The 54941-nt window shown below is 65.5% G+C and carries 58 protein-coding genes and 5 pseudogenes (2 of these 63 running past the window's edge); 24 read left to right on the top strand and 39 right to left on the bottom strand.

Features of this window, described 5'->3' with window-relative positions:
• From MKK51_RS17875 to MKK51_RS17860, 4 genes are all read left to right on the top strand, one after another.
• Positions 1–774, top strand: the 3' portion of a protein-coding gene (locus tag MKK51_RS17875; RefSeq protein WP_409565712.1) for a multidrug effflux MFS transporter. The gene continues 393 nt to the left of window position 1, outside the view; only the last 774 of its 1167 coding nucleotides appear in the window; its start codon lies beyond the left edge, outside the window; it ends in the stop codon at positions 772–774.
• Between the two features lie 108 nt (positions 775–882).
• Positions 883–1146, top strand: coding sequence for a type II toxin-antitoxin system ParD family antitoxin (locus MKK51_RS17870; RefSeq protein WP_243979163.1), 264 nt, complete (start codon positions 883–885; stop codon positions 1144–1146).
• Complete coding sequence (locus MKK51_RS17865) at positions 1143–1442, top strand: type II toxin-antitoxin system RelE/ParE family toxin (protein ID WP_243979161.1); 300 nt, start codon at positions 1143–1145, stop codon at positions 1440–1442. The genes MKK51_RS17870 and MKK51_RS17865 overlap by 4 nt, the downstream gene beginning before the upstream one ends.
• Before the next feature lie 120 nt (positions 1443–1562).
• On the top strand, positions 1563–2084 hold the full coding sequence (locus MKK51_RS17860) for a DoxX family protein (protein ID WP_243979159.1): 522 nt from the start codon (positions 1563–1565) through the stop codon (positions 2082–2084).
• Between the two features lie 10 nt (positions 2085–2094).
• Here the strand turns inward: MKK51_RS17860 and MKK51_RS17855 are convergent, their stop codons facing one another.
• A complete protein-coding gene (locus tag MKK51_RS17855) occupies positions 2095–3495 on the bottom strand; it encodes an MFS transporter (protein ID WP_243979158.1) in 1401 nt (466 codons plus the stop codon).
• A gap of 300 nt (positions 3496–3795) precedes the next feature.
• On the opposite strand from MKK51_RS17855, the gene MKK51_RS17850 reads away from it, so the two are divergent.
• The 5 genes from MKK51_RS17850 to panE all read left to right on the top strand — a co-directional run bounded on the left by MKK51_RS17850 (position 3796) and on the right by panE (position 8199).
• The gene (locus MKK51_RS17850; protein WP_243979156.1) at positions 3796–4680 is read left to right on the top strand and encodes a DUF3313 domain-containing protein; all 885 of its coding nucleotides are present in this window, start codon (positions 3796–3798) and stop codon (positions 4678–4680) included.
• Between the two features lie 130 nt (positions 4681–4810).
• The gene (gene guaB, locus MKK51_RS17845) at positions 4811–6304 is read left to right on the top strand and encodes an IMP dehydrogenase (RefSeq protein ID WP_243979154.1); all 1494 of its coding nucleotides are present in this window, start codon (positions 4811–4813) and stop codon (positions 6302–6304) included.
• A gap of 10 nt (positions 6305–6314) precedes the next feature.
• Positions 6315–6737 (top strand): MAPEG family protein, encoded by a 423-nt coding sequence (locus MKK51_RS17840; RefSeq protein ID WP_243979152.1) that lies wholly within the window; start codon positions 6315–6317, stop codon positions 6735–6737.
• A gap of 22 nt (positions 6738–6759) precedes the next feature.
• Positions 6760–7191: an MAPEG family protein gene (locus MKK51_RS17835; RefSeq protein WP_243979150.1), complete on the top strand. Its 432-nt coding sequence runs from the start codon at positions 6760–6762 to the stop codon at positions 7189–7191.
• A 69-nt stretch (positions 7192–7260) separates the two neighbouring features.
• Positions 7261–8199 (top strand): 2-dehydropantoate 2-reductase, encoded by a 939-nt coding sequence (gene panE / locus MKK51_RS17830; RefSeq protein ID WP_243979149.1) that lies wholly within the window; start codon positions 7261–7263, stop codon positions 8197–8199.
• A 22-nt stretch (positions 8200–8221) separates the two neighbouring features.
• On the opposite strand, the gene MKK51_RS17825 is transcribed toward panE, so the two are convergent.
• The gene (locus MKK51_RS17825; protein WP_227438153.1) at positions 8222–8392 is read right to left on the bottom strand and encodes a hypothetical protein; all 171 of its coding nucleotides are present in this window, start codon (positions 8390–8392) and stop codon (positions 8222–8224) included.
• Positions 8393–8590: 198 nt separating this feature from the next.
• Here MKK51_RS17825 and MKK51_RS17820 point away from each other — a divergent pair, with 198 nt between their 5' ends.
• From MKK51_RS17820 to MKK51_RS17805, 4 genes are all read left to right on the top strand, one after another.
• Positions 8591–9892, top strand: a complete 1302-nt coding sequence (locus MKK51_RS17820; protein WP_243979183.1) for an RsmB/NOP family class I SAM-dependent RNA methyltransferase — start codon at positions 8591–8593, stop codon at positions 9890–9892.
• Positions 9892–10851, top strand: coding sequence for an alpha/beta hydrolase (locus MKK51_RS17815; RefSeq protein WP_243979147.1), 960 nt, complete (start codon positions 9892–9894; stop codon positions 10849–10851). Before MKK51_RS17820 ends, MKK51_RS17815 begins: the two co-directional genes overlap by 1 nt.
• A 107-nt stretch (positions 10852–10958) precedes the next feature.
• Positions 10959–12515: a glutamine-hydrolyzing GMP synthase gene (gene guaA, locus MKK51_RS17810; protein ID WP_243979146.1), complete on the top strand. Its 1557-nt coding sequence runs from the start codon at positions 10959–10961 to the stop codon at positions 12513–12515.
• 294 nt (positions 12516–12809) lie between these two features.
• On the top strand, positions 12810–14066 hold the full coding sequence (locus tag MKK51_RS17805; RefSeq protein ID WP_243979145.1) for a tyrosine-type recombinase/integrase: 1257 nt from the start codon (positions 12810–12812) through the stop codon (positions 14064–14066).
• Here MKK51_RS17805 and MKK51_RS17800 read toward each other — a convergent pair.
• Both MKK51_RS17800 and MKK51_RS17795 read right to left on the bottom strand, forming a co-directional pair.
• A complete protein-coding gene (locus MKK51_RS17800) occupies positions 14032–14316 on the bottom strand; it encodes an AlpA family transcriptional regulator (protein WP_151689128.1) in 285 nt (94 codons plus the stop codon). The two genes, MKK51_RS17805 and MKK51_RS17800, sit on opposite strands and share 35 nt — an antisense overlap.
• Before the next feature lie 533 nt (positions 14317–14849).
• On the bottom strand, positions 14850–15710 hold the full coding sequence (locus MKK51_RS17795; RefSeq protein WP_243979144.1) for a GNAT family N-acetyltransferase: 861 nt from the start codon (positions 15708–15710) through the stop codon (positions 14850–14852).
• A 130-nt stretch (positions 15711–15840) separates the two neighbouring features.
• Here MKK51_RS17795 and MKK51_RS17790 point away from each other — a divergent pair.
• A pseudogene (locus MKK51_RS17790) lies at positions 15841–16101 on the top strand (transposase); the annotation flags it as partial.
• A gap of 16 nt (positions 16102–16117) precedes the next feature.
• Here the strand turns inward: MKK51_RS17790 and MKK51_RS17785 are convergent.
• Positions 16118–17140, bottom strand: a complete 1023-nt coding sequence (locus tag MKK51_RS17785) for a zinc-dependent alcohol dehydrogenase family protein (protein WP_243979143.1) — start codon at positions 17138–17140, stop codon at positions 16118–16120.
• A gap of 119 nt (positions 17141–17259) precedes the next feature.
• Between MKK51_RS17785 and MKK51_RS17780 the strand changes: the two genes are divergently transcribed.
• On the top strand, positions 17260–18156 hold the full coding sequence (locus tag MKK51_RS17780) for a LysR family transcriptional regulator (RefSeq protein ID WP_243979142.1): 897 nt from the start codon (positions 17260–17262) through the stop codon (positions 18154–18156).
• Positions 18157–18294: 138 nt separating this feature from the next.
• On the opposite strand, the gene MKK51_RS17775 is transcribed toward MKK51_RS17780, so the two are convergent.
• Together MKK51_RS17775 and MKK51_RS17770 are read right to left on the bottom strand one after the other, a co-directional pair.
• On the bottom strand, positions 18295–18768 hold the full coding sequence (locus MKK51_RS17775) for an AtaL-like protein (RefSeq protein WP_243979141.1): 474 nt from the start codon (positions 18766–18768) through the stop codon (positions 18295–18297).
• Between the two features lie 39 nt (positions 18769–18807).
• Positions 18808–19671 carry an SDR family oxidoreductase gene (locus MKK51_RS17770; protein WP_243979140.1) on the bottom strand — a complete coding sequence of 288 codons (864 nt, stop codon included), beginning with the start codon at positions 19669–19671 and terminating at the stop codon, positions 18808–18810.
• 107 nt (positions 19672–19778) lie between these two features.
• Between MKK51_RS17770 and MKK51_RS17765 the strand changes: the two genes are divergently transcribed.
• Positions 19779–20669, top strand: coding sequence for a LysR family transcriptional regulator (locus MKK51_RS17765; protein WP_243979139.1), 891 nt, complete (start codon positions 19779–19781; stop codon positions 20667–20669).
• Between the two features lie 117 nt (positions 20670–20786).
• On the opposite strand, the pseudogene MKK51_RS27595 reads toward MKK51_RS17765, so the two are convergent.
• The 3 genes and pseudogenes from MKK51_RS27595 to MKK51_RS17755 form a co-directional block, all read right to left on the bottom strand.
• Positions 20787–21311 (bottom strand): annotated as a pseudogene (locus MKK51_RS27595) (glutathione S-transferase family protein); the annotation flags it as partial.
• Positions 21308–22225, bottom strand: a complete 918-nt coding sequence (locus MKK51_RS17760; RefSeq protein ID WP_243979138.1) for an alpha/beta hydrolase — start codon at positions 22223–22225, stop codon at positions 21308–21310. The pseudogene MKK51_RS27595 and the gene MKK51_RS17760, both read right to left, overlap by 4 nt.
• A gap of 84 nt (positions 22226–22309) precedes the next feature.
• Positions 22310–22966, bottom strand: a complete 657-nt coding sequence (locus MKK51_RS17755; protein WP_243979137.1) for an NAD(P)-dependent oxidoreductase — start codon at positions 22964–22966, stop codon at positions 22310–22312.
• Positions 22967–23523: 557 nt separating this feature from the next.
• Between MKK51_RS17755 and MKK51_RS17750 the strand changes: the two genes are divergently transcribed.
• A complete protein-coding gene (locus MKK51_RS17750; protein WP_243979136.1) occupies positions 23524–23988 on the top strand; it encodes a DUF1348 family protein in 465 nt (154 codons plus the stop codon).
• Positions 23985–24575: a TetR/AcrR family transcriptional regulator gene (locus MKK51_RS17745; RefSeq protein WP_279601203.1), complete on the top strand. Its 591-nt coding sequence runs from the start codon at positions 23985–23987 to the stop codon at positions 24573–24575. Before MKK51_RS17750 ends, MKK51_RS17745 begins: the two co-directional genes overlap by 4 nt.
• Positions 24576–25201: 626 nt before the next feature.
• On the opposite strand, the gene MKK51_RS17740 is transcribed toward MKK51_RS17745, so the two are convergent.
• The 4 genes from MKK51_RS17740 to MKK51_RS17725 form a co-directional block, all read right to left on the bottom strand.
• Positions 25202–26236: an Atu2307/SP_0267 family LLM class monooxygenase gene (locus tag MKK51_RS17740; protein WP_243979134.1), complete on the bottom strand. Its 1035-nt coding sequence runs from the start codon at positions 26234–26236 to the stop codon at positions 25202–25204.
• A 25-nt stretch (positions 26237–26261) separates the two neighbouring features.
• On the bottom strand, positions 26262–27002 hold the full coding sequence (locus MKK51_RS17735; protein WP_243979133.1) for an SDR family oxidoreductase: 741 nt from the start codon (positions 27000–27002) through the stop codon (positions 26262–26264).
• A gap of 65 nt (positions 27003–27067) precedes the next feature.
• A complete protein-coding gene (locus tag MKK51_RS17730; RefSeq protein ID WP_243979132.1) occupies positions 27068–27940 on the bottom strand; it encodes a nuclear transport factor 2 family protein in 873 nt (290 codons plus the stop codon).
• 88 nt (positions 27941–28028) lie between these two features.
• A complete protein-coding gene (locus tag MKK51_RS17725) occupies positions 28029–29048 on the bottom strand; it encodes an NADP-dependent oxidoreductase (protein ID WP_243979131.1) in 1020 nt (339 codons plus the stop codon).
• Between the two features lie 107 nt (positions 29049–29155).
• Between MKK51_RS17725 and MKK51_RS17720 the strand changes: the two genes are divergently transcribed.
• The 5 genes from MKK51_RS17720 to MKK51_RS17700 all read left to right on the top strand — a co-directional run bounded on the left by MKK51_RS17720 (position 29156) and on the right by MKK51_RS17700 (position 33443).
• A complete protein-coding gene (locus MKK51_RS17720) occupies positions 29156–29770 on the top strand; it encodes a TetR/AcrR family transcriptional regulator (RefSeq protein ID WP_243979130.1) in 615 nt (204 codons plus the stop codon).
• A 137-nt stretch (positions 29771–29907) separates the two neighbouring features.
• Positions 29908–30669, top strand: a complete 762-nt coding sequence (locus MKK51_RS17715) for an SDR family NAD(P)-dependent oxidoreductase (protein WP_243979129.1) — start codon at positions 29908–29910, stop codon at positions 30667–30669.
• A 12-nt stretch (positions 30670–30681) separates the two neighbouring features.
• On the top strand, positions 30682–31584 hold the full coding sequence (locus tag MKK51_RS17710) for a DMT family transporter (protein ID WP_243979128.1): 903 nt from the start codon (positions 30682–30684) through the stop codon (positions 31582–31584).
• Between the two features lie 45 nt (positions 31585–31629).
• The gene (locus tag MKK51_RS17705; protein ID WP_243979127.1) at positions 31630–32529 is read left to right on the top strand and encodes an alpha/beta fold hydrolase; all 900 of its coding nucleotides are present in this window, start codon (positions 31630–31632) and stop codon (positions 32527–32529) included.
• A gap of 8 nt (positions 32530–32537) precedes the next feature.
• The gene (locus tag MKK51_RS17700) at positions 32538–33443 is read left to right on the top strand and encodes a LysR family transcriptional regulator (protein ID WP_243979126.1); all 906 of its coding nucleotides are present in this window, start codon (positions 32538–32540) and stop codon (positions 33441–33443) included.
• 16 nt (positions 33444–33459) lie between these two features.
• Here the strand turns inward: MKK51_RS17700 and MKK51_RS17695 are convergent.
• A pseudogene (locus tag MKK51_RS17695) lies at positions 33460–33662 on the bottom strand (IS5/IS1182 family transposase); the annotation flags it as partial.
• Positions 33663–34014: 352 nt separating this feature from the next.
• Positions 34015–35241 carry an MFS transporter gene (locus MKK51_RS17690; protein ID WP_243979125.1) on the bottom strand — a complete coding sequence of 409 codons (1227 nt, stop codon included), beginning with the start codon at positions 35239–35241 and terminating at the stop codon, positions 34015–34017.
• A gap of 148 nt (positions 35242–35389) precedes the next feature.
• Here MKK51_RS17690 and MKK51_RS17685 point away from each other — a divergent pair, with 148 nt between their 5' ends.
• Positions 35390–36343 (top strand): LysR family transcriptional regulator, encoded by a 954-nt coding sequence (locus tag MKK51_RS17685; protein ID WP_243979124.1) that lies wholly within the window; start codon positions 35390–35392, stop codon positions 36341–36343.
• 117 nt (positions 36344–36460) lie between these two features.
• Here the strand turns inward: MKK51_RS17685 and MKK51_RS27230 are convergent.
• The 23 genes and pseudogenes from MKK51_RS27230 to MKK51_RS17570 all read right to left on the bottom strand — a co-directional run.
• Positions 36461–36598 (bottom strand): annotated as a pseudogene (locus MKK51_RS27230) (DUF3363 domain-containing protein); the annotation flags it as partial.
• Between the two features lie 85 nt (positions 36599–36683).
• Positions 36684–37035: pseudogene (locus MKK51_RS17675) on the bottom strand (transposase); the annotation flags it as partial.
• A 102-nt stretch (positions 37036–37137) separates the two neighbouring features.
• Positions 37138–37374, bottom strand: a complete 237-nt coding sequence (locus MKK51_RS17670) for a DUF2274 domain-containing protein (RefSeq protein WP_243979123.1) — start codon at positions 37372–37374, stop codon at positions 37138–37140.
• Between the two features lie 2 nt (positions 37375–37376).
• A complete protein-coding gene (locus tag MKK51_RS17665; RefSeq protein ID WP_243979122.1) occupies positions 37377–38594 on the bottom strand; it encodes a TrbI/VirB10 family protein in 1218 nt (405 codons plus the stop codon).
• On the bottom strand, positions 38591–39640 hold the full coding sequence (gene trbG / locus MKK51_RS17660) for a P-type conjugative transfer protein TrbG (RefSeq protein ID WP_409565710.1): 1050 nt from the start codon (positions 39638–39640) through the stop codon (positions 38591–38593). Before trbG ends, MKK51_RS17665 begins: the two co-directional genes overlap by 4 nt.
• Positions 39637–40320: a conjugal transfer protein TrbF gene (trbF, locus tag MKK51_RS17655; protein WP_243979121.1), complete on the bottom strand. Its 684-nt coding sequence runs from the start codon at positions 40318–40320 to the stop codon at positions 39637–39639. Before trbF ends, trbG begins: the two co-directional genes overlap by 4 nt.
• Positions 40320–41684: a P-type conjugative transfer protein TrbL gene (gene trbL / locus MKK51_RS17650; protein ID WP_243979120.1), complete on the bottom strand. Its 1365-nt coding sequence runs from the start codon at positions 41682–41684 to the stop codon at positions 40320–40322. Before trbL ends, trbF begins: the two co-directional genes overlap by 1 nt.
• A 4-nt stretch (positions 41685–41688) precedes the next feature.
• A complete protein-coding gene (trbK-alt, locus tag MKK51_RS17645) occupies positions 41689–42078 on the bottom strand; it encodes a putative entry exclusion protein TrbK-alt (RefSeq protein WP_243979119.1) in 390 nt (129 codons plus the stop codon).
• Between the two features lie 10 nt (positions 42079–42088).
• Positions 42089–42859: a P-type conjugative transfer protein TrbJ gene (trbJ, locus tag MKK51_RS17640; RefSeq protein ID WP_243979118.1), complete on the bottom strand. Its 771-nt coding sequence runs from the start codon at positions 42857–42859 to the stop codon at positions 42089–42091.
• The gene (trbE, locus tag MKK51_RS17635; RefSeq protein WP_243979117.1) at positions 42856–45312 is read right to left on the bottom strand and encodes a conjugal transfer protein TrbE; all 2457 of its coding nucleotides are present in this window, start codon (positions 45310–45312) and stop codon (positions 42856–42858) included. Before trbE ends, trbJ begins: the two co-directional genes overlap by 4 nt.
• A 12-nt stretch (positions 45313–45324) precedes the next feature.
• Positions 45325–45606: a VirB3 family type IV secretion system protein gene (locus MKK51_RS17630; RefSeq protein ID WP_243979116.1), complete on the bottom strand. Its 282-nt coding sequence runs from the start codon at positions 45604–45606 to the stop codon at positions 45325–45327.
• Positions 45606–45938: a TrbC/VirB2 family protein gene (locus tag MKK51_RS17625; RefSeq protein ID WP_243979115.1), complete on the bottom strand. Its 333-nt coding sequence runs from the start codon at positions 45936–45938 to the stop codon at positions 45606–45608. The genes MKK51_RS17630 and MKK51_RS17625 overlap by 1 nt, the downstream gene beginning before the upstream one ends.
• Entirely contained in the window at positions 45935–46918 is a 984-nt protein-coding gene (trbB, locus tag MKK51_RS17620; protein ID WP_243979114.1) for a P-type conjugative transfer ATPase TrbB, read from the bottom strand. The genes MKK51_RS17625 and trbB overlap by 4 nt, the downstream gene beginning before the upstream one ends.
• Positions 46919–47087: 169 nt before the next feature.
• Positions 47088–47519 (bottom strand): hypothetical protein, encoded by a 432-nt coding sequence (locus tag MKK51_RS17615; RefSeq protein WP_044418698.1) that lies wholly within the window; start codon positions 47517–47519, stop codon positions 47088–47090.
• Positions 47520–47528: 9 nt separating this feature from the next.
• Positions 47529–49514 (bottom strand): conjugal transfer protein TraG, encoded by a 1986-nt coding sequence (locus MKK51_RS17610; protein ID WP_243979113.1) that lies wholly within the window; start codon positions 49512–49514, stop codon positions 47529–47531.
• Between the two features lie 25 nt (positions 49515–49539).
• Positions 49540–51279, bottom strand: a complete 1740-nt coding sequence (locus MKK51_RS17605; protein WP_243979112.1) for a relaxase/mobilization nuclease domain-containing protein — start codon at positions 51277–51279, stop codon at positions 49540–49542.
• A 244-nt stretch (positions 51280–51523) separates the two neighbouring features.
• Complete coding sequence (locus MKK51_RS17600; protein ID WP_243979111.1) at positions 51524–52285, bottom strand: lytic transglycosylase domain-containing protein; 762 nt, start codon at positions 52283–52285, stop codon at positions 51524–51526.
• A gap of 3 nt (positions 52286–52288) precedes the next feature.
• Entirely contained in the window at positions 52289–52636 is a 348-nt protein-coding gene (locus MKK51_RS17595) for a DUF736 domain-containing protein (RefSeq protein WP_044418110.1), read from the bottom strand.
• Positions 52637–52682: 46 nt separating this feature from the next.
• A complete protein-coding gene (locus MKK51_RS17590; RefSeq protein ID WP_243979110.1) occupies positions 52683–53228 on the bottom strand; it encodes a S26 family signal peptidase in 546 nt (181 codons plus the stop codon).
• Positions 53225–53746, bottom strand: coding sequence for a DUF2840 domain-containing protein (locus MKK51_RS17585; RefSeq protein ID WP_243979109.1), 522 nt, complete (start codon positions 53744–53746; stop codon positions 53225–53227). Before MKK51_RS17585 ends, MKK51_RS17590 begins: the two co-directional genes overlap by 4 nt.
• Positions 53743–53994 (bottom strand): hypothetical protein, encoded by a 252-nt coding sequence (locus MKK51_RS17580; protein WP_243979108.1) that lies wholly within the window; start codon positions 53992–53994, stop codon positions 53743–53745. The genes MKK51_RS17585 and MKK51_RS17580 overlap by 4 nt, the downstream gene beginning before the upstream one ends.
• Positions 53991–54629, bottom strand: a complete 639-nt coding sequence (parA, locus tag MKK51_RS17575) for a ParA family partition ATPase (RefSeq protein ID WP_243979107.1) — start codon at positions 54627–54629, stop codon at positions 53991–53993. The genes MKK51_RS17580 and parA overlap by 4 nt, the downstream gene beginning before the upstream one ends.
• Before the next feature lie 208 nt (positions 54630–54837).
• On the bottom strand, positions 54838–54941 hold the 3' end of the coding sequence (locus MKK51_RS17570; RefSeq protein ID WP_243979106.1) for a replication initiator protein A. The gene runs 784 nt beyond the window's last position; the window shows 104 of its 888 coding nt (coding positions 785–888); its start codon lies off the right edge, out of view; it ends in the stop codon at positions 54838–54840.

Here is a 54941-nt window from a genome sequence, read left to right as displayed (position 1 = left end):
GTCGCGCCCGCCATCGGCGGGGCGATGCTGCTGCTCGGCTCCTGGCACTACGTCTTTGTCTCGATGCTGGCCCTGGCCGGCATCCTCACCCTCTGGTTCTCCTGGCGCATGCCGGAGACGCTGCACCCGGAAGTCCGCCGCCCGCTGTCGCTACGGTCGATCGCCCAGGCGGTCTCCCTGACCTTCCGCACCCGCGTGGCGGTCGGATACGCCACCGCCCTCGGGCTGCTGACCGGCTGCATCATGGGCTATGTCGGCTCGGCGCAGCAGCTCTTCGATACCGGGCTCTACCGGCTCGGCGCCCTGTTCCCCCTCGCCTTCGCCCTGGTGGCCGGTGCCATGGGAGCGGCCACTCTCGTCAACGCCCGCCTGGTGCGGCGCCTCGGGATGCGCCCCCTCTCGCATGTGGGCCTGACCCTGTTCGTGGCGGTGGCGCTGGCCCAGGTGGGAATCGGCCTCGCCTATGCCGGGCATCCGCCCCTGTGGCTGTTCCTGACGGTGCTGGCCGGCAACCAGTTCATGATCAGCTTCGCCATGCCGAACTTCAACGCGCTGGCCCTGCAACCCCTCGGCGAGATCGCCGGCACGGCCTCGTCCTTCCTCGGATTCTACACCACGATCCTCGGCGCCGTCTGCGGCTTTGTCATCGGCCACGCCTTCGACGGCACGGTGCTGCCCCTAGGCCTCGGCTATGCCGGCCTCGGCGGATCGGCCCTCCTCGTCGTCGCCTGGACCGAGCGCGGGCGATTGTTCCGGGGCGGGGTGTCGGGGTGAGCGGCGCGTCTGCAAAATGTCCTTCGCCGGACACGGGACAACTGATATTGTTGATCGGGCGATGACCGGTCGTAGATCATGATCTCTGGTAGACAGGGAGCGGCGGCGATGCCGATAAGTGCCGATCTTGGCCCAAAGATCGAGAGCTACGTTTCAACACTCGTGGAGAACGGGCGCTTTCCCTCTCGTAGCGACGTGTTGCGTGAGGGCGTGCGCCTCGTGGAAGAGCGAGAGAACCGACTGTCGGCGCTCGACGCCGCCATCGAGCGCGGACTTGCCGATGCTGATGAAGGCCGGCTTAGCCCGGCAAGCGAAGTCGCCGCGCGTCTGGCAACACGGTACGGCAACCGGTCGACCGTCACCGAGGCATGATCGTCGTCTTCGCGGACTCCGCCGAAGCGGACCTCGAACGGATCGGCGACTACATTTCCAGTGACAACCCCGCTCGCGCCGCCACGTTCGTCCAGGACTTGATCGCCTGTTGTGAACGTCTGGCCGATGCGCCTCTTGGGTTCCCCCTCGTCCGCCGATACGAGCGCAGGGGGATCCGGGTCCGGACGTACGGAAACTACCTGATCTTCTATCGCGTCGGCCCCGCGACGATCGACGTCGTCCATATCCTGCATGGTGCCCAGGATTATGGGCCGATCGTGTTCTCCTCCCCATAGGCATGTCCGCCTCGCCCGTCGCTCCCCAGGTGAATGAGCGCCGGCTCCGCCCCTTAACGCCGTCTTCAGCCGGTCTCGCGCAGTGTCCCGATCTCGATGGGTCAGAGACGGAGTTCGCGCGTGTTCGGTCGGAGCCAGGACGGAATCCTCCTCGCGTCGCGCCTGTTGCTGGCGGCGGCGCTGCTGCCCACGGGCATCGCGCGCGCGCTCAACGTCTCGGGCTTCGCCCTCGCCCTGGCCGGGGCCGGGATGCCCTCTCCCAATGCCGTCGCCACGGCGGCCGTGGTGGTTCAGGTCTTCGGTCCGCTGGCGCTGATCCTCGGTGTCCTGCCCCGCATCACCGGCTTTGCCCTGGCGGGGTTCGCGATGGCGATGGCGGTGCTGCTGCATGGGTTCTGGGCCTATTCCGGCGGGGCGGGCATGACCGAGCGCACCCTGTTCCTGGCCGATCTCGGCCTCGCCGGCGGGTTTCTCATCTATGCCCTGACAGGCCCCGGTGCCTGGAGCTGGCAGGGCTGGCGCCAGTCCACCCACGAGGCGCCCGCGCGCGCTCCCGCCCGGCCGCAATCGGCCAACGCCAATGCGAAATCGGCGAAGGGGCCGAAGCGCAGCCCCGCGCGTCCGTCGAGCCGCGCGGCGTGAGGCCTGCCGCCTAGACGCCCTTGGACGCGAGGCGCTGACCCGACACCTCCGCGCCCGCATCCGGCTTCAGCCGCAGGAAGGCGAAGAGGGAGGCGAACGAGATCAGCGCGACGGTGAGGAAGGCGGGCCAGAAATCGCCGGCCTCGATTGCCGTGCGGCCATGCTGCGCGGCGGCGGTCTCGAGGGCCAGGGCTCCGATGGAGACGCCGAGGCTGAGGGACAATTGCTGGGCGACGCTCGCCAGACTCGTCGCCGAACTCATCTCGCGCGCATCGAGATCGGCATAGGCGATGGCGTTGACGCAGGTGAATTGCAGCGAGCGGACGCAGCCGCCGACCAGCAGGATGCCGACGATGAGCCAATGCGGCGTCTGCGCCGTGAACACGCCGTTCACCGCGAGGAAGCCCGAGGCCACGACGGCGTTGAACAGCATCACCCGCCGGAACCCGTAGGCGCGCAGGATGCGCGGGCCGATGATCTTGATGAGGAGGGCGCCCGCCGCCGCGGCGAAGGTGAGCAGTCCCGATTGCAGGGGATCGAGGCCGAAGCCGATCTGCAGCATCATCGGGAGCAGGAACGGGATCGCCCCGGTGCCGATGCGGAACAGGCTGCCGCCGGTCACCGCCGCGCGGAAGGTCGGGTATCTCAAGAGGTCGAGGCGGATCACCGGATGCGGCACCCGGCGCGAATGCGCGAGGTACAGCGCGAGCAGGATCGCGCCGCCGCCGAGGCATCCCCAGGAGACATAGTCCGGCAGGAGATGGCGCCCCAGGGAGGCGAGGCCGAGCATCAGGGTGGCGAGGCCGGCCCCCGAGAGCACGAACCCGGTCATGTCGAGGGGCGGCCGGGACGCCTCGCGGATGTTCTCGAAATAGATCGTCGAGAGGGCGATCCCGGCGAGGCCGATCGGGATGTTGATGAAGAAGATCCAGCGCCAGTCGAGATAGGTCGTGATCAACCCGCCGAGGGGCGGCCCCATGATCGGTCCGATCAGGGCCGGAATCGTCAGGTAGGCGAGGGCGCTCACGAGTTCGCTCTTCGGCACCGCCCGTAGGATGACGAGGCGTCCCACCGGCACCATCATCGCCCCGCCCATGCCCTGGAACGCGCGCGCGGCAACGAAGGCGCTGAGCGAATCGGAGGCGGCGCAGGCCAGAGACCCCGCCATGAACACCACGAGGGCGGCACGGAAGATCGTGCGCGCGCCGTAACGGTCCGCCATCCAGCCGCTGATCGGGATGAAGATCGCGAGGCTGACGAGATAGGAGGTCAGCGCCAGTTTCAGGGCGATCGGATCCCTGCCGAGGCTTCGGGCGATGGCCGGCAGGGCCGTGGCGATCACCGTGGAATCCGTGTTCTCCATGAACAGGGCGGTGGCGACGACGAGGGGGACGATCTGTGATGGGCGCATGGGGATCGCGTAAGTAGCGCGGCCGAAGCCGCCCGGTTCCGTCACGGGCGCGAACGGCGCGTCGGCTCACTCCTGAAGGAAAGACCCGCAAAAACGATGGCGTCTGTGGATTACGCGTGCGGTCTCGCACGTGGGCGACGACCGTGACCCGCGAGCCACAGGCGCGGGCTACGGGTTCTCTGCGCGGCGGCGCCGGCTTCCGGGGGCGCCGATACCGCCTTAAGCTCAGCAACAATTCGGCTGTCTCGCATCACACTGGCTGAGCGAGCCGCCGCCGCCATTTTGCGTGAAAGTTATTGAATGCCCTCGCGGTCCGAAACCTATCGACGCTCGCCCCTCATCGGTGGGGCTCTGGGCCTGCTCCTCATGATTGCCGGTTGCGGCACCGTCATCCTCAACGAGACCGGGTCGCTCACCCGCTACGACCGCCTCAACGGGAGCACCGAAGTGGCGACCGGGGCGAAGCTCTACGCGGAGCCGCAGACCCTCGCGGCGACGCGGACGGTCCGCATCATTCCGGCAGCGTTTCCGGAATCGATCTCCGGCCCGGGCCTCACCAGCGTCGAGCGCCGGCTGATCGCCAACGCGGCCGACCGCGCGCTCTGCTACGAGTTGTCGCTGCGCTACGACGTGGTCTCCACGAAGAAGGCCGACCTCACGATCCGGTCCGCCGTCACCCGCGTCGAACTTACCAACGTCCCGGCGGCCGGCGCGACGATCGCCACCTCGGCGGGAATCACCGTCGCGTCCCAGCTCGGCATCGGCTTCGCCACCGCCGTCGGCCGTGTGCCGATCCCGCGCATCCCGATCGGCCTCGGCAGCATCACCATTGAGGCGGAGGCCCTCGATAGCCGTCACCAGCAGCGGGCGGCGATGATCTGGGGCGGCGGCGCCAACGCCTTCACCAACCAGGCCCGCTTCTCGGCGGCCGGAGACGCCTACGATCTCGCGGGCGAGTTCGGCCAGGATTTCGGCACGTTGCTCGTCACCGGGCGCGACCCGTTCAAGGAGCCGGTGGCGATTCCGAGCTGGGACCGCATTCGCATCACGACCCTCGGCGAGGCTCCCCTCGACCCGGATTGCGAGCAGTTCGGCCGGGCGCCGGGCATCGACGGAATGGTGGGCGATTACATCGGCCTGCCCCCGGAATGGACGGACAAGGGCCCCCGCGACCGGATCAATTGAGTTTTCCCGTTGCGATGCCGCGATCCTGCCTTTGCGCAGGGTCCGGCCCCATGATACTGCGCCGTGCCAACGCATTCGGCGTCGACGGCTGTTCCAGCCCGGCGCCTCTCACCGTTTCGGGAGTTGGCACATGGCTCGTATCACCGCGGATTCCATCATCGAGGGCCTGACCTTCGACGACGTGCTTCTCCGCCCCGCCGCATCCTCGGTGATGCCCACGGAGGTCAGCGTCGCGTCGAGACTGACCCGAACGATTCACCTCAACATGCCGATCCTGGCCTCGGCCATGGACACCGTCACCGAGGCGCCGATGGCCATCGCCATGGCCCAGAACGGCGGCATGGGCGTCATCCACCGCAATCTCGAGCCCCACGAGCAGGCCGAGCAGGTCCGCCTCGTCAAGAAATACGAGTCGGGCATGGTGCTCAACCCGATCACCATCCACCCCGACGAGACGCTCGCCGACGCCTTCGCGCTGATGAAGCAGAACCGCATCTCGGGCATTCCCGTGGTGGAGCGGGGCCCCAACGGCTCGCGCGGCAAGCTCGTCGGCATCCTCACCAATCGCGACGTGCGCTTCGCCACCAACCCCTCAGAGACCGTCGCCGAGCTGATGACCCGCGACCGGCTCATCACCGTGCGCGAGGGCGTGAACCAGGAGGAGGCCAAGCGCCTGCTCCACCAGTTCCGCATCGAGAAGCTCCTCGTGGTCGACGACCATTACCGCTGCATCGGCCTGATCACGGTCAAGGACATCGAGAAGCAGGTGGCCTATCCCGGCGCCGTGAAGGACGAGCAGGGCCGCCTGCGGGTCGCCGCCGCCACCACCACGGGGGATAGCGGGTTCGAGCGGGCCGAGCGCCTCATCGATGCCGGCTGCGACGTGATCGTGGTCGACACCGCCCACGGCCACTCCATCAAGGTGCTGGATGCCGTGCGCCGGGTGAAGCAGCTCTCCAACGCCGTTCAGGTGGTGGCCGGCAACGTCGCCACCCGCGACGGGGCCCAGGCTCTGATCGATGCCGGCGCGGACGCGATCAAGGTCGGCATCGGACCCGGCTCGATCTGCACCACCCGTATCGTGGCCGGCGTCGGCGTCCCCCAGCTCACCGCCCTGATGGAAGCGGTGGAGGCCGCCGACCGGGCCGACGTGCCGGTCATCGCCGATGGCGGCATCAAGTTCTCGGGCGATCTCGCCAAGGCCATCGCGGCCGGGGCCTCCGTGGCGATGCTGGGCTCGCTGCTGGCGGGAACCGACGAGGCGCCGGGGGAGGTGTTCCTGCACCAGGGCCGCTCCTACAAGAGCTACCGGGGCATGGGCTCCGTGGGCGCCATGGCGCGGGGCTCGGCCGACCGCTACTTCCAGGCCGAGGTCAGCGACACCCACAAGCTCGTGCCCGAGGGAATCGAGGGACAGGTGCCCTACAAGGGGCCGGTGGCGGCGGTGCTGCACCAGCTCGCCGGCGGCCTGCGTGCGGCCATGGGCTATGTCGGCGCGCCCACCATCCCCGAATTCCAGGACAAGGCGCAGTTCGTCCGCATCACCAATGCCGGCCTGCGCGAGAGCCACGTCCACGACGTGACCATCACCCGCGAGAGCCCGAACTACCCCAGCCGCGCCTGAGCCCGACCCGATGTCCGATCCGCGCCACCTCGTGCTCTGGCCCGTCCTGGCGCAGATCGGGCTCACCTTCGGCCTCTATGTCTGGCTTTCCGCGGCGCGCCTCCTGGCGGTGCGTCGCGGCGAAGTGGAGTTCGGCTGTTTCGAGTTCGGTCGCGACGAGCCGCCGGCGATCGCCCGCATCACCCGAAATCTGTCCAACCAGTTCGAACTTCCCGTCATCGTCTTCGCCTGCGTCGCCCTGCTCGTGGCCCTCGACAGGGTGACCTGGGTCGATATTGGGGCCGCCTGGCTCTTCCTTGCCGGCCGGGTGATCCATACCGCCGTCCAGACGCTCACCGACGACGTGCCCCTCAGGGGCAGGGTCTTCGTCATCAACTTCCTCGGCTGTGCGATCCTCGTCGCGCATCTCGGCCTCGTCGCCCTCGGGCGGTGACGCCGCCGCATCGGACTTCCCCATGACCGTCCAGGCCATCCTCGCCCCCGTCTTCGCGCAGGTGCTGCTGATCTTCGTGCTGATGGTCTGGATGGGACGGGTGCGTTTCGCCGAGATCAAGGCGGGTTCGGTGGCCGCCGGCGACGTCTCCCTGGGCGAGCGCAACTGGCCGCCCCGCGCGCAGCGATCGGCCAATGCGTTCTCGAACCAGTTCGAGTTGCCGATGCTGTTCTTCGCCCTGGTACCGCTGGCGCTCTATACCAAGAAGGCCGATCTGCTCTTCGTCGTCCTCGCCTGGCTCTTCGTGACGTCGCGCGCCGTCCATGCGGGCGTCTACGTCACGTCGAACCACGTCCCCTCCCGCTTCCGCGCCTACGCCCTCGGGGCGCTAGTCCTGCTGGCGATGTGGATCGTGTTCGCGGTGCGCATCTTTCTCGCTCCCATCGGACTCTGAATACCGGCCTGGAAAACCGCCTCCCTCGTCCGATAAAGAGGGAGGCTCATCGAGAGTGAGGATCGTTCCATGCGCGTGCTCGTCGTCGGCGCCGGTGCCACCGGTGGATATTTCGGGGCGCGTCTCGCGGAGGCCGGTCGGGACGTCACCTTCCTCGTGCGCCCGGCGCGGGCGGAGAAGCTCGCCGCCTCGGGGTTGCGCGTGACGAGTCCGGCCGGCGACATCCATATCGCGGACCCCGCGACCGTCACCGCCTCCGATCTCGCGGCCGGAAAGAGCGGCGCCTTCGATCTCGTTCTCCTCAGCTGCAAAGCCTACGACCTCGACGCCGCCATCGCCGACGTTGCCCCGGCCGTGGGCCCCGCGACGCTGGTGCTGCCCGTACTCAACGGCCTGCGCCATCTCGACGCCCTCGACGCCGCCTTCGGGCCGGAGCGGGTCCTCGGCGGCTCCTGCGCCATCGCGGCGACGGTGGGGGCGGACGGCGAGATCCGCATGATGAGCCCCTTGCACACGCTCACCTACGGCGAGCGGGCAGGGGGGCGCTCGGAGCGTGTGGAGCGGATCGAGGCGCTGATGCAGGGCGTGGCGTTCCAGGCGCGCCTCAGCCAGGCGATGGTGCTGGAGATGTGGGAGAAGTGGTCGTTCCTGGCCACCCTCGCGGGGGCGACCTGCCTGATGCGCGCCACCATCGGCGATATCGTCGCCGCACCGGGCGGCCTCGCCTTCATCGAAGCGCTGATGGAGGAGTGCCGCCGGATCGCGGAGGATGCCGGCTACGCGCCGCGGGAGAAGGTGATGCAGAACACGCGCACGAGCCTCACCGCGGAAGGCTCGGCCTTCACCGCCTCGATGCTGCGCGACATCGAGAACAAGGCGCGGATCGAGGCGGATCACATCGTCGGCGATCTCATCGCCCGCAGCCGCGACGGGGCACACCCGATGCTCGACCGGGTCTACACCCATCTCAAGGCCTACGAGAACCGCCGCGCCCGCGAGGCCGCCTGAGCGGCCCCGGACAGGCGGGTGCTCAGTAGCGCGGAGCCGGGGGCGGGGGCGGCGGGTTGCCGTATTCGAGCTGCGTCTTGGCATCGTAGGGGCGCTGGGGCGGCGGCGTCAGGTCGACGGCGGGCGCGGTGGAGCAGGCGGCGACGCTGAGCAGGACGAGGCCCGCGAGAGTGAGATGAACGATGGGGGACATGACGATTGCGAGGCTCCGGACGTTGACGCAGCGGGCTCGGGCGCAGCAAGGGCACGAGACACGTCTGGCGCCCTGCCTGTCTGACGGCCGATCGCGCCGGAAGCTCGGCTGTAATGTGTCGGACCCCGGCTCAAAGCGTGACCGTATCGCGGCGACGGCTATGACCGGTCATGCTTCCCTAACCCTGAGGATTTCGTCCTGACCCCTCCCGCTCGTCTCTCCGCCGCCATCGAAGTGCTCGCCGACATCGCCGGCCGGCGCCGTCCGGCCGCGGATGCCCTCAAGGATTGGGGCCTCGCCCACCGCTTCGCCGGGTCCGGCGACCGCGCCGCCATCGCGAGCCTCGTCTACGACGCCCTGCGCCGGCGCGCCTCTTCCGCCTGGGTGATGGGGGACGAGACCCCGCGCGCCATCCTGATCGGCATGCTGCGGCTGCAGCACGGCCTCGCGGCGCCCACCATCGCCGAGCTGTTCTCCGGCGAGCGTTTCGCGCCCGATCCCCTGACCGATGCCGAGCGCACGGCCATCGTGGAGGGCTCGCTCGCCGAGGCCCCGGCCCATGTGGCCGGCGACGTGCCGGACTGGATCCTGCCTTCGCTCGGCCACCTGTTCGGCGATGCCCTCCTGGAGGAGCTGCGCGCGCTCGCCCGCCGCGCCCCCCTCGACATCCGCATCAACACCCTGAAGCGCGACCGCGAGACCGCCCTGGCCGGGCTCGCGCATCTGGCGGCCCAGCCGACGCCCCATGCGCCGAACGGCCTGCGCATTCCCCTCGGCGAGGACGGGCGCGGCCCCGCCCTGCACGTGGAACCTGAATTCCTCGACGGCTGGTACGAGATCCAGGACGAGGGCTCCCAGATCGCCGGCGCCCTGAGCGGCGCGCGCGCGGGCGAGACCGTGGTCGATCTCTGCGCCGGGGGCGGCGGCAAGACCCTCGCCCTCGCGGCGATGATGCGGAACGAGGGTCGGCTCATCGCCACCGACGACGATCCGCGCCGGCTCGCGCCGATCCACGACCGGCTGCGGCGTTCCGGTGCCGAGGCCGAGATCCGCACCCCGCGCGGCGGACGGGCGCGGGCCGATGTCCTCGGCGACCTCGACGGCACCGTGGACCGGGTATTGGTCGATGCTCCCTGTACCGGCTCGGGGACCTGGCGGCGCAATCCGGACGCGAAGTGGCGCTTGCGCCCGGGTTCCCTCAGTGCCCGCGTCACGGACCAGGCCGAGGTGCTCGACCGGGCCGCACGCCTGGTTCGGCCGGGAGGGCGGATCACGTACATCACCTGCTCCCTGCTGCGGGAGGAGAACGACGCCGCCATCGACGGCATCCTCGCGCGGGCGAATGGCGGGCTGACGGTTCTGCCGGCGGAGAGGGTCGTCGCCGACCATGCGCCGGGCCTCGGCGAAGTGGTGCGGTTCACTGGGCACGGCCTCCAGATGAGCCCGGCGCTCACGGGGACGGACGGGTTCTACGTTGCCAACCTGGAACGACGCGGCTGATGCGCCTCGACCGCCGGACATTGGTCGCCGCAGCCGCGGCGATGCTGTCCGGCGGTGCGCAGGCCCGTGCCGAGACGGTTCCGGCCCCGGGCACGAACCTCGACGTGATCGACCTGTGGCCCGGCCTGCCCCCCGGCGGCGGCGGTCCCATCGCGGCGGACGGGCGTTTCGACGAGAGCCGCGACGGGGTGATCAGCAACGTCGCCCGGCCCTGCCTCCTCGTCATGCGCGCCGCCAAGCCCAACGGGGCGGCCCTCGTCGTCGCGGCCGGCGGCGGCTATCGCCGCATCGACATCGGCAACGAGGGCATCCCGGTGGCGCAGTGGCTCGCCGGCGTGGGCATCACCGCCTTCGTGCTGATCTACCGCCTGCCCGGCGAGGGCTGGGTCGCGGGCGCCGACGCGCCGCTCCAGGACGTGCAGCGGGCGCTCCGCCTCGTGCGGGCGGGCGCCGTGGGCTACGGCGTCGATCCCGAGCGGGTCGGCGTGCTCGGCTTCTCCGCCGGCGGCCACCTGATGGGGGAGGCGGCCGTGCGGGCTGCGGCGGAGACCTATACGCCGCTCGATGCGAGCGATGCCCTCTCGGCACGGCCCGAGCTCGCCGGCCTGATCTATCCGGTCATCACCCTGCGGCCGCCCTTCGACCGCACCTCGACGCGGCGCATCCTCGCGGGCGACCCGCCCGACCCGGTCAAGGCGGCGGATTACTCGGTGGATACGCATGTGCGCGAGAAGGCGCCGCCGACCTTCCTCGCCCAGGCCGCCGACGACCCCATCGCCGTGGTGGACAACAGCCTGCTGATGTATTCCGCCCTGCGCGGCGCCCTGGTGCCCACCGAATTGCACCTGTTCGAGCGTGGCGGCCATGGTTTCGGCCTCGGCGTGCCGGGCTCCCCGGCGGCGGCGTGGTCCGGGCTGTTCCTGACCTGGATGCGGCGGCGCGGCTTCCTCCGCGCGTGAGCCCGTCGCCTCCCATGGGCGATGGGCGCGCCCGATGCATGTGGGCGGTGCGCGTCCTGCGGAACCTGCGCGTTGCACGGCGGCGGGGGCTCGTCTAACTCCGATCCATGAATACCGACCACGACAAGATCCTCATCGTCGATTTCGGCTCCCAGGTGACCCAGCTCATCGCGCGGCGGGTGCGCGAGGAGGGGGTCTATTGCGAGATCGTCCCCTTCACCAAGGCGGCGGAGGCTTTCGCCGAGTCGAAGCCCAAGGGCGTGATCCTGTCCGGCGGCCCCGAATCGGTGACGAGCGACGCCTCGCCCCGCACGCCCCAGGTGGTGTTCGATTCCGGCGTGCCGGTCTTCGGCATCTGCTACGGCCAGCAGACCATGGCGGCCCAGCTCGGCGGCGAGGTCGAGGGCGGGCACCATGCCGAGTTCGGCCGCGCCGAGATCGAGATCATTTCGGACTGTCCCCTGTTCAAGGGCGTCTGGCATGTGGGCGAGCATTATCCGGTCTGGATGAGTCACGGCGACCGGGTGACCAAACTCCCCGACGGTTTCACCACCGTCGCCCTGTCGAAGAACGCGCCCTTCGCGGCGGTGGCCGACGAGTCGCGCAAATATTACGCGGTCCAGTTCCATCCGGAGGTGGCGCATACCCCGCACGGCGCCCTGCTGATCCGCAACTTCGTGCGCGACATCGCCGGATGTACCGGCGACTGGACCATGGGCGCCTATCGCGAGGAGGCCATCGCCAAGATCCGCGCGCAGGTGGGCAAGGAGCGGGTGATCTGCGGCCTGTCGGGCGGCGTCGATTCCTCGGTGGCGGCGGTGCTGATCCACGAGGCCATCGGCGACCAGCTCACCTGCGTCTTCGTCGATCACGGCCTGCTGCGCATGGGCGAGGCCGAGGAGGTCGTGCGGCTGTTCCGCGACCATTACAACATCCCGCTCGTGCACGTTCAGGCCCAGGAGCTGTTTCTCGGGCAGCTGGAGGGCGTCAGCGACCCGGAGATCAAGCGCAAGACCATCGGCCGCCTGTTCATCGACGTGTTCGACGAGGAGGCCAAGAAGATCGGCGGCGCGGCCTTCCTCGCCCAGGGCACCCTCTACCCCGACGTGATCGAGAGCGTGTCCTTCACCGGCGGCCCCTCGGTGACGATCAAGAGCCACCACAATGTCGGCGGCCTGCCCGAGCGCATGAACATGCAGCTCGTGGAGCCCTTACGCGAATTGTTCAAGGACGAGGTCCGGGTGCTCGGCAAGGAGCTCGGCCTGCCGGACGCCTTCGTCGGCCGCCATCCCTTCCCCGGCCCCGGCCTCGCCATCCGCTGCCCCGGCACCATCACCGCCGAGAAGCTGGACGCATTGCGCAAGGCCGATGCGATCTATCTCGACGAGATCCGCAAGGCTGGTCTCTACGACACGATCTGGCAGGCCTTCGCGGTGATCCTGCCGGTGAAGACGGTCGGCGTGATGGGCGACGGCCGCACCTACGACCATGTCTGCGCGCTGCGCGCCGTGACCTCGGTCGATGGGATGACGGCGGATTTCTACCCCTTCGACATGGCCTTTCTCGGCCGCGTCGCCACCCGCATCATCAATGAGGTGAAGGGCATCAACCGGGTGACCTACGACATCACCTCGAAGCCGCCCGGCACGATCGAGTGGGAATGATTCAGGCCCATCCGAACGCCGCCGATTTTACGCTGCGATACGACTTAACACACTGGAAATTAAAATAAATCCATCCTTTGCCTATTGATATCTATCGGTGGGCATAGATAGCGTTCGGCGGCCTCTCTGACGGGCCTCGCCCCCATTGATCAACCGGAAAAACGAAAGTACCGTCAGGTCAAATCAGGCCAATGACGGTACTTTTTTCGAAATAACGCACTGATATAAAAGCACTTTCGACGCCATCGGCCTGCAAAAACCGCGTGACGGTACTTTTCCGCGAGGAAGCCCGAAATGTTGACCGATGCAGCACTCAAGTCTTTGAAACCAAAAGCCAAAATGTACAAGGTTTCCGATCATGACGGCATGTATGTGCGCGTCGCGCCGTCGGGCGCCATCTCATTCAGGCTCGACTATCGGCTGAACGGCAGGCGGGAGACCGTCTATCTCGGCAGATATGCCCGTGACGGAATATCGCTCGCCAAGGCTCGCGAGCTATGCATCGACGCGCGGCGCGCAATCACCGATGGGCGGTCACCCGCCATCGAGAAGCAGCGCGAGAAGCGCCGGATCAAGGAAGCAAAGAGTTTTGGCCAGTTCGGCGAGAAGTGGCTGACCAACGCGACCATGGCCGACAGCACACGCGCGATGCGTCGCTCCATCTTCGAACGCGAACTCATGCCCGTCTGGCGAAATCGTCTCCTGACGGAGATCACACCGGATGATCTACGCACTCACTGCGGCAAGATCGTCGAACGGGGTGCGCCTGCAACTGCTATCCATGTGCGGGATATCCTGAAGCAGATCTACGGCTTTGCCATTCTGCACGGCGAGAAGGTCGCCAATCCGGCTGATGACGTCGGTCCAGCCTCGATCGCTACCTTTACGCCGAAGGACCGCGCGCTTTCGCCGGCAGAGATCCGCATCATGTTCAAGCAGCTCGAGCATGTTGCGACGTTGCCAACGATCCGCCTCGGTATGAAGCTCTACCTGCTCACCATGGTCCGGAAGAGCGAGTTGCAGGATGCAGTTTGGGACGAGATCGATTTCGACAACGCCGTCTGGACCATCCCGAAGGAGCGCATGAAGCGATCGAAACCGCACAACGTCTACCTGTGCCGACAGACGTTAGACATCATGATCGCGCTTAAGACTTGCTCCGGCAACTCCCGATATCTTTTGCCGTCCCGGTACGACGCGGATGCGCCAATGTCTCGCGCGACCTTCAATCGGATCACCTACGCTGTCGTCGAGCGAGCCAAGAAGGAGGGGCTGCCGTTGGAGCCATTCACGGTCCATGATCTGCGGCGTACGGGCTCGACGCTACTTAATGAGCTGGGCTTTAACAGCGACTGGATCGAGAAGTGCCTGGCGCACGAGGACGGGCGTTCGTCGCGCGGCGTCTATAACAAGGCCGAGTATGAGGCGCAGCGTCGGCATATGATGCAGCAGTGGGCGGATACCGTTGACGCCTGGATCGACGGCCGGAAGTATGCCCCCACGCTTTTGCCGCAAGCTATGCCCTTGATGGAGCTTGATCCCGCCCTTTGACGGGGCGGGTTTTACGCTTGGTGACATCGGGGTGTTGGGCGCGCCGGATCGGCGCAGCCCGCCGGGCCATCAGCCAAGCCTCGACCTCGGCCAGGTCCCAGACGATACAACGTGGCGAGAGCGCAAACCGGCGGGGAAACTCGCCACGCTGCTCCATTTCATAAATAGTGCTGTCAGCCATCGGCACCATCTCGCGCAGCTGCTGCCGCCGGATTGTTCTCCGAATTTGTGTGGTTTCGATCTTTGCCATGCTCAATCTCCTGCGTTGTTAGGGCGATTGAGAATGATAGATGCTGATACTGGAAGCCCCTTCGAAACGCCGTGCGGTGTTTTCGGGCTATAGCGTACACATGGGCGGGTTCTTCCTGACTGCTAGGTGCAGCACAGGGGCGAACAGGCGCTATTGGACAAGCTCGAAACGCGAGGGGCCCGCTACGAGGGGACGCATTCAGTAGACGCGACTCCCTTCAAAAAGTGGTTTGTCTAACAAGCGACCGGTTATCGCGACAAGCCGTTTCTCTAAATAACTCAGGTCCTTAAGGTGCTCGCAAAGTAGTGATTGCCAACCGCTGAATTTGGCTAGGTGCAGAATAGGTGCGCCGTCAACGAGTAGGCGCGGCGGGATTGAGCGCTGCACAGGGAAGCCACGTTGAGCCCGCTCCGACGTCGTGCTCGTATCGGTAATCTTGGGTGGAAAACGGAACGGCAGATATCGGGCGAAGGGTGGCGAAGCTGCCGCTCCCGCAAAGGATGGTGTTTTGGGAACGGTATGATGGCGGCCAGTTAGCTCTCTCGTTTGAGGTTGGGGCGGACATAGAGCCGTTCGAATCCGGCCCGCGACATGTTCCGGAACGATGGAAACTCCGCTTCTTGTCCTTCGCCAGGCTGTCCTGTTTCGCTGGATTCCACGCGAGCACCCATTTCGGTAGCGGCCGCAATCCGACGGTGGAGAAGGCTGCGTTGTACGCCTTGGCTGCGAAAGGCTGGGAGTGTGCCGGCGATGCCAAGCCAAGCGGCATCGTCACGAACGTACATGGTGCCGCCGCCAGCAACGGCTCCGTCTACGATTGCGAGGAAGCAATGCCACGACGGCCGGTCAACGAGTGCGGCGAACCAGGCGGCACACGGGGCCGGCAGACCAAAACCTCCGGCCACCGCGCTGCCGAACGAAGCGGCCGATGCGGCATCCACCCGTGCGATCTCGATCGTTCCACGCAGGGGTTCGGATGCTCCATCCGTTCTGGCGAACTTGGCCCAGCCGGTTCCCGTCGCGGTCAACGACACTTGGGCAATGAAGGCTTGCACCACGTCAGCCGTCACGAAGGGCGCGACCTGCAAAGCCCAGCCGGTAGCGTTCGAATCCAGCCAAGCCACCGCCTCGTCCAGATCGTCGCGCGACAGCTCGCCTTCAATCCCGACTGCCATGGCACGGTTCAGCTCGGTAATGGGGATAGCCCGACAACCCAACAGCCCCATACCCGCTACCATTGTGCTGGCCAAACCGAGACTCTCTCGTACATGATCGGGTGCCGCAGCGAATAGGTCGAGCCAAGCATCGCGCTCGATCAGTTCTGCACTACGTTCGATTGCTCCCATTTCACCATGATTGGCGCCTGTGACCAGCGCGACGTGTTGGTTCTGCATCTGATCTCCAAGTGCGAATTGCATTCCTGTCTCTCTTTGTAAGGCGCCCGGCAGATTGCAGAATAACGTCAGAATCTCAGTACGCTCGTCGATGCGGTGGATCGAGCGTTATACAAGCTGATCGATCTGCCTTCCCGCCGATCGCGGCTATGACGCCGACTGGTTCAGGGACGCTCTGGAGGAGAAAGGGATCAAGCCCTGCATACCGGGCCGAAAATCGCGCAAGGAGCCCATCAAATACGATAAGCGTCGCTACAAGCGTCGCAACCGCATCGAGATCATGTTCGGCCGCCTGAAGGACTGGCGCCGCGTCGCCACCCGCTACGACCGCTGCCCCACCACTTTCTTCTCCGCCATCGCGCTCGCCGCCACCGTCATCTTCTGGCTCTGATCAGTGAGTCCTGACCCTAGGCTGCCACAGTGATGACGACCTTGCCGAATGGGCCCCGGTCGAGATGGTCCAGCGCGGCCGGTAGCTCGGACAGCGGATAGCATGAGTCTATGACGGGTTTGATCCCGGTGCGGTCTACGGCCCTGACGAGCCGTTCCAGAGCGCTGCGGCTGCCGGTGCCGATACCGTGAATGGTCACATCCTTCAGCATCAACGGCATCGCCGGCGCGGTAAAATTGAAGCCATCGAGCGCACCGATCTGACAGACCTTGCCACCGACTGCCGTCAGTTCAACCGACTGGCCGAGATGCGCACCACCGATCACCTCCAGAACCACGTCAGCACCGCGATCGCCGGTCACCTGGTAGACCTGCTCCATCCAGTCGTCGCGTCCCGCGTCGATAAACTGGTCGGCGCCGAGCTGCCGCGCTCGCTCCTCATTCTCTGCCCGGCCACAAACGATCACCTCGGCACCGTGCGCCTTCGCGATCTGCAACCCGAACAGGGCAACGCCCCCGGTGCTCGGGATCAGCACGGTATCGCCCGCGCGGACGCCAGCGCGCTCAACCAGCCCGAACCAGGCGGTGAGACCCGCTATCGGTAAAGTGCAGGCCTGTCGGTCGTCCAGTGACGCAGGTGCCAGGACAAGCCAGTCCTCCGACATAACAAGGTATTCGGCGAGCACGCCGGGATAATGTCCACCGAGCGTCCTGTATGCCGGCGTGCGGGCTGTGCCGGGGCGGAGCCCGTCGATCCAGTCCGGTGTGGCGGTCGAGATCACGCGATCCCCTCTGGCGAAACGCGAGGATTCCTCGCCTAACTCAACGATTTCGCCCGCGAGATCGGAGCCAGGCGTGAACGGGAAGCGGAGCGGCAGACCGCGGCCTGACTCGATCACCATCTTGTCGCGATAGTTGAGTCCCACGGCCGCAACGCGGACAAGGACCTCTCGCGGACCGGGCACCGGCACCGGCACATCGCGCAGCCTCAGATGCTCACGCCCGATCGCATCGATTTCCCACCGTCGCATCGTCGTCATCCTGGATCTCCTCTTTTGTCTCGGCGACCCCACGCCGCGCTCACAGAAGATGGTGCATCGGATTGTAGATAAATATGGGCTATTATCGGCATGATTCATTGCGCGCAGGGTGCACAATCATGACGCCGAGCGAGTTCGCTGAGTTGAAAGCATTTCTTCTGGTTGCCGATGAGCGGAGCTTTCGTCGTGCGGCCAAACGCCTTGGAGTATCGCCCTCCGCGCTCAGCAGGATGATCCGCTCGTTGGAGGAGCGCCTGGGTGCACGACTTCTGAACCGGACGACGCGTAGCGTGGCGCCGACCGAGGCGGGACAAACGCTGTACGACCGTGTGGCACCAACCATGCAGGAGATGATCGCCGCCCTGCGCGACGTGAGCGGTGAAGCCAATGTTCCGAGGGGCACTGTCCGCATTAACCTGCCGAGCGTAGCAGCGCACCTGGTGATTGGCCCCAAGCTCGGTGCGTTCGCCGCGGCCTATCCAGCGATCCGGCTCGACCTTGTCGTGGACAACGAGATGGTCGACGTGGTGGCCACAGGGTTCGATGCCGGCGTCCGCACCGGTGATCAGGTCAGCCGCGACATGATCGCGGTGAGGCTCTCGACAGACTTGCGGATCGTGGTTGTTGGCTCGCCGGAATATTTCGCCAATCATCCGCCGCCCAGTACTCCAGGAGAGCTGACGAACCATCGTTGCCTCACCTACAAATGGGCGAAGACCGGCGTGTTGATGCCATGGCAGTTCGATGGAGAGAATGGCCGGACGACCGTAGCCGTCAACAGCCTGTTGACGGCAAATGATACCGACCTGCTCCTGTCCGCCGCATTGCAGGGGATGGGACTAGCTTATCTGGCCGAGACGCCTACGCTGCCGCACCTTGCCTCCGGCGCACTGGAGAGTGTGCTGGACGAGTGGTGCAGGCCCGTTCCAGGCTTTCACATCTATTATTCCAGCAGGACACGCATGCCTGCCGCGGTTCGGGCTTTTGTCGACTTCATGCGACTGCGCGATGACTGAAAACAGAAGCGCGGCCAAACGGCGCGATAGTCCCACTTCCCAATAGTTGGCGAACGGGTTTGATCGGCAACAGTGCCTCCAAAAAGCCGAGGACGGCGGAACTACCCGCCGGATGGCTCCGCCGTCGCTTCCTGATGCTCAGAGGCTGCCGTCAGCCAGCAACTCACGGGTGCGCTTCAGGGTCGACAGGAGCGCGGCCTTGTAGCCCTTGTCGCTGTCGAACTGTGCCTGCTCGGCCTGCTCCTCGGGACCGCCCGGCTGTTTGTCGCGCAGGCCGAGATAGCAGTAGAAGCGGAGCTGGAGTTCGCCCGCTTCGTCCTCGAACAATTCGTTGACGACGGCGCCCTCGCGCGGGCCGGTGGCCTGGAAAAAGGTCACCTTGGCTTGCGGCTCGAGCGTGATGATCTCACGCAAGTCCTGGCCGGCGATCGTCGCCTCGCGCACGAAGTGGGTCGCGCTCTCCTCGGTAACGTCGCACCGGGTGCACAGGCCCGGCGGCAGGAACAGGCGGGCGTCGCGCGCCTTCTTCTCCAGCCCCTTCCAGGCCTGTTCACGGGTGAGCCGGGTCTCTCCGGCGAGGTTCACGGGAACGGTGGCGGTCGAGTAGATCATGGTTCGTCTCCTGGATGGGATGGGGTTCGGGTCGCGGGCTCAGCCGACGATCTCCGCCACGAAGTCGCGATAGGTGCGCAAGGGGCGGCCGAGCAGCGTGGTCAGGCGCTCGACGTCGCCGGCCTCCGGCACCATGCCGTCGCTGACGAAGCGCTCGCCCATCAGCCGCATGTCGAACGCCATCCAGCTTGGCATGAACTGGCGCAGGTTCTGCTCGAACGCGGCGACATCATCGCCCGGATAGGCGATCGGACGGCCGAGCACGTCGCTCCAGATCGCGGCCGCATCCGCGCCGGTCAGCGTATCGGGGCCGACCAGGTTGATCCGCTCGGACGGCAGCGGCTCGGCCGAGGCTTCGCGGCGGACAAGCTCGATCGCGGCGATCTCCCCGATGTCGCGCGCATCGATCATGGCGACGCCCTTGGCGCCGATCGGCATTGGATAGATGCCATAACCGGTGATCGCGTCCTTGATCGTGTGCTCATTGTCCATGAAGTAGGCGGGGCGCAGCACGGTTGCCTCGAAGCCCATCGCCTCGATCATCCGCTCGACGCCGAACTTGCCGGCGAAGTGCGGCACGTTCACGTAGACGTCGCTGTGGATCACCGAGAGATAGACGACGCGGCGTACGCCGGCTTCGCGCGCGACGCCCAGCGTCAGCAGCGCCTGGGTGAACTCGTCCGGCACCACCGCATTGAGCAGGAACAGGGTGGAGACGCCGGAGAAGGCGGCACGCAGCGCATCGACGTCGAGCAGGTCGCCCTGCACGACGTGGACGCCGGCGGGCAGGGTCGCCTTGGCGGGATCGCGGACGAGGGCGCGCACGTCGGCGCCGCGCTGGACGAGTTGGTCGACGACGTTGCGGCCGACATTGCCGGTGGCGCCGGTGACGAGGATGGTCATGAGGTTCACTCCTTGATTGAGCCCGTTTGGCTGACCCACAAATGAGCGATCCACATCGCGGCGAATAGGCGCTATATCTGGACTCCCCGTCTCGCTGGTGGAACGCCATGGACCTGCTCGCGCTTGCCGACTTCACCCTTGTCGCCCGCCATGGCGGCTTCGGCCGCGCCGCGCGCGCGGCGAACCGCCCCAAGGCGACGCTGTCACGGCGTGTGGCGGAACTGGAGGCCGCGCTCGACCTGCGGCTATTCGAGCGGGGCACGCGCGACCTCAAGCTGACGGAGGAAGGCCGCGCGTTGTTCGAGCGCACCGGCATGCTGCTGACGGAACTGGAGGAGAGCGCGGCCGCGATCGCGGCAGGGGGCAGCGCGCCCAAGGGGCGCCTGCGGATCAGCGCGCCGCTGCTATTTGCACAGACGGCAATGGGAAGGCTGGCGGCGGACTTTGCGCTCAAGCATCCGGCGGTGCGGCTGGAGGTGACGACCGACGACCGGGAGGTCGACATGATCGAGGAGGGCTACGACCTGGTCATCCGGGTCAACCCCGCGCCCGATGACAACCTGGTCGGTCGCGCCTTCCTGCGCGACCGGCTGGTGGTGGTGGCGAATCCCGCGCTTGCCCGGCCGGCGGGGAAAGCGGCCGTGCCCGCGGTGGTGCGCACGACCGGCGATCGCCAGACATGGCGGATGAGGACGGAGAACGGCATCGCGGCGATCGCGGTCGATCCTGTCATGGGGCTGTCGTCGCTCATCATGGTGCGCGACGCGGTGCGCGCGGGCGTGGGCGCGGGACGGCTGCCGCTCTCCCTCGTCAGCCACGACCTGGCCGACGGCGCGCTGGTGCTGTGGGGCGAGGTGGACGCGCCCGACATCGCGCTGTGGACGCTCTACCCGACGCGTCGCCTGCTCAGCGCCCGCGTCGCCGCCTTCCTTGACCATTTGAAGCAGGCGTTCCCCAACGGAACGCCCGACGAGCTTGCCGCCTATATCGCGCGGTGACCAGCGCGACCGTGGGGCGTGCGGCTCAGGCTTCTCCCCATGCGTCCCGCACTCGCTCGATGGCAGGTCGGGCGAGAAGCCGTTCGAAGTGGCGCTGGACGTGCGGGGGAGGGTGATGTCCACCTTCGCCGCCCAACGCTCGACGTAGAAGAGAGCGGCATCTGCGATCGTGAACCGTTCGCCTGCCGCGAAGTTGTGCGTCGCCAGCGTCGTGTCGATTGTGCCGAAGCCCTGCTCGACGATCTCGCGACCACGCTGCCTGACCGCATCCGCCAACTCGTCGCGCGGTGCGAACTGTGACGGCGCGAACAGCCGTCCGTAGCCTTGTCCGTGGATCGTACCTTCGACATAGGCGAGGACTTCGACCGCACGCGCCTCGGCTTCGGCGTCGTGGGGAAGCAGCCCTGCGGCCGGAGCCTGCCGTGCAACCCAGGTCGCGATCGCGCTGAATTCGGTCAGCACCGAGCGGTCGTCGCGCACGAGTGTCGGCACCTTGCCCTTGGGATTGATCGCCAGAAACTCCGGCCTGTGCGTCGCGCCGTGGCCGACGTCGACCTCCTCCAGCTCGTAGCGCAAGCCGGCTTCTTCCAGCAGGATGTGGATGCCGATCGCGCAGGTGCCGCGTCCCCAGTAGAGCTTCACAGCGCACGCCCCTTGCTAAAGGCGGCTTCGAGAAAGGCACCGGCGCCATCGAGCGCCTCGGGCGCGGCTTTCAGCATCGCGACGTTCGACGGGAAGACGTGGACCATGCCTTTCCAGACATGCACGTCGCATGCCGCCGAGACGCCCGAAGCGGCCGCTTCGAACCGCAACGCGTCAGCGAGGAGCACCTCGTCGTCACCGACATCGATCCGCACCGGCGGCAGCGACGCCAATTTGCCATGCATGGCGTTCACGCGGGGATCGGCGGAATCGGCGCCGCGCAGATACTGATCCGCGCCTTGCTGGAGGATCGTGCGCGAAAGGATCGGGTCGACGTCGGCGCGGCTCTGCATCGTCTCGCCGGTGAGAGAGAGGTCGATCCAGGGCGAGAACATCGCCGCACCGACGGCTCTGGTGGCGGGAGCGCCCGACGCCACCAGAGCGAGCGCCAGCCCGCCCCCGGCCGAGTCTCCGGCAACCGCGACCGCATCGAAGCCGGCCGCCGCCATGCCGTCGAGCGCCTGGCGGGCATCATCGAACGCGGCCGGAAACGGATGCTCCGGCGCCAACCGGTAGTCGGCAACGAAGACGGCGCCCTTCACCCGCGCGGCGAGCTGGCTGGCGAGACCGCGATAAGCGGTCGCCGATCCCAGTACGTAGCAACCGCCATGAAGGAACAGCACGGCCCGGCCGGGCACGGCATCTGCCGGGCGGCACAGCCAGCCGGGAACGCCGCCGATCTCGGCCTGCACCCACTCCACCCCCTCGGGCGTTGGTGTCTTCTCGATCAGTGCGTCATAGGCTTCGCGACCCTCCGGTCCGACCGCCATTGCCGGCGCCAATTTCATGAACCCCCGCATCGCGACCATCGCGGCACGATCCAGAAGATGTTCGTCGTGATCGATAATGGGCATCTGTTCGCTCCTTGAAAGCATGGGAGTGCGCTGATCGGATCGGCCAAGCTCTCGGCCGCCCCGATGCCCTGGAAAAGTAGCCGCTCACCAGAAGACGAGAGGCGAACGGCCAATCCACTTCGGATCGGCGACTTCGCCGATGACGAAGCGTGCAACGTCCTCGCGCGAGATTACTCCGCCGTTGAAGCCGGACAGGTCGTCCGTCGCGCGGAGCGTGCCGCGGCCGGGCTTGTCGTTCAGGATCGCCGGCCGCACCAATGTCCAGTCGAGACCGCTGTTCCGGACGAGTGCTTCCTGCCGGTCCTTGTCGGCATAGACGTGGCGCAGCAGCAGCGGGAAGATCAGCCGGTCGAACAGGAACCCGCCATGGCCGCGGCTATCGCCGGCGCCGATGCCGGAGATGGCGACGAGGCGCGACACCCGCTCCGCCTTCATCGCGGCGATCAGCGCCCGCGTTGCGGTCGACAACAACGTCACCTCGCGGAACGGGCTGGCCGGGGTGCCAAGCGCGATGACGACCGCTTCCTGGCCTATCACGGCCGCGCGCAACGCGGCTTCGTCGCGAGCATCGCCGGTGACGAGCCTTGCGCCGGCCAAGTCCTTCGCCTTGTCGGGCGAGCGCACCAGCGCGGTCACCGCATGCCCCTGCGCCAGGGCTTGGGCGACGATGTGCCGCCCCGTGCCGCCGGTGGCGCCGAGCACCAGAATGTTGCGGCGGACGGTGTTTGCGGTGTCGATCATGGCTGCCTCCTTCGTGGTGATCCCAAGGTAGCGATCCACCCGGACCCGGTAAGCCGCAAATTCTGGACACGCTGTTCCACCTACGGAACACTGTCAGCCTGCGACCGTATCGCCGTTGATTCGCTCCGGTCGGAGGCAAAGTTGCTTGCGACGATATCTGCGGTCGCGCTTGGGCGATATTTCGATCCAGCCCCCAATTCAAAGGAAGGCTGCGGAGCCTTGCTGCGGTTTGGTAGTCAAATTAAAGACCTGTGCTCAGCGGATAAGCCGGTCATTCCGGACGGACCGTGCCGTTCAGGCTCTCAGATTCTCCGTTCTGCGGCAGCAGCTGACGCTCGACTGCAATGCGGTCTGCGCCTCGTGGGAGACTGAGGATGACCGACATGCCGCGCGAGGTGTAGGCGCCGCGCAACAAGCAGCGACAATTCCCAAAGCAGCGGAGCTGGACCGTCTGCTTCGGGAATTGCTTATCGGATTGTCGCATGGTGTTTGGGGAAGATTGACTTCGTCGCGGCGGACTTGTACCGATCGGTACATCCTAGTTTGCAGGTAGAGCCATGTCCCGACCGCCCTTGCCGCCCTTCACCCCTGAGACAGCCGCGCAGAAAGCCCGGATGGCCGAGGATGCATGGAACAGTCGTGATCCGGAGAAGGTATCGCTGGCCTACACGCCCGATAGCGTCTGGCGAAACCGGGGCGAGTTCCTCACTGGCCGGAACGCGATTGTGGGTCTTCTGACGCGTAAGTGGGCGAAGGAGCTGGACTACCGCCTGATCAAGGAGGTGTGGGCGCACGACGGCGCCCGGATCGCAGTGCGGTTCGCCTATGAATGGCGTGACGACAGCGGGAACTGGTTTCGGTCTTACGGGAATGAGAACTGGGAGTTCGATGACGCTGGGCTGATGGCCCGCCGCATTGCCTCGATCAACGATCGGCCCATTACGGAAAGCGAGCGGAAGTTCCACTGGCCGCCCGGCCGTCGCCCGGACGATCATCCCTCGCTCAGCGATCTCGACCTCTGAGCGCGACGCGCATCCTGACGGGGCGTGCCGACGCCCTGCCGGCACTGGCGGAGGCGTTCCGCGAGCATGGCTTCGAGGGCGCGAGCCTGTCCATGCTGTCGAAGGCGTCCGGCCTCGGTAAGGGGAGCCTCTACAACTTCTTTCCCGGCGGAAAGGAGGAGATGATGGAGGCGGTCCTTGCCGACATAAACCGCTGGTTCGCTACGACGATCTTCTCGCCACTGGAGCATGGACGTGATCCGGCAGCGGCAATCACGTCCATGATCGAGGACGTGACAGCATACTTCCGGTCCGGCGGCAGGATATGTCTCGTCGGTAGCATCGGCCTCAACTCCTCCGGAGGGGCGTTCAGGGATCGAGTGAAGACCTACTTTGCGCGCTGGATGTCGGCGCTGACTCACTGTCTTGAGGCGGGGGGCGTTCCGCCGTCTTTGGCCATGCAGCTCGCGGAAGAAACGGTGTCCGGGATACAGGGTGCGATCGTGTTGGCGCGAGCCTTGGGTGAGGAAGCGACCTTTCTCAGGATCGTCCGTCGCCAGCATTTGGCCTTGCTCGACGCGATCACCCGCCATGGTGATAACCTGTGAGCAGCGACGCATTTATCGAGGAAGCAGACCACCGCACTGCATCTATGCGGCTGATGTGGGGTACTGTTCTGCCCTATGCCGAACCGCGAGCGATCAAGAGGCTCGCTTCTTTCGAGGAACTTTTCCTCGCCTCGGTCGCCTGATTATCAGACGCTGAGTTGGGCCGGGGCGATCTGGATGAGTGTCCTTGTTTGGCAGATCGTATCGCAACCTGCAGAAGGTGTTCGATCGCCCCACCCCCGATAGGCCCACGAGCGGCATAACCGCTGCGGGCTCCAGGTCGTCAATCCCAGGACATGGGGCTGGGGCATGGCGCTTGCCGTCGTCGGCGTTTTTGCCGGCGACAACCCGGATACGCGCCGTTACGCTCTGCTAGCCGGCATCTTCCTCTTGTGTCTCTGCCGTGCCTTGGAATCTGGGCGGCTCTCGGGTCAACGACCGGAACCACTGTGCGATCGGGAGCGGGTATGAGAGCATTCAACCTAGCGCTGGGTGCAGCCCTTGTCGCGTCAGCATGGCTCGCTGTCTGGGAGCGCGGCTGAGTTCGCCAGTCATCTAATTCGATTAGCAAGCGGACGACCGACGACGCGGATTTACCTGACGAGGAGGGACAAGGCTTCCTGCCGTCAGGCGCGGTTGTCGCGCAGACGCGTCCTGACCTGCTTGCCTAGCATCTCAATCGAACGTCGCATCGCAACCGGCTCCAGCATGGCGGACGTCATCTGGAAGGTAAGGCGGGCGACGCCGCCGAGCGCGTCGTCCATGGCACGGATGCGCCGAAGCACCGTATCGGGATCGCCGATCAGATAGGCGCCATCCGGCGCGCATGCGGCATCAAATTGTGCCCGGGTCGGCGGCGGCCATCCGCGTTCGCCGCCGACTTTGCGGAAGGTATACTCCCAGCCCGGATAGAAGAGGTCGCGTGCCTCACGGTCGGTGTAGGCGACGAAGCCGAAGGCGTGGACGCCGACCCTCAGGACGTCGCCGGCATAGCCGGCTCGCCTCCCAGCCTCGCGATAGAGATCGACCAGCGGCCGAAAGTGGTGGAACCCACCGCCGATGATCGCGACCATCAGCGGCAGCCCGAGCATCCCGGCGCGCACGAAGCTCTCAGGTGTGCCACCCACGCCCAGCCACACCGGCAGTTTCGGCTGGTGCGGACGCGGGAACACGCCCTGACCGGCAAGGGGCGGGCGGAAGCGGCCCCGCCAACTCACATGCGTCTCGTCGCGCAGGCGTAGCAGCAGGTCGAGCTTTTCGGCGAACAGCGCGTCATAGTCTCGCATGTCGTGACCGAAGAGTGGGAACGCCTCAGTCGAGGAGCCGCGGCCGACCACCATCTCGGCGCGGCCGCCGGAGATAAGGTCAAGTGTCGCAAACTCCTGAAACACGCGGACGGGATCGGCGGCGCCGAGCACGGTGACAGCACTTGTCAAACGGATGCGCGTCGTGCGCGCCGCCGCCGCAGCGAGGATCACGGCGGGGGCGGAATCGAGATACTCCTCGCGGTGATGCTCGCCGATACCAAAGACGTCGAGCCCGGCACCGTCGGCCGTTTCGATTTCAGCGAGCAGTTCGGCCATGCGCTCCGCCGGCGGTGCCCTGCGCCCGGTCGCGAGGTTCGGTAGCAAGGCCGCGAAGCTATCGATGCCGATTTCCATCCACTCTCCTTCCGTGACCGTTCCGTCAGGCGTTGTAACCGCCGTCCGCCGTCAGGACGGACCCGGTCATGAAGCTCGCCGCCGGACTGGCCGCGAAGGCGACAACCGAGGCGATCTCGCTCGTGTCGCCGTAGCGCGCGATCGGCATCATGCTCCGGTTGGCGGCCGCGGAATCGCCGTCCGCCGGGTTCAGCTCGGTGTCGATCGGTCCCGGCTGTACCAAGTTGACCGTGATGTTCCTTGGTCCGAGTTCGCGCGCCAGGCCTCTTGTGAAACCGTGATAGGCCGACTTGGTGAGCGCATACATGGTCAGTCCCGGAAACGGGACCCGCTCGGCGAGGTTTGAGCCGATTGTGATGATCCGCCCACGATCTGACATGTGAGGGATGGCCGACTGCGTCGTGAGGACAGTTCCCCGGATGTTGACGTGGAGCAGCGTATCGATGTCTTCTAGATTCAGTTCGGCGATGAGACCGTGACGGAAAGTGCCGGCGTTGTTGACGAGGATGTCAAGCCCGCCTAGCGCCTCCACCGCAGCGTCGACCATGTGCCGCACCGCTGCGGGATCAGCGCCGTTCGCCTGGAGTGCGAAGCCGCGGCGCCCCTTCGACTCGATCTGTTGGACGATGTCCTCGGCGCGCTCGGTCGAACGCTCGTAGCTGATCGCCACATCCGCGCCGCGATCCGCCAGCGTCAGTGCGATCGCTGCACCGATGCCGCGCGAACCGCCGGTTACGAGGGCGCGCTTGCCCGTCAGTTCTGTCATGTGTCTTTCCTTACCAATGGCCGGTACGATGCACGGCACTGATGGTGGATGAGGGATGGACGGGCTCAGCCGAAAACGTCGGCGGCGGTCAGCAGGTCGGTGTATTCACGCACGGCCGCGATCCGGTCGCCGCGGACGACGAAGTGCATCAGGAAGCCGTTGCGGTAAGTTCGGCCACTGCTGGTGACGGCGTCGGAACGGACCCGCGCGACCACGCGGTCGCCTTCCTCCACCATCGTATCGGCCTGCATGCGCAGCGGTTGTTCGAGCGATGTGAACATGCGGCGCAACAGTTCGCCCAGCTCGCCCTTCGACTTGGTGCCGGCACCGGGGAACAGGTCGGGGCGGCCGTTGACCCACCATGTGGCGTCATCCGTCATGTGCGCCAGCAACGCATCGACGTCGGAACGTTCGAAACGGTCGAGGAAGTCGGCGACGATGCGCTTGTTGCCGCTGAGCAGTTCCGCGTCCAACGCCCGTAGAGCGGTCTCTGCGTCCGATCGATAGGCGTCGCCTTCCGCTCCCGTCGGCGCGGTCGGAAGGGCGAACGCCTCGGCAACGACCATCAGGTCCGTATACTCCGCCACGGCAACGATCCAGCCATCCCGGACGGTGTAGAGCATGTGATAGCGATTGCGGTATGCGCGCCCATCCTTCGTCAAAGCATGCGCGCACAGTTCGGCGGCGACCATGTCGCTTTCCGCGACCATGCCGATCACTTCCATGCGCAGGCCGCCGTCCAGTGCCCCATGCATGCGGCGGTTGATTTCGGCGAAGCGCGCCTTGTCGATGGTGCCGGTGACTGGAAACAGGTCGGGGCTGCCGTTGATCCACCAAGTCACGTCTTCCGACAGCAGTGCGAGAATGGCGTCGATATCCGATCGCTCAAAGTGGCTGTTGAACGCCGCCACCAAGCGCTTGTTGTCCTCGACGCTCATGGCGCGGGTCTCCGTGAAGGTGCAGGGACCGTGCCGCCGACATGCGGGCCGTTGCCGCACCGCAAATCGTCGCGGTGCGGCATATCGGTCAGGCGGCGCGGACGATCAGCTTCTTGCCGCTGTGCGAACCGTCGAAAAGCCTGAGGAGCGTCTCCGGCAGCTTCTCGAATCCATCGACGAACTCCTCGCCGTACTTGATCCGGCCACCGGCCACGAGCGGAGTCACCTCGGCCAGGAATTCGGGGATCTTGTCCATGACGTAAGGCGTCGCGAACGCCTTGATGCTGACGAAGCGGTAGTGGATCAGCGTGATGAGACGCGGCAGGTAGTTGGTCCCCTGAGGCAGCTCGGTGTCGCTGTAATCCGAGATCGTGCCGCAGATGGTCATCTTTGCGTCAGTGTTGAAATGTTCCATCAGGATGGGGAACATCGGGCCGCCCACGTTCTCGAAGAAGGCGTCGATGCCATTGGGCAGCGCGCGCTTAACCTGCTCCTCGACGTCGTGAGCCTTGTAGTCGATCGCCGCATCCGCGCCGAGTTCGTCGATGAGCCATGCGGTCTTTTCGGGACCACCGGCGACGCCGACCACGCGCAGGCCGCGCAGCTTAGCCAGCTGCACCACCATCGAGCCGACCGACCCCGCTGCGCCGGTGACCACCAGCGTGCCGCCCGGCTTGAAGTCGTGCACCTTCGTGAGGCCGTACCAGGCGGTGAAGCCGGGAAGTCCGAGCGGACCGAGAGCGGTGGAGAGCGGAACGGCGTTAGCGTCAAGCTTGCGCAAGTCGGAACCGTCCGACACCGCGTAATCCTGCCAGCCGGTCCATGTCTGCACGTTATCGCCCACTGCAAAGTCTGGATTGTGACTCTCCTCGACGGTGGCGATCGTCGGACCGCCCATAGGATCGCCGACATTGATGGTTGGCCATTCGGAGGAGCCGTTGCCCATCAGGTTGCGCTGATAGGGGTCGATCGAGAACAGCGTGTTGCGGAACAGCACCTCGCCGTCCTTCGGAGATGGAATCGACGATTCCACGAGCTTGAAGTCGCTCAACTTGGCCATGCCCTCGGGACGCGCGGCGAGAGTGAACTGGCGGTTAGATTTGCTCATCAGGATGTCCTTACACTCGTAACGTTCATAGCGTAACGATCATTACGAGTGTGGACATCGGCCGTCAAGCGATATAATAACGCTTGTTACGAAAAGGTGGCAAGGCAATGGGACGTACGCGTACTTTCGATGTGAACGAGGCGTTGGAAGCGGCTTTGGGTGTCTTTTGGCGGAAGGGCTACGAAGGCGCGAGCTACGCCGATCTCGTGGTTGCGACCGGCGTGGAACGTCCGGCGCTTTATTCGGCCTTCGGCAACAAAGAGACGTTGTTCCTGCGCGCGCTAGAGCGATACGCCTCCAACTACGCGAACTACGTTCCAGCAGCCATTGAGCGCTCAACCGCCAGAGACGTCGCCGAGGGCGTGTTGTTCGGCGCGGTCGAACTGAGCACCCGGTTCTCGGACCGGACCGGATGCCTCGGCGTCAATGGCGCACTCGCTGGTTCAGACGAGGCTGAGCAGGCCAGGGCGGCACTCATCGCATGGCGCGCGGATGGGGAGGCTGCGCTCCGACGCCGTTTTGAGCGAGCGCGTAGCGAGGGCGACCTCCCGGCCAACTCGGACTGTGCCACTCTCGCAGCGTACGTGCTGGCCGTCGCGCATGGCATCGCTGTTCAAGCCAAGGCGGGCTTCGCCGTGGACACGCTGATGGCGGTAGCCCGTCAGGCGCTCGAGGGCTGGCCGCGGTCTGGGAACACGTTGGTCGCAGAGCAGCGGCTTTAAACGCAAGATCGGATTCATCAGCAATTGACAGCCACCAACATCTTATCGTAACAACCGTTATGTTAACGGTCGTTACGGAAAGCTCTCTGCTCCTGGCAGAACGCGCTTGATCGTAGCGCAAACGCGAGTGATGCACGATGAGCGCGATTTTTGATGGTAAGGTCGTCCTGATTACCGGTGGCTCCCGCGGTTTGGGAGCGGCCACAGCTCAGGCGTTCGCCGATCGCGGAGCCAGCGTTGCGATTAGCTATGCTATCTCGGCGGACAAGGCAGAGGCAGTGGTTCGGCGGCTGATCGCGCGAGGCGTTCGAGCGATCGCGGTCCAAGCGGATCAGACGGATCCGGCAACCGCCAAGCCGCTTGTGGAGAGGGTGTTAGCCGAGTTCGGCAGCTTGGACATCCTCGTCAACAACGCTGGCATCGCGGTGCAGGGCAAGATGGTCGACGATCTCGATCTGGATGGAACCGCGTTCGATCGCCAGTGGCACGTCAATGTGCTGGGCTCGATCGCCAACACCCGCGCGGCGGCGCCTCACCTCAGCGATGGCGGGCGCATCATCTTCGTCGGCTCGCTGCTCGGGTCCTACGTCCCGTTCGCGGGCGTGGCGGACTATGCGGCGACGAAATGGGCGCTGGCCGGCTATGCCAAGGGCATCGCACGGGAACTCGGCCGTCGGAACATCACTGTTAACGTCGTACAGCCCGGTATCATGCCGACCGACATGGCATCAGACGTAGCAGGCGAACTTCCCGATCGTGAAGCGATCCTCGATCTGCATCCGATCCGCCGGATCGCGACGCTGGAGGAGGTTGCAGGCACCATCTGTTTCCTCGCCGGGCCGGACGCGGGGTATATCACTGGCGAGCAGGTCAACGTCGCGGGCGGTCTCGCGATCTGACGCGGAGTTATTATGCCGTTCACCGCCCGCAGATCAACAGCGAATGGCGCTACGGTGGCCTTGGCCCTCGCCATCGCCTATGCCGCGTCAGGAACAACCTTTGTCATCTTGAAGCTGGTGTCTCACCACATCCCGCCCGTCCAGTTGACGGCAACGCGGCTGCTTGGCGCTGGAACTGTACTCGCCCCGTTCGCAGTCCGGCGGGTGCGGCAAATGTCCTCTAGACCGTCTTGGAACGAAGTACGCGCCGCCGCCGTCACTGGGCTGCTATTGCTCACCATCGGCCAGACCGGACTGATCTGGGGCGTGGCGACGATGCCAATTGGCGTAGCGGCGGTGATCGGATCCTCGGCGCCGCTCTTCATTGCCCTTTTCACCTTGCTCACCCCGCACGGATCTCTTCCGCGTCGGCAGTTGGCTGGAGTGCTGTTCGGGTTAGTGGGCATCGCTGCGCTCGCGTGGTCCGCGCCGCAAGGTGAGATCTCGCTAATTGGCATCACCGCTCTGCTCGTGTCGGCTGCGGCCTGGGCCGCCGGATCACTTCATGGCCGTAGCGGCGGCGGATCATCGGACCCGCTAGTCTCAATCACGCTTCAACTTTTGATCGGCGGGGCTGCAGTTCTGCCGTTGGCTATAGCCGAGGGGGTGGTGTCAGGTCAAAGGATTGATCCGACCGGGTTGAGCGTACAGGCTCTCGGCGGCATCGCCGTCCTAATAGCGGTTGCGATCGCCGCATTCGGTTCTTTCACTTGGCTCAACAGAAACACATCGAGCACGGTAGCCAATACTTTCTCCTACGTCGCACCCATTCTGGCGCTCATCCTCGGCGCCGTGCTGTTTGGTGAGAGCCTTGGCGTACTCAAGCTTACCGCGGCGGCGATGGCGTTGATCGGCGTTGCGATGATGATCCGATGATCCTTTGCGGCTGCACCGGTTATTGCTCTCAGGAAGGATTTCCACTTGTTCCGATCTGATCAAGTAGCATCGGCCGGCGAAGCGACGTTCGATTGGCGGTCGGTTGTGACCGACGGGGACGTGCGGATACGCTACGGCGTCGTGGGGAGCGGTCCACGTACTATCCTGCTGATCCACGGTTACCCGGAAACGGCGATCGCGTGGCGGAAGGTCGTCGGACCGCTTGCAGCGGCTGGACTCCGTGTAATTGCTCCCGACATCAGGGGTGCTGGTGGATCTTCTCGTCCTCAACACGGATACGACAAGCGCACGCTCGCCGCCGACTGCGCGGCCGTGCTGAAAGATGTGGGAGTAGACAAACCTGTCATCGTGGTCGGCCATGACATCGGCCTGATGATCGCCTACGCCTTCGCGCGACGCTACCCGGACCGTACGGAACGACTCGTGGTCATGGAAGCGCCGTTGCCTGGCACAGCTGTCTTTGACCAACTCTGGCGCGACGGGCCGTTGTGGCACTTCCATTTTCATCAGGCGGCCGACGTGCCCGAGATGCTCACGGGTGGTCGCGAGCGCTATTACTTGGAGCGGTTCTGGCGCCACTTGGCCTACGATACGGGTGCGATCGATCTAGCAACGCGGGAAGCATATTTGGCCGACTATCGTGCTCCCGGAGGTATGCGTGCTGGTTTCGAATGGTATCGAGCCTTCCAGCAGGATGCAGCGGACAACCGCGAAGCGCTCCGGATGGATGGCAAGCTCAAGATGCCGGTGCTTGCCTTGGCCGGTGAGGCGAGTGCTGTCACGAAGCTGATGGAGCCAATGATACGAGAGGTGGCCGAGGATGTCGCGGTATCGATAGTACCTTTTGCTGGTCACTGGATTCCTGAAGAGAACCCGTCTGGCTTTTTGAAAGAACTACTAACGTTTGCTGGTTTGGAGGTCTGAGTGGCTGCATGCCTGAACTGACGCTAGACCTTCGGTACCTGAGATATGCATTCCAGGTTGCAGAAGCCGGGAGCTTCCGCCGCGCGGCGGATCTACTCTCTATTTCGCAGTCCACCGTCAGCCGCAGGGTTCAGATGCTTGAACGTCAACTGGGCGTGTCTCTTTTCGTACGTTCGCGGTCGGGAGCCAGTATGACGCTGGAGGGTGAACGCTTCCTCCAGCAGGCTTCGATCGGAGCGCGTTATCTTCGTGACGCCGCAACTGAGATCCGATCCATCAAGCGGTCCACGACCGGGATCGTCAGGCTAGGGATGCTTGAGGCTTTTCCAGCGTGCCCGATCATGGGTCTCGTTGGCACCTTCCGAAGCCGCAATCCCACGATCGAAGTCAAACTTGAGGAAAACACCTCGGAAGAAAACGCATATGGTGTTAAGCGTGGGTCGCTGGACGTGGCGATCAGCTTGAGCGAAAGCGTCGATCCTGATCTTCGAGTCCGATGGCTTTGCAAGCCAGATCTATTCGTAGCACTATCGCCACTCCATAGCTTGGCGGCACGATCTCATCTAGCTTGGGGCGACATCTGTAATGAGGTATTCCTTGTGCGCTCGGATGGCGCAGGCCGTGAGCTTACTGTTTTGCTTCGCCAGATGTTTGGCGAATTCGAAGGATCAATTCAACTCTCAGTCCATCAAGTTAGCCGAGACACCCTATTGACGATGGTTGAACAAGGATTCGGCATCACTGTTACAAGCGCGATCTCGCGGCCGAACATCGCGTTGGCCCCGATTGCGAAAGTGCGACCTCCCACCGCCGCGATGATATCGTCCAGCTACAACGAGAATCCCGCTCTGCGACTGCTTCTGAAGTGTTTTGATACACTTTCCGGCGTTCGACTGTGCAACTGCGCGATCTAGAGTCCGACTGAAAACTCTACGAGGGAAAGCAATACATTGCGATGCGTTGGGTGAACGGGCGACCGTTGGCGACGAGGATCCAGGCCTCGGCACTGGCGATGGTTTACTCGAAGTCCTTGGCCAGCCTGCGGCAGCGGCCGGGCCAAGCGAAGGTCCGCTCCACCACCATTGGCGCGGCGGGATCTCTAAGCCCTTGGTGCGATCGGAGCGCTTGATGACGCAGTTGCGCAAAATCGGTCAGTGGTCGATCCAAACAACGACGCATTCGAATCAAGTATCTTTCGCCACGCTTGGCCCATTACTGGCCGCCATTCCTGCGTCGGGATAAGAAGGTATCAGCAATGGCACTGCCTGCTTCGGCCGTCCGTCTGGTTTTCACTCGGCCAGACTTTTGGCGCGATGTGACAAGATGGCTATGAAGAACGTGAAGTATGCCAGCGGTCAATCCGAAGCCGGTTTTGCAGCCTCAGGTCGGGACGGGCCGGACCGCACTTCTCTCCCGATTGACGGGCCAAGGTTGATGTGACCTAAGCCGTCAAGCGGTATGCCTGCTTCCAGCGAAATTGCCCCTTCATCTTGCTTGACCAAGTCTTCCATAAAAATGAATGGCTAGGCCGAGGAGGGCAAACATACCTCCCAGCGTGCAAACAGCCGGCCATCCACCGATTTGCCATGCGAAGCTGGCCGTCCAGGATCCTGCAGCACCTCCAACGAACATGCCGCTCATGAAGAGTGTATTGAGCCGACTCCTTGCCTCTTGCCGCAGGGCATAGACCACGTGCTGGTTGGAGATCAGCGCGGCTTGTTCGCCGAGGTCGAGCAGCACGATACCGACGACGAGGCCGATCAGGCCACCCCAAACGCCCATGATGACATAGGATAGAGCCATGATCAGGCAACCAAGACCGATAACCACATAGGGACCGTGACGATCGGCTATGCGCCCGGCCAGGGGGGCCATTAGGATACCAACCGCACCCACTACCCCCATGAGGCCTGCGGCCTCTGCTCCCAGTCCGAATGCCTCATGCATATGCAGCGACAGAACAGTCCACAGCCCGATGAAAGAGGCGAAAAGCGCAGCCTGGATATAGGTCGCGTGGCGAAGTAGCGGCTCATCCCGCCACAGCACAGCCAAGGACTTCATGAGGGCAGCATAGCTATGACGGGTCTCAGGGCGACTTGAAGGAAGCCAGACCCACAAAGGAACCCACACAAGAGCACTGAGCGCGGCACCGAGGCCAAAGGTGGCGCGCCAGCCCCAATGATCGCCAACAAATCCGCCAACCGCACGGCCCAGCAGGATTCCGCATAGCACGCCGCTCATGACTGTGCCCACCACCTGCCCCCGGCGATTGGGCGCGGCCAGTCCAGCCGCAAACGGCACGATCTGTTGGGCAACTGAACCCGTGATGCCGACCGCCGCCGACGCTATAACAGCAACCCTAGCGTTCGGAGCAACGGCAAGGAGGATGAGAGCCAAGCAAAGCGCCGCCGCTTGCCAAAGGATCAACCTTCTGCGGTCCATCCTGTCTCCAAGTGGGATCAGCAGAAAAAGACCACAGGCGAAGCCCAATTGTGTAGCCGTCGGGATCAGGCCAACAGTGCCCGGCGCACCAGGGTATGCGCGCAACAAAAGTCCGAGAATTGGCTGATTGTAATAAACATTGGCCACGAAGATTCCGCAGGCTAGGGCCATCACCGTCAGCAGCCAGAGATGAAGCTCGTTCGTGGGATTGGCCTCTTCTGATCCAGGGGATCGATCGGCAGGGTCATGGTCGTTTGGTTGGTATTGCATATCGAGACCAGTTGAGTGCTGAGGTCAATTTGTAGCCTTGCACTTCGATCGGCTGATTTCTCCACCATCTGGGTGCCGTTTGACCTGTCATTGCTTCCAATATGCTCGGACTCATACGGCGTCACGGCTATTTCAGGAATTGACAAAATTGAAAGAAACCCTTTCATATATGAAAGGGTCTCGAGTTGATGGCGGAGCAATGGTCGACCGTAAAGACGAGATGGCCCTTTTCGTCGCCGCCGTGGATCAAGGAAGCCTTTCCGGCGCCGCGCGGCTCACGAGTATGTCGCTTCCCTCTGTGAGCAGGCATCTCAGTACGCTCGAAGAGCGCCTCGGAGTCCGTTTGCTGGTTCGCTCGACCCGCGCCTTAATGCTGACCGACGCGGGGCAGAGTTATTACGCCGCTGCAAAAAGGCTGCTCTCCGAAATCAATGACATGGAGGCAGAACTGACTGCCGGGGACACAGCACCTGTCGGCCGGTTGCAGATTACCGGGCCAACGCTGTTCGGTCGCGTTCATATGCTTCCGGTCCTTGCGAACTTTCTAGTACAGTATCCCAAGTTGATATTGGATGTCTCGCTGATCGACCGGCCTGTGAATTTGATGGAAGAAGGTATCGACATTGCTGTTGTAGTAGGAGAACAACCTGACTCGAATACCATTGCCCGCCAGCTCGGCGCAATTCGCTGGGTATTGGCCGCTTCGCCGGAATATCTTTCGGAACGAGGCCGGCCATCCTGTGTGGATGAACTGTCTCAGCATGATGGGCTAATTATTAGTCATTACACCAACGCCGCGAGTTGGACGCTTAACAGCGCGGGGCGCTCCGTCACGGTGCGGCCCAAGGTCCGCATGCGGACTAATACGTTGGATGGTATTGTGGCATCCGCCGTCGCAGGCGCCGGGATTGCACTGGCACCAGCATGGGCCGTGAATGATTACGTCGAATCCGGACATCTGCAGATTTTGCTTCCCGAGTGCGAAATGCCGCCCAGACCAATTTACGCGCTGATGACACATCAGCGCCTGATGGCCAGTAAGATCAGGGTGCTGCTGGACTATTTGGTGGCGCAACTCGCACCTAAGAACCTGCATTTATAGCATTCGGCCCCACGTGGCCGAGTAAGTGGTGGTTGACTTCGAAAACGGTCGAGATCCAAGGGCTTGGCGAGAAATTTGCATCCGCCGACCAAAGCGGCATGCCTATACGGTAAAGCCGGGGATATACCACTGGCCGGCGTCGATCCGCTCGACCATCCCGGCACGACGCAGCGCCTCCAGCCGGCGGACATGAGCACCGACAAAGTCCGCATGTCGCTCGAGCGCGCGACGAACAGCGGAGCCGCGCGCAGTGGGCGGCGGTGGCGGTGCTCGCGGGTGTTTGAGGCCGGGCCGAGCCGATGAGAACCGGCGCGAGCTCGGCGACATAGGCGCGGGTTCAGCCGCTTTCGGCGGTCTTGACGCTCTGGCTGTCGATGACGCCGGCGGTCGGGCTCGGCTCCAACTTGCGCGCAGCCATGGTGAGATGGCTGCTGATCCTGCGCAGCAAGCCACGGGCCGCCAGTCATAGAAGTAGCGTTGGAGCGTCGTAAAAGGTGGAAACTCTCGAGGCATTAGCGACCAAGCACACCGCTCGACGCGAGCTATAGGATGTCATTGACGACCTCGCGAAGATCCGTTGTCCGGGGACGTCCAATCGGCCGTGGCTCGGGCAGGAACGACGAGACCAGCGCCCATTCCCGATCGCTGAGGTCACTTGAATAACGCTTCGCTCGGCGCGCATGATCGCGCCGACCGGTTTTGGTTCAGGGGAGCACGTCATCGGCTCCATCCTGTCTCGTAACCTGATGGAATCACAACCTACTCAAAGCGCTCAACTATATTCAGGTTGGGCTCTAAATATTGGGCCTTCGTGTTCTTGCTCGTCTAGCTTTTGAGAAACCGCGATCGGTCGCAATAAACCGCTGCAGCATTGGTACAATCAACTTGGCCGCCTCGACAGCAGGCTGACCTTGTTCGCGGCCCAACAGATCTGCGTAGTCGGAAAGGTCTCGGTGGAGAGCCGCAGGAAGCTCAATCTGAACCTTGATCGGTTTCTCGTCGGTGATGGGCCCTAATTTAAGCATCGACATCCTCATCCTCCATAGGGTTCGAGCACGAGATCGCGGGTTACGATGACACGGACAGGAAAGCCGGGTCGAATCGTGAGCGTCGGAGCGACATTGAGCTGGCGGCGAACGATCTGTTGACCGGCGTCATTGATCGTGTCCTGGCCGCCGTTGCGGATGGCTCGAAGAAGCCGGTCTTGGTCATCGACCGCAAGTTCAGCGCCGACGCTGAGCAGCGTCGATAGCCCGGCTGCCTTGGCGAGGTCCCACCAGTGATAATCGACGCCGTCCTGCAGACCGGCGAACCCTTCGACATCGGCCCCAGGCTGCCGCTCAAGGATGATCGAGCGGCCGTTCGGGAAAATGAGCCGAGTCCAGACGAGGAGCACCCGGCTTTGCCCGAACTGGACGTTGTTGTCGTACTGGCCGATCACCCGCGTACCTTGCGGCACGAGAAGGATGCGACCCGTCGGGCTGTCGTAGACATTCTCGGTGACCTGCGCCGTGATTTGGCCCGGAAGATCGGATCGGATGCCGGTTATCAGCGCCGCCGAGATGACTGCGCCCGCCTGAAGGATGTTCGGCGACGCCGGCGCAGCGACGCGATCGGGCGACACGGTCCGTCGGTCGACCGCCGCGTTCAAAAACGCATTCTGCCGATCCTGCGCCGAGGGTGTGGCAGGCGGTGGCGCGAGGCCAAGGCTCGCCAAGTCCGGCGCTGGCGGGAGTGCTGGGGCGGCGGCTGCCGCAGTGGGCGCGCCCCGGCTTTCCGATCCGGAGAACAAACGGCTGGTCCGCGCGGTCTCGATCTCTTGCAAACGGCGCTGCTCTTCCTGGCTAATGCCGGGGTTGGGCGTGGCGATGCCCGGAGTAGGTACGGGCTGGCCGCGATCCTGGGTGCTGAGGATCGGTCGGCCGAGATCGCCTGGAAGCGGCGGACCGAGTCGAGGGACGCCGCTGTAGTCCCGCGGCAAGCCGGCGAGCCCGTCGGCGGTCGAGCGGTTCTCCGTCGAATAGAGTTCCTCGTTCGGCCTACCTGCATCGCGGGTCTGAAGGGCATAGATCAGTGCGCCGCCGAGCCCGACGCTCGCGAACAGGCCGAGGCCGGCGAGAACCTTGCGCGACAGCCGCGTCACGCGCGGGGGCTCCGCGCGCAGGCTCATCGGTCCGGGCCCGACCGGCTCGCCGGTCAGCGGCTGCGTGTCGTCCGCGACTTCCTCATTCCGGGAATCACGCTCGCTCACGATGCGGGCCTCCCGTCAGTGCGCGTGATGCGCACGCGCCGTTGGCGGTCGCCGGAACCGAAGCGAAGTTCGGCGGCCGCGAACAGCCGGTCGGCGATCATGTGGTGGCCGCGAACCCGGTAGTTCACCAGCTCGGAGGTGTTGCCCTCGGGTCCGACGACAAACAGCGGCGGCATTTCGCCCTGGCCGATGCCGCGCGGGAATTCGATGAAGACCTGCCGGCCATCATCGAAGGCGCGCAGTGGCCGCCAAGGCGCTCGATCGCCCTCGATCGCATAACGGAAGTTGACGTTGGCGAGATCGACACCGCTCGCAACCGGCTGGGCGGCCTGCACTTCGGCGTTCTGACGGCGCAGCGCGATGAGCTGGTCCTGTGGATACTGCCATGAGACGGACGCCATATAGGTCCGCTCGGTCGAGCGAAGCTCCATGTGATAGGTGCGCACGTTGGTGTTGATGACGAGGTTCGTCATCAGATCAGCGCGCGTAGGCTTCGCGAGGATGTGGATTTGGCGGGTCGCGCCTGAACCACTCTCGGTATCGCCGATGATCCAGCGCACGGTGTCGCCGGCTGCGACAGGCCCTGAGCCGACGAGCTGCTCACCGGGCTGCAACGCGATGTCGGTGATCTGCCCTACGGCGGTGTAGACCTGATAGAGCGCGCCCTGCGTGAAGGGATAGACTTGCATCGAGTTGATGAAGCCATCCCGCACCGGCTGGATACGCGCAGCGGCATTGGCCTGGTTGACTCGGGCGGTGGGATCGGTGGGCTCTGGCGCGCGGCGCGTCTCCGGCACGCGCTGCAACTGGCCAGGCAGCGGTAGCGGCCGGGGCAGTTCGACCACGGTCACCGGCGCTGGCGGGTCGACCGTCTGCACCGCCGGAGCCGCGTTGTCGTAGGAGATCTCCGGGGGTGGAGTGGTGGTGGCGCAGCCGGCGAGCGCGGTTGTCGCCAGCAGGACCATGGGGAAAGCGGATCTACGGAGAGCCGGAAATACGAGTGTGTGCGAAGCCGGGTTTCCGGCATTACGGAAATACGGCTTCATTGCCCAAGCTCCCGTGACCAGTTGATGGCGTTGACGTAGATGCCGAGCGGGTTCGCCCTGAGCCGGTCGGCGTTGCGCGGGGTCTGCAGCACGATCGTCAGGATCGCGGTCCAGCGGGTGGTCTCGGCGAGCTGGCCGTTCTCGTAGCGGCGCTCGACCCAGGCGACGCGGAAGCTGTCGGGCGAGGCACGGATGACGCTGGAGACATCAATGGCGATCTGCTGGCGACCGACCTTCGCAAAAGGATCATTCGCTCGGGCGTAGTCATTCAGCGCCATGGCCCCCCGATCGGTCGTGAAGTCGTAAGCCCGCAGCCAGTTCTGGCGCACGATGATCGCGTCGGCCGGAATCGAGCGGACCTGCTCGATGAACCGCGCGAGGTGGAAGGCGATCTGCGGATCGGTTGGCCGATAGTCGGCGACGGCAGGCGCGACGGCCTGCGCCTGGCCGAGCCGATCGACCTGCACCACCCAGGGCACGATCGTTCCCCGCGCCGACTGCATAACGAGCGCGGTGGCAAAGCCGGCCGACAGGATCAGCGAACCGAAGGCCATCAGCCGCCAGTTCTTCGCCTGAACACGCGAGGCGCCGATACGCTCATCCCAGACCTGGGCGGCGCGTTGATAGGGTGTCCCCGGCTCGGAAACTTTGCCGTAATGGGTGGTTGGTCGTTTGAACATCAGCGATCGCCTTCGGAAAGATTGACGGAAGAGCCGCCGCCATGGGCGTCGCCTGAGCGGACGGCATGGGCCGTGGCCTGGACGGCATGGGTCATGTGCTGCGAGCGCCGCATCCGCTGCGCCCAGGCCGGCGGACCGCCAGCGATTGCGAAACCGGCGGCAGTGGCGCCGTCACCGGCAGCGTCACCGCCGATCGAGCCCCCGGTGGACGTGCCGCCCGTCGCCTCGAAGGCGGCCTTGCGGCCAGCGTTAAAGCTGGAGCGCATGCTTTCGGCGGCACGCGAAGCGGCGCGGCGCAGTGGTGAAACGGCGGCGCTACCGCCGGCACGGGCAACGCCCCCGAGCCCGGAAGCGACTCCGGCCGCGCCGGATTGACCGGCTGCGCCAAGGCTGTAGGCGGTGGATGCACCGCCAGCTATTGCCGCGCCACCACGGGCGGCGGCGGCAGCGCCACCGGCCAGCGCGGCGCCACCCGACGCTGCGGCGCCAACGGCGCCAGCGCCGAGCGCGACCATGCCGCCTGCGGCCAGGCCCGTGCCGACCGCTGCGCCCGCGCTGAGTTGCGGGCCGCCGGAGACGAGGCCGCTCGCGATGCCCGGACCGAAGATGCCGAGGCCGAGCAGCGACAGCGCGGCGAGCACGATCGCCATCGCTTCGTCGATGGTGGGGGTTGCGCCGCCGAAGCCCGACGTGAACTCGGAGAAGAGGGTCGAGCCGATGCCGATGATGACGGCCAGCACCAGGACCTTGATGCCGGAGGAGATGACGTTGCCGAGCACGCGCTCGGCCATGAAGGCCGACTTGCCGAACAGGCCGAACGGGATAAGCACGAAGCCAGCCAGCGTCGTCAGCTTGAACTCGATAAGCGTGACGAAGAGCTGGATGGCGAGGATGAAGAAGGCCAGCAGCACCAGCGCCCAGGCGAGGAACATGCAGGCGATTTGGATGAAATTCTCGAAGAACGACCAATAGCCCATCAGGCTGGAAATCGAGTCGAGCAGCGGCCGCCCGGCGTCCAGACCGGTCTGCGCGACCTTGCCGGGGCGCATCAGGTCAGCCGTGGTGAAGCTCGTCCCGCTGGCTTTCAGGCCGAGGCCGGCGAGGCTTTCGAAGATGATGCGGGCGAGGTTGTTCCAGTTGCCGATGATGTAGGCGAAGACGCCGACGAACAACGTCTTCTTCACCAGGCGGGCCATGATGTCGTCGGCGGCGCCCCAACTCCAGAAGAGTGCGGCCAGCGTCACGTCGATGACGATCAAAGTGGTGGCGATGAAGGCGACTTCGCCGCTGAGCAACCCAAAGCCACTGTCGATGTAGCGGGTGAAGACCTCGAGGAAATGGTCGATGACGCCGGTGCCGCCCATGATGTTATCTCGCCTCGTCGAGCTGCGGCGGCGCGATCGGTGCGGCGGGCTCCAAGGCCGGCTGATCGATGCGGCCCGGTTGAGGAGTGACGTCGTTTCGCGGCGCTGGCGGCATGTCCGGCAGTCGCTCGGCAGGTCGCGCGCCGGGCGCGAGGAAGCGGTTGCGGTTTTCGGCCCAAGCCCGCAGGCAGGCCGGATCGCGAGGCCCCGCTTCGCCGAGCGCTTGGCAACGGATCAGCTCGTCCCGCAACGGGTCGGCCGCGGTCACGGCAGCGCGGCCGGACGGCCACGGTTCGGGCGCTTCCTCTTTTCGGCTCATCTCGATCGCGGTCGCAGTGATCGCGACCGCAACGAACACGACGGCGCCTAGCCGGGCGAGCATCTTGCCGTCCATGGCCGCGCCCTCAGTTGCCGTTCGGGAACATGCGGGCGTTGCCCGGCTGGTAGCCGCTGCCCGGCGTCAGGAAGCGACGGCGCTGCTCCCGACCTTGCTCGGCCGCGGCCGCTCGCTCGGCTTCGGTGAGGCTCTGCGCGCGACCGTTTGCGGCGACGACGGCCGTGAGATCGGCGAGCTGCTGCGCTTGCAGGGCGAGAAGCTGATTTCCCGCCTGTGTCGCCTGCAGCGCGCCGGTGGCGCCCTGGCTCTGGCCGACCAGCGCCGACATCTGGGTCCGGTTCGTGTCGATGTTGCCGACGACGCCGGCCTGGACGCGCATCGCGTCCTGCAGGCCGCCAACGGTATTCTGCCAACGCTCGCGCGCGCCGGCGACGAGCTGCTGGTCCGAGGCGGACATCGAGGCGTTGCCGTAGGTCGTCCGGAACGTTTGGTCGATGTTCTGCACATTGTAGGCGATGCGCTGTGCTTCGCCCAAAAGCTGTTGCGTCCGCTGGACGGACTGCTGGAGCTGCTGGAGAGACGAAAACGGAAGGCTTGCGAGATTGCGAGCCTGATTGATCAGCATGGTCGCTTCGTTCTGAAGCTGGGTGATCTGTTGATTGACCTGCTGGAGCGAGCGCGTGGCGGTCAGGAGATTCTGCGCGTAGTTGGTTGGATCGTAGACGATCCACTGCGCGACGGCCGGCGGCGTGATGATCGGCGACAACGCGACCGGCGCGGCAAGTATCGCGGCGGTCATGCGCAAGACGCGCGAGCGGGAACGAACGGAACGGGTCATGAGCATGCCTCCGGATCGATTTGGGGGGTGACATTGGTGAGGTCGGCTATGAGGTCGGCGGCCCAGGCGAGCCGGTTCTCGGCAAGCCACTCGGCGAGGAAGCCATCGGTGCCGCTGCGGGCATGGACGGTCGCGATGAGCGCCTGGTGCTGCTTTGAGGACACGGCGCAGAGCGCCAGCGCCACGTCCGACAGGCCCAGCTCGAACAGCCGATTTCCGCGCCGGGACTGGCAGTAATAGTCGCGCTTGGGCATCGCCCGGGCGAGGATCTCGATTTGCCGGTCGTTCAAGCCGAAGCGGCGATAGATGGCCGTGATCTGCGGTTCGATCGCGCGTTCGTTCGGCAGCAGGATGCGGGTCTGGCAGCTCTCGATGATGGCCGGCGCGATCGCCGAGCCGTCGATGTCCGAGAGCGACTGCGTCGCGAAAATCACGCTGGCGTTCTTCTTGCGAAGCGTCTTCAGCCATTCGCGGAGCTGGCCAGCGAAGCCCTCGTCGTCCAGCGCCAGCCAGCCTTCATCGACGATCAGCAGCGTCGGGCGACCGTCGAGGCGGTCCTCGATGCGGTGGAAGAGATAGGCGAGCACGGCGGCGGCGGCGCCCGTGCCGATGAGCCCCTCGGTCTCGAAGACCAAGACATTGGCTTCGCCGAGATGTTCGGCCTCGGCGTCCAGAAGGCGTCCATAGGGGCCGCCAACGCAATAGGGACGCAGCGCCTGCTTCAGGTCGTTGGATTGAAGGAGGACCGACAGACCGGTCAGCGTGCGCTCAGTGACCGGCGCCGAGGCAAGCGATGTCAGCGACGACCAGAGATGCTCCTTCACCTCGGGCGTGACCGGCACGCTCTCGCGCCCAAGGATCGCGATCAGCCAATCGGAGGCCCAGGCGCGCTCGGCGACATCGTCGATGCTCGCAAGAGGCTGGAGCGACACACTGTTGTCTGAGCCTTCGGTGAGGCCGCCGCCGAGATCATGCCAGTCGCCGCGCATGGCGAGCGCGGCGGCGCGGATGGAACCGCCGAAGTCGAAGGCGAAGACTTGGCTTTGCAGATAGCGCCGGAACTGCAGCGCCATCAGCGCCAGCAGCACCGACTTGCCGGCGCCGGTCGGCCCGACGATCAGCGTGTGGCCGACATCGCCGACATGGATGGAAAGCCGGAACGGAGTCGAGCCTTCGGTCTTGCCGAAGAGCAGTGGGGGTGCTGCAAAATGCTCATCCCGTTCCGGTCCCGCCCACACCGCCGACAGCGGGATCATATGGGCGAGATTCAATGTGCTGATAGGAGGCTGGCGGACGTTGGCGTAGACATGGCCGGGCAGCGAGCCGAGCCAGGCGTCGACGGCGTTGATCGTCTCGGGCATCGCGGTGAAGTCGCGGCCCTGAATCACCTTCTCGACCAGCCGCAGCTTCTCCGCGGCGATGCGCGGATCGTCGTCCCAGACGGTGATAGTCGCCGTCACGTAGGCCTGACCGGCATAGTCGGCGCCAAGCTCCTGCAGCGCCATGTCGGCGTCGGCCGCCTTGTTCGCCGCATCGGTGTCGACCAGGGCCGAGGCCTCGTTGGTCATCACCTCCTTGAGGATGGCCGCGATCGACTTTCGCTTGGCGAACCATTGACGCCTGATCTTCGTCAGCAGCTTCGTCGCATCGGTCTTGTCGAGCAGGACTGCGCGGGTCGACCAGCGATAGGGAAAGGCCAGCCGGTTCAGCTCGTCGAGGATGCCCGGTGTCGTCGCCGTCGGGAAGCCAACGATGGTGAGGATGCGGAAATGGGAGTCGCCGAGCCGGGGTTCTAGCCCGCCGGTAAGCGGCTGATCGGCCAGCAACGCGTCGAGATACATCGGCGTCTCGGGCACGCGGACACGGTGGCGTTTGGTCGAGACGGTCGAGTGCAGATAGGTCAGCGTCTCGCCATCATCGAGCCAGGCGCATTCCGGCATGAAGGCGTCGATGAGCTGGAGAATGCGATCGGTGCGGTCGGCGAAGCCGCGCAGGATCTCGTGGGCATCGACACCGACGTGATCGCGGCCCTCGTAAAGCCAGGTCTCGGCTCGTGCGGCGTCCTCGGCGGGCGGTAGATAGAGGAAGGTCAGGAAGTAGCTGGACTCGAAATGCGCGCCGGCTTCTTCGAAGTCGGCCTTGCGTTCGGCGTCGACAAGGGCGGATGCACTGTCGGCGAACATGCTGGCCGGATAGGTGGCGGCGCCATGGCGCTGCGCCTCGACGAAGATCGCCCAGCCGGAGCCGAGGCGACGGAAGGCGTTGTTGAGACGGCCTGCGACGGCGACCAGCTCGGCGGGCACCGCGCTGTCGAGGTCGGGGCCGCGGAAGCGTGCGGTGCGCTGCAGGCTGCCGTCCTTGTTCAGCACGATCCCTTCGCCGACGAGCGCGACCCAGGGCAGGAAGTCAGCGAGCCGGGTATTGCGGTTGCGATATTCGGCCAGGTTCATCATCGGCGTCGCTCCTCAGACGGACAGGTGGCCAGGGATGCGCAGATGCTTGCGCACGACGTCGACGAACTGGGGATCGCGCTTGGCGGCCCAGACGGCGGCGAAGTGGCCCACGGCCCACAGCCCCAGGCCGACCAGCCAGAGGCGCAGGCCGAGGCCGAGGGCTGCCGCCAGCGTGCCGTTGAGGATGGCGAGCGAACGCGGGGCGCCGCCGAGCAGGATGTGCTCGGTCAGCGCCCGATGAACCGGGACCGAAAAGCCCGGCACTTCGCCGCGATGGTCCGCGCCGTCCGCCATCAGACAAGCGCTCCGCCGCCGAACGAGAAGAACGACAGGAAGAAGCTTGACGCGGCGAAGGCGATCGACAGGCCGAAGACGATCTGGATGAGCTTGCGCGCCCCGCCCGACGTGTCGCCGAAGGCGAGCGTCAGGCCGGTGATGATGATGATCATCACGGCGATGATCTTGGCGACCGGCCCCTCGATCGATTCGAGGATCGACTGGAGCGGGGCTTCCCACGGCATCGACGAACCCGATGCGTGGGCGGCCGGCGCCATAGCCAACGAGACGAATGTGACGGATACCGCTGTGGCGATATGGCGGCGGATGCGCAGGGCGTGCTGGATCATGACGGGTCTCCTGTGGGGGGCTGGGTTGCGGGGGTGACGCGGTAGTCGCCGTCGGGGCCGAGGCCCTCGATACGGGCGAGTTCGGCGAGGCGGCGCGATGCGCCACGGCCGGAGAGCACGGCGACCAGATCGATCGTTTCGGCGATCAGAGCACGCGGGACGGTGACGACGGCTTCCTGGATGAGCTGCTCCATCCGGCGCAGCGCGCCGATGGCGGTGCCGGCGTGGATCGTGCCGACGCCGCCGGGATGGCCGGTGCCCCAGGCCTTCAGGAGGTCGAGCGCCTCAGCCCCGCGCACCTCGCCGATCGGGATGCGATCGGGACGAAGGCGCAGCGAGGAGCGGACAAGGTCGGAGAGCGAAGCGACGCCGTCCTTCGTGCGCATGGCGACGAGGTTCGGCGCGGCGCATTGCAGCTCGCGCGTGTCTTCGATCAGGACGACGCGGTCCGAGGTCTTCGACACCTCGGCGAGAAGCGCGTTGGTGAGCGTGGTCTTGCCGGTCGAGGTGCCACCGGCAACGAGGATGTTGCGACGTTCGCCGACCGCGACACGCAACGCCTCGGCCTGGACCGCCTGCATGATGCCGGCGGCGACGTAGTCGTCGAGCGTGAACACCGCGACCGCGGGCTTGCGGATCGCGAAGGCCGGCGCGGACACGACGGGCGGCAACAGCCCCTCGAACCGCTCCCCCGTTTCGGGCAGCTCGGCCGAGACGCGCGGCGCACCGGGATGAACCTCGGCGCCGACATGATGCGCGACCAGGCGAATGATGCGCTCGCCATCGGCCAGCGAGAGGCGTTCACCGGTGTCGGAGAGGCCCTCCGAGAGCCGGTCGACCCAGAGCCGCCCATCGGGGTTGAGCATCACCTCGACGATCGCGGGATCTTCCAGAAAGGTGGCGATCGCCGGCCCCAGGGCCGTGCGCAGCATCCGCACACCGCGAAGGATCGCCTCCGATTTCTGGTGAGTGGCCGCCACGTCGTCCCCGTTCTCTTGCGGGACCGCGACAGGCGGCCCTGGATCGGGGATGAGTAGAAGAGGCAGAAATCATGGCCTGACAACAACCATCATGTGGCCGTCGTACTGTGGAGTACAAAGACAGGGAAACGGCGGAATGCCCGAATACTTGTGATGCGGAGATCAGTGATTATTCCGCGTCGCGCGCGGGGATGTCTTCCGCAATTTCCTGCCTGAGCTTCGGTCCCTGCGCGAGTCGTCGGCCAAGGGCCGTGACGAAAGCTTCGTAGCGCTCGGCGGCCTTCGCACGCGCCGCGATCTGCGCCGGCTCTGGCAGTGGCGGGTTGGACGTCAGCCAGAAGCGGATAAACACGGCGAGCGTCTCGACCGATATGCCAAGATCGCGCTCCATCCGCGCCATGCGACGATCGAGCTGGTCGAGCCGCTTGGCGGTGGCCGCCTCTTGCCGTTCCGCGGCATCAGGCGACAGGAAGGAGGCGATGCCGGCTTCCGCGACCAGCGACAGGGACAGGTCTCGCCGCGCGGCGTGAGCGGCGAGCGCCTTCATCACATCGGGATCGAGATAGACCGACAGCCGCTGCTTCTTGGGAGGTTTCGTCACGGCCGCCTCCTACAGTTCGATCCCGTCACCCGGGTCGAGCGAGGCCTGACGGGCAACCTGGCGCATGGTCTGGTTCATGCGGCTGAGGCGCGCGGCATCCTCCTCCACGTCATTGAGAGGATCGATTTCGAACTCGTTTTCGATGACCGCCTTGCGCTCGATGGTTTTCGTTCGACTGAGTTCGGGCTGATGACGACGCTCGGATTCTGTCGGATCATCGTCCGACGCCTCCTGCGCCGCTATCGGTGCGTGGAGATCGGGCGCCGACGGCAGCGCCAGTGTGCTCCAGTCGTCGGCCTGACCTGTTCGCGGCTTCGTCAGGGTCGGCGGGGTCAGGATGCGCTCCTGAAGCCGTCGATCCTCATAGTATCGTGCCTTCTTCGCCCGGATCGGCGGGATGCCCGCGACCATGACGATCTCATCCGATGGGGGAAGCTGCATGATCTCGCCCGGCGTCAGAAGCTGCCGGGCAGTCTCGGAGCGCGAGACCATCAGATGCCCCAACCACGGCGACAGCCGGTGCCCGGCATAGTTCTTCATCGCCTTCATCTCGGTGGCTGTGCCGAGTGCGTCCGATACCCGCTTGGCGGTGCGTTCGTCGTTGGTGGCAAAGCTCACGCGAACATGGCAGTTGTCGAGAATCGAGTTGTTCGGCCCATAGGCCTTCTCGATCTGGTTCAGCGACTGTGCGATGAGGAAGGCCTTCAGGCCGTAACCCGCCATGAACGCCAGCGCGCTTTCGAAGAAGTCGAGGCGGCCGAGCGCGGGAAATTCGTCGAGCATGAGCAGCAGCCGATGGCGGCTGCCCTTCGCCTGGAGGTCCTCGGTCAAGCGGCGGCCGACCTGATTGAGGATCAGGCGGATGAGCGGCTTGGTGCGGTTGATGTCCGACGGCGGCACCACGAGGTAGAGCGTGGTCGGGTGCTTGCTGCCGACAATGTCCACGATGCGCCAATCGCAGCGGCGGGTGACCTCGGCGACGACCGGGTCTCGATAGAGTCCGAGGAACGACATCGCCGTCGACAGCACGCCGGACCGCTCGTTGTCGGATTTGTTGAGGAGTTCGCGGGCGGCGCTGGCGATCACCGGGTGCGGGCCGGCCTCGCCGAGGTGGGCCGTCTTCATCATCGCCGCGAGGGTCGACTCGATCGGCCGTTTCGGATCGGAGAGGAAGGCGGCGACGCCGGCCAGAGTCTTGTCGGCCTCGGCGTAGAGGACGTGCAGGATCGCGCCAACCAAGAGCGCGTGCGACGTCTTCTCCCAGTGATTTCGCTTCTCGAGCGACCCTTCCGGGTCGACGAGAATGTCGGCGATATTCTGCACGTCGCGGACTTCCCACTCGCCGCGCCGCACTTCGAGCAGCGGGTTGTAGGCCGCCGACTTCGCATTCGTCGGATCGAACAGCAGCACGCGGCCGTGGCGGGATCGAAAGCCTGCCGTCAGCGTCCAGTTCTCCCCCTTGATGTCGTGGACGATGGCGGAGCCCGGCCAGGTCAGCAGCGACGGCACGACGAGGCCGACGCCCTTGCCGGATCGCGTCGGAGCGAAGCACAGGACATGCTCGGGGCCATCGTGGCGGAGATAGTCTTTCTCGTGCTTGCCGAGCACGACGCCGTCGGGTCCGAGCAGCCCCGCTGCCTTCACCTCGTCAGGGCGCGCCCAGCGGGCCGAGCCGTAGGTCTCGACATTCTTGGCCTCGCGCGCTCGCCAGACCGACATGCCGATCGCGACCGCGATGGCGATGAAGCCACCAGAGGCGGCGATGTAAGCGCCCTCGACGAAGATCGGCGGGGCATAGGCATCATAGAAGTACCACCACCAGAAGAAGGCCGGGGGATAGTAGATCGGCCAGCCAGCCAGCTCGAACCACGGCTGCCCAAGCTGGGGCTGGAAGCCGAGCCGGTAGGCCGTCCATTGCGTCGCGGCCCAAGTCGTCATCAGCACGATAAGGCAGACGGTGATAAGCTGGCCCCACAGAATCTTGGTCGCCGACATGGCGGTTACTCCTTTCTTGATTGGGCTACATGCCGAGACCGCGTTTGCGGCCGAAGCTCCAGTCGACGCCCCCGGCGCCGCGTGAGACGCCGGAGACGTGCTGGCCAAGCTGGCGTTCGAGGGATGGCGTCCAGGGCACGAGCTGGAAGCCGAGCCCGTCGTCGATCATGGCGAAGCGGCCGGACGCGAGTGCGAAGCGCTGCCGATAGGTCCCTGCCACATACTCGCCTGTCCCGGCCTTGGTGAAAGGCCGGCCGGTCTCCGCCGCGAGCTTCTCGCCGAGGGCCTCTAGCTCGCGCTGGCGCAGTGTGTCGATCAGTCCGGGCGAGAAGCTGACGCCGCGCGTCTGCCGTTCGGCGAGCCCTTGGTTGATGAGATGTTCGGCTCGCCGATCCATCGCCTGACGCACCTCGGCGCCGAAGCCGCCCCCGCCGAGTGCGACGGGATCGCGGGCGATCGCCTGCCGGTCGAGCCAGGTCGCGCCGGTGGCGTTGACTTGGGCGGAGATATCGAGATCCGAGCGCACGGCGAGCGCGACCCGCCTGCGTCCCTGCGCATCGTCGAATTTCCGTAGTTCGACGATCGAGCCCGGCGCGCTGTCACCGGCCGCGTCGAGATCGGGCAGTTTGATGTGGTGCGTACGGCCGTCCGTGCCGTCGACGACGGCATAGGCCGTGCCCTTCAGCTCGTCGTCGAGGCCGCGGTCGACCAGCCGACCGATGACGGGATTGTCGAGGCTTTCGCCGGCGAGCACATAGCTGGCAGCGCCCCGCTCGATGCCGCGCTCTGTCAGCCCGCGATGGATGCGTTTGATGATATCGCCGCGCTCGCCCAGCTCACGCAGCGTTGCCTCGGCATTCTCCGATACGACCCACTGACCGGGGCCGACCTGATCGGCGAGCCCGAGCGTCTCCAACTTGCGCAGCCGGCCGACTTTCATCGCATGGAATTCGTCGGGCTGACGATCGGCGTGAGGGGCGAGATCGACGACACCCGTGCGATAGCTGTCGCGGGCAAGCTGCCGATCTAGGTTGGTCCAGCGTTCGGCATCGACCTGCCGTTCCAGATTGCGATGGATCTCGTGATCGGTGCGCGGCCCCAGCTCCTGCGTGACGAGATCCTGCGCGCGGGCGCGCATGCCTTCCTTGATGTAGTCGCGGGAGATAACGAGGTCCTGGCCGTCGTCCGTGCGCCCGCGCAGGATGATGTGGACGTGCGGATTGTCCGTGTTCCAGTGATCGACACCGACCCAATCGAGCTTGGTGCCGAGGTCGTTTTCCATCTGCCCCATCAGGTCGCGGGCGTAGGTCTTGAGGTCGGACATCTCCGTCGCGTCCTCGGGGGAGACGATGAACCGGAAATGATGCCGGTCGTCCTGGGTCCGCTCGGCGAAGGCCTTGGGATCGGCGTCTTCGGTCTCAGGACCGAACAGCCGGGCCTTCTCCCCATCCCGGGTAACGCCCTCGCGCCGGAGATAGCTGAGGTGCGCGCTGAGCGGCGCGGCGCGAGCGCCATGACGGACGACGCGCGTCTTGATGACAACGTTGCGCGATCGGCTGGTGAGCAATCGGTTCGCCTGCACGGTCGCGCGCTGACCGCGGCCGAACCGGGAGCGATTGCCTGTGCTGATCTGGCCGGAGCGCGAGACGCGGCCCCCGGCGCGCTGGGCGGCGGCGAGCGCTTGGGCGATGAAGGGCCGTGCCTGCTGCGCGCGGGTCGAGCGGATGCGGCCAGGCCGGATGCGGAAATCGTCCTCGCCGCTCATCGCCGAGAACCCGCACCTCGCGCAAACGCGCGGTAATCCCTGGCGAAATGGCAAGTGCGCAGGCTGCGCCGATCAGGCGCACCTCGCGCAAACGCGCCATAAGCCCCTGAAAACACACGACCGCACCAAGCCGCACATCGCCGGCTTTTATCTCGCCATCGTGCGGCTGTGCTGTCGTCTCCCCCTCTGCGGACCGCCTTCCGTCCGCCAGAGCACGCCATGGCCCGATCGGGTGCGAACGCGGTCATCGCGGACCACCGGAGACGCTGCGTGCAACGAAAAGGCCATCGGGGCGCGATGCCGACGTGCCTTGGTCGCGCTCCGGGGCGGCGGTAGTGGCGGCCGCTGGCTCGCCGTCGGACTGCACCGGCGCGGCAGGTCCACTACCAGCCGACTGCACGACGAAGAGGGGTGCCCGCGTCCAGGCAAGCGGGTCGGCGGCCGCGACCATGACGGGGCCGCTGAGTTCACCGCCGCCGACAATGGGGGCGAGCGTCGCGACATAGGCACGCGTTTCGGCCGGCAACGGGCGGCCAGCGAGATACTCTTCGTAGCGGCCTGGACCGGCATTATAGGCCGCCAGGAAGCCGGGCGATCCGTAGCGATCGTGCATCTCGCGCAGATACGCAGCGCCCGCGAGAATATTGTCGCGCGGGTCGTAGGGGTTGCCGCCGAGCCGATGCCGGACGCGCAAGTCGGCCCATGTGGCGGGCATGACCTGCATCAGGCCCATCGCGCCGGCCGAAGAGATGGCGCGCACGTCGCCTGCGCTCTCGACGCGCATGACGGCCCGAATCCATGCTTCGGGAACGCCGAAACGCTGCGCCGCCTCGGCGAGGTAAGCGCCATAGGGATCGCGGGATGACGGCCGCTCGGCCGGCGCCTGCTGCGCGTGTGCAGGGCCTGCGCCCGGCGCGAGAAGGATCAGGCCGGAAAGGAGAAGGAAGGATGCGCGCCGGAGGGTGATCCTCCCTCCTGCGGCAGGCAGGCTGCGGGCGATAAGCATCGCTCAGTCCCGCTCGCTGCGCTTGGGCGGGCGGTTCCAGTGCAGGCCCCAGGCGGCCTTGTCGTCGGCGGACTGGAAGAGATTGGCGCGGATCGGGTGCGCGAACGTCGGGTCGTCGAGCTGCAGCGAGACGTAGTCGCCCGCCTTCTCGCCGGTGCGTTTCCAGCCCGCGCCGATCTCCGCGCCGGTTTCGTTGCTCATGGTATCGAGGACATGGACGCGAAAGTCGGGCGCGTTCTCTGCATCAGATGGTTCGGCCGGAACGATGATGATGTCCTGGTGCAGGGACAGCGTCGTCAGGTGGCCGATGAAGCCATCGTTCTCGCGCATGAATTGACCGATCACGGACATTGGGTGTCTCCTTCAGATTGCGGTGAAGAGGGGCATGGGAGCGCCGTCACCGCGTCGGCGCGCGCCAGACGAAGCGGCCATCGCCGTCTTCATCGGTGTAGAGAGGGATGGCCCGGCCGATCACGGCGGAGGCCGGAAGCGGTCCGAAATAGCGGCCGTCGAGGCTGCCCCGGACCTGCCAGTTCATCAGGAACAGCTCGCCGTCAGCGACGACGCGGCAGCCCTGCCAGACGGGCAAGGGACGCCCGCTGCTGTCACGGTCGAGTGCCTCGCCGAGCTTCACGGCGTCGACGGTGATGTCATGACCGGCCCGGCAGACGCGCTGCCCTGGAAGCGCGGCGACGCGCTTCATCACGGGCACGCCGCGACCGATGTAGCCGCGCTCGACCATAAAGGATGCCAGCGGCTCGGGCGCGCGAATAGCGACCAGATCCGTAAGCTGCGGCGACGGGTCGGGATCGATGGTGTAGAGGCCGATCGGCGTGCTGGCGGAGGCGTTCCAGATGACCTTCGGCACGAAGGTGACGAGGGAGATCACGCCCATGACAGACACCGCGCAGGTCGTGGCGATGGCGTAGCCGAGCCGGATCATGCGCCAATCTCCCGACGAAGCAGGAAGGCGCGGTGACGCCGCAGTGAGTAGACGCGCGGCGCTTCGCCGGCGGCGAGACGGTTGTGGACGTGGCGCCAATGGTCGGGCGCGACGTCCACCGGATCGACGCCGCTCGTCTCGATGCCGTCGATGAGCTGGAGCACCCGCTCGACCTTCGGCCAGCTCTCGGCGCGCAGCAGCACCTCGCCGCCAGGCGTCACGGTTGGCACGGTCTGAAGGGGATGGCCGGGAGCGACAGCGCGCACGATGTCGAGCCGGGACAGCACGGTCCCGTGCTCGTTCGACGCCCACCGCACGAGGCCGAAAACCGCGCCGGGAGGGAAGAAGAGGATGCGGCGGCGGCGATCGAGGATCTGATCGCGCACGTCGCGGCCGAAGCGAATCCAGTGCTCCGTGTGCTTCTCGATCCAGACCAGTTCGACCTGAGTGAGATCGTCGGTCGGCGGCTCGGCGGCAGCACGGCTGACGCGTGTGGGCGAGGCGACAAGGCCGGTCATGATCCTTCTCCTGACGGGGGTGGGAATTCGCGCTCGAACAGCGCGCGCAGCATGTCGGCGACCGTCTGGCCGCGCTGGAAGGCGGCGATCTTGATGCGGCCGCGCATGTCCGCGGTGACGTCGATCGTCAGCCTGGCCGAGAAATCCTCGGCGGGCTGAACACGCTCGGGCTGGCGCTCTGGCGCCTTGATCCAGCTTTCGGCGTCGGGGCGGGTCGCGAAATTGCGTTTCGCGGATCGCTCACTCATGCGCCGATCCCCGCGACTTCAGCCGCGAGCGCGGCGATCTCGCGTGCCCCGGGGCAATCCTCGTCCTGCTCGGCAGCAAGCCGGCCGGTCTGCAAGGCGTCGGCGAAAACGATGCGCTGACCGATCGTGGTCGCGAGCAAGGGAGGGTCGTGATCCGCCAGCGTCTCGGCGGTCTCGCGGGCGAGCACGGTGCGGGCCGCGCAGCGGTTCAGTACGAAGCGCGCGGCGAGCTGCGGGCGATAGATGCGCGACTCGCCGAGCAGGCTCAGCATCTCTGCGGAAGCCCAGCCGTCGAGCGGCGAAGGCTGCACCGGGATCAGGACAAGGTCGGCGGCGAGGAGCGCCGAGCGCATGAGGCCGGCGACGCGCGGCGGACCGTCGATGACGACATGGTCGGCGTCGCGGGCCAGCTCCGGCGCCTCACGGTGGAGCGTATCGCGCGCCAGGCCGACGACACCGAACCGCCGCTCCAACCCCTCACGGCTTCGCTGCTGCGACCAGTCGAGCGCCGAGCCCTGGGGGTCGGCATCGATCAGCGTGACGCGCTTGCCACGGCGCGCCCATTCGCCGGCGAGATGCAGGGCCAGCGTCGTCTTGCCGACGCCACCCTTCTGGTTGAGCAGCGCGACGATCATGACGGTCTCCCGGCGATCGGGGACTCGTCCACAGCGGCCGAAAAGTGCGGTCGCGTTAGAAGAATTACGTAGTAATTCTGGTTAGATAAGTTACGGGGCCTGCAAATTGCTGATTCAGCAGGCGGATTCGGCGATTTCGGTCCCCGATAGCACGAGAGTCCGGTCCCCGATGGCACGATAGTGCCGGTCCCTGATAGCACGAGGTGTTTCACAGCTTATCCACAGGCTGGGGGTTGGCGCGACGACGACGGCGCGGCACGCCCAAGGCGTCCGGAGCGGTCGGTGCGAAGGAGAGGATTTCAGGACCGCCGA

This window comes from Methylobacterium sp. E-045 (assembly GCF_022829685.1).
In the GTDB taxonomy this organism is placed as follows: domain Bacteria; phylum Pseudomonadota; class Alphaproteobacteria; order Rhizobiales; family Beijerinckiaceae; genus Methylobacterium.
The sequence above is the reverse complement of the archived record's forward strand: the minus strand, read 5'-3'. Positions and strand labels throughout refer to the sequence as shown.

Coding starts and splice junctions, on each gene's coding strand:
- MKK51_RS17870 (WP_243979163.1), top strand. CDS start 883: ATGCCGATAAGTGCCGATCTTGGCCCAAAGATCGAGAGCTACGTTTCA.
- MKK51_RS17865 (WP_243979161.1), top strand. CDS start 1,143: ATGATCGTCGTCTTCGCGGACTCCGCCGAAGCGGACCTCGAACGGATC.
- MKK51_RS17855 (WP_243979158.1), bottom strand. CDS start 3,495: ATGCGCCCATCACAGATCGTCCCCCTCGTCGTCGCCACCGCCCTGTTC.
- MKK51_RS17850 (WP_243979156.1), top strand. CDS start 3,796: ATGCCCTCGCGGTCCGAAACCTATCGACGCTCGCCCCTCATCGGTGGG.
- guaB (WP_243979154.1), top strand. CDS start 4,811: ATGGCTCGTATCACCGCGGATTCCATCATCGAGGGCCTGACCTTCGAC.
- MKK51_RS17840 (WP_243979152.1), top strand. CDS start 6,315: ATGTCCGATCCGCGCCACCTCGTGCTCTGGCCCGTCCTGGCGCAGATC.
- MKK51_RS17835 (WP_243979150.1), top strand. CDS start 6,760: ATGACCGTCCAGGCCATCCTCGCCCCCGTCTTCGCGCAGGTGCTGCTG.
- panE (WP_243979149.1), top strand. CDS start 7,261: ATGCGCGTGCTCGTCGTCGGCGCCGGTGCCACCGGTGGATATTTCGGG.
- MKK51_RS17825 (WP_227438153.1), bottom strand. CDS start 8,392: ATGTCCCCCATCGTTCATCTCACTCTCGCGGGCCTCGTCCTGCTCAGC.
- MKK51_RS17815 (WP_243979147.1), top strand. CDS start 9,892: ATGCGCCTCGACCGCCGGACATTGGTCGCCGCAGCCGCGGCGATGCTG.
- guaA (WP_243979146.1), top strand. CDS start 10,959: ATGAATACCGACCACGACAAGATCCTCATCGTCGATTTCGGCTCCCAG.
- MKK51_RS17805 (WP_243979145.1), top strand. CDS start 12,810: ATGTTGACCGATGCAGCACTCAAGTCTTTGAAACCAAAAGCCAAAATG.
- MKK51_RS17800 (WP_151689128.1), bottom strand. CDS start 14,316: ATGGCAAAGATCGAAACCACACAAATTCGGAGAACAATCCGGCGGCAG.
- MKK51_RS17795 (WP_243979144.1), bottom strand. CDS start 15,710: ATGCAGAACCAACACGTCGCGCTGGTCACAGGCGCCAATCATGGTGAA.
- MKK51_RS17785 (WP_243979143.1), bottom strand. CDS start 17,140: ATGACGACGATGCGACGGTGGGAAATCGATGCGATCGGGCGTGAGCAT.
- MKK51_RS17780 (WP_243979142.1), top strand. CDS start 17,260: ATGACGCCGAGCGAGTTCGCTGAGTTGAAAGCATTTCTTCTGGTTGCC.
- MKK51_RS17775 (WP_243979141.1), bottom strand. CDS start 18,768: ATGATCTACTCGACCGCCACCGTTCCCGTGAACCTCGCCGGAGAGACC.
- MKK51_RS17770 (WP_243979140.1), bottom strand. CDS start 19,671: ATGACCATCCTCGTCACCGGCGCCACCGGCAATGTCGGCCGCAACGTC.
- MKK51_RS17765 (WP_243979139.1), top strand. CDS start 19,779: ATGGACCTGCTCGCGCTTGCCGACTTCACCCTTGTCGCCCGCCATGGC.
- MKK51_RS17760 (WP_243979138.1), bottom strand. CDS start 22,225: ATGCCCATTATCGATCACGACGAACATCTTCTGGATCGTGCCGCGATG.
- MKK51_RS17755 (WP_243979137.1), bottom strand. CDS start 22,966: ATGATCGACACCGCAAACACCGTCCGCCGCAACATTCTGGTGCTCGGC.
- MKK51_RS17750 (WP_243979136.1), top strand. CDS start 23,524: ATGTCCCGACCGCCCTTGCCGCCCTTCACCCCTGAGACAGCCGCGCAG.
- MKK51_RS17740 (WP_243979134.1), bottom strand. CDS start 26,236: ATGGAAATCGGCATCGATAGCTTCGCGGCCTTGCTACCGAACCTCGCG.
- MKK51_RS17735 (WP_243979133.1), bottom strand. CDS start 27,002: ATGACAGAACTGACGGGCAAGCGCGCCCTCGTAACCGGCGGTTCGCGC.
- MKK51_RS17730 (WP_243979132.1), bottom strand. CDS start 27,940: ATGAGCGTCGAGGACAACAAGCGCTTGGTGGCGGCGTTCAACAGCCAC.
- MKK51_RS17725 (WP_243979131.1), bottom strand. CDS start 29,048: ATGAGCAAATCTAACCGCCAGTTCACTCTCGCCGCGCGTCCCGAGGGC.
- MKK51_RS17720 (WP_243979130.1), top strand. CDS start 29,156: ATGGGACGTACGCGTACTTTCGATGTGAACGAGGCGTTGGAAGCGGCT.
- MKK51_RS17715 (WP_243979129.1), top strand. CDS start 29,908: ATGAGCGCGATTTTTGATGGTAAGGTCGTCCTGATTACCGGTGGCTCC.
- MKK51_RS17710 (WP_243979128.1), top strand. CDS start 30,682: ATGCCGTTCACCGCCCGCAGATCAACAGCGAATGGCGCTACGGTGGCC.
- MKK51_RS17700 (WP_243979126.1), top strand. CDS start 32,538: ATGCCTGAACTGACGCTAGACCTTCGGTACCTGAGATATGCATTCCAG.
- MKK51_RS17690 (WP_243979125.1), bottom strand. CDS start 35,241: ATGCAATACCAACCAAACGACCATGACCCTGCCGATCGATCCCCTGGA.
- MKK51_RS17670 (WP_243979123.1), bottom strand. CDS start 37,374: ATGTCGATGCTTAAATTAGGGCCCATCACCGACGAGAAACCGATCAAG.
- trbG (WP_409565710.1), bottom strand. CDS start 39,640: ATGAAGCCGTATTTCCGTAATGCCGGAAACCCGGCTTCGCACACACTC.
- trbF (WP_243979121.1), bottom strand. CDS start 40,320: ATGTTCAAACGACCAACCACCCATTACGGCAAAGTTTCCGAGCCGGGG.
- trbL (WP_243979120.1), bottom strand. CDS start 41,684: ATGGGCGGCACCGGCGTCATCGACCATTTCCTCGAGGTCTTCACCCGC.
- trbK-alt (WP_243979119.1), bottom strand. CDS start 42,078: ATGGACGGCAAGATGCTCGCCCGGCTAGGCGCCGTCGTGTTCGTTGCG.
- trbJ (WP_243979118.1), bottom strand. CDS start 42,859: ATGACCCGTTCCGTTCGTTCCCGCTCGCGCGTCTTGCGCATGACCGCC.
- trbE (WP_243979117.1), bottom strand. CDS start 45,312: ATGATGAACCTGGCCGAATATCGCAACCGCAATACCCGGCTCGCTGAC.
- MKK51_RS17630 (WP_243979116.1), bottom strand. CDS start 45,606: ATGGCGGACGGCGCGGACCATCGCGGCGAAGTGCCGGGCTTTTCGGTC.
- MKK51_RS17625 (WP_243979115.1), bottom strand. CDS start 45,938: ATGATCCAGCACGCCCTGCGCATCCGCCGCCATATCGCCACAGCGGTA.
- MKK51_RS17610 (WP_243979113.1), bottom strand. CDS start 49,514: ATGTCGGCGACCAAGATTCTGTGGGGCCAGCTTATCACCGTCTGCCTT.
- MKK51_RS17605 (WP_243979112.1), bottom strand. CDS start 51,279: ATGAGCGGCGAGGACGATTTCCGCATCCGGCCTGGCCGCATCCGCTCG.
- MKK51_RS17600 (WP_243979111.1), bottom strand. CDS start 52,285: ATGCTTATCGCCCGCAGCCTGCCTGCCGCAGGAGGGAGGATCACCCTC.
- MKK51_RS17595 (WP_044418110.1), bottom strand. CDS start 52,636: ATGTCCGTGATCGGTCAATTCATGCGCGAGAACGATGGCTTCATCGGC.
- MKK51_RS17590 (WP_243979110.1), bottom strand. CDS start 53,228: ATGATCCGGCTCGGCTACGCCATCGCCACGACCTGCGCGGTGTCTGTC.
- MKK51_RS17585 (WP_243979109.1), bottom strand. CDS start 53,746: ATGACCGGCCTTGTCGCCTCGCCCACACGCGTCAGCCGTGCTGCCGCC.
- MKK51_RS17580 (WP_243979108.1), bottom strand. CDS start 53,994: ATGAGTGAGCGATCCGCGAAACGCAATTTCGCGACCCGCCCCGACGCC.
- parA (WP_243979107.1), bottom strand. CDS start 54,629: ATGATCGTCGCGCTGCTCAACCAGAAGGGTGGCGTCGGCAAGACGACG.